General features: G+C 72.7%; 45 protein-coding genes and 3 rRNA genes (2 of these 48 only partly in view). 29 read left to right on the forward strand and 19 right to left on the reverse strand.

Translation table 11 applies throughout. The features are described from left to right. The 4 genes from OG550_RS25585 to OG550_RS25600 all read left to right on the forward strand — a co-directional run. On the forward strand, positions 1–219 hold the end of the coding sequence (locus OG550_RS25585) for a response regulator transcription factor (protein ID WP_327681305.1). It extends 450 nt beyond the left edge of the window; 219 of the gene's 669 nt are visible here — the last part of the coding sequence; the start codon falls outside the window, past its left edge; its stop codon occupies positions 217–219. Between the two features lie 934 nt (positions 220–1,153). Continuing rightward, the gene (locus tag OG550_RS25590; RefSeq protein WP_327681306.1) at positions 1,154–1,537 is read left to right on the forward strand and encodes an SHOCT domain-containing protein; all 384 of its coding nucleotides are present in this window, start codon (positions 1,154–1,156) and stop codon (positions 1,535–1,537) included. A gap of 38 nt (positions 1,538–1,575) precedes the next feature. Next, positions 1,576–2,328, forward strand: coding sequence for an ABC transporter ATP-binding protein (locus tag OG550_RS25595; protein WP_327684135.1), 753 nt, complete (start codon positions 1,576–1,578; stop codon positions 2,326–2,328). Beyond that, positions 2,325–4,895, forward strand: coding sequence for an ABC transporter permease (locus OG550_RS25600; protein ID WP_327681307.1), 2,571 nt, complete (start codon positions 2,325–2,327; stop codon positions 4,893–4,895). The genes OG550_RS25595 and OG550_RS25600 overlap by 4 nt, the downstream gene beginning before the upstream one ends. Before the next feature lie 177 nt (positions 4,896–5,072). Here OG550_RS25600 and OG550_RS25605 read toward each other — a convergent pair whose 3' ends face one another. Next, the gene (locus tag OG550_RS25605) at positions 5,073–5,354 is read right to left on the reverse strand and encodes an HPr family phosphocarrier protein (protein WP_327681309.1); all 282 of its coding nucleotides are present in this window, start codon (positions 5,352–5,354) and stop codon (positions 5,073–5,075) included. 359 nt (positions 5,355–5,713) lie between these two features. Between OG550_RS25605 and OG550_RS25610 the strand changes: the two genes are divergently transcribed. The 4 genes from OG550_RS25610 to OG550_RS25625 all read left to right on the forward strand — a co-directional run bounded on the left by OG550_RS25610 (position 5,714) and on the right by OG550_RS25625 (position 11,226). Next, on the forward strand, positions 5,714–8,464 hold the full coding sequence (locus OG550_RS25610) for a bifunctional acetate--CoA ligase family protein/GNAT family N-acetyltransferase (protein WP_327684137.1): 2,751 nt from the start codon (positions 5,714–5,716) through the stop codon (positions 8,462–8,464). Positions 8,465–8,557: 93 nt separating this feature from the next. Beyond that, the gene (locus OG550_RS25615; protein WP_327681311.1) at positions 8,558–9,157 is read left to right on the forward strand and encodes a DUF5998 family protein; all 600 of its coding nucleotides are present in this window, start codon (positions 8,558–8,560) and stop codon (positions 9,155–9,157) included. A 194-nt stretch (positions 9,158–9,351) separates the two neighbouring features. Then, entirely contained in the window at positions 9,352–10,536 is a 1,185-nt protein-coding gene (locus OG550_RS25620; RefSeq protein ID WP_327681312.1) for an alkaline phosphatase family protein, read from the forward strand. 33 nt (positions 10,537–10,569) lie between these two features. After that, positions 10,570–11,226: a thymidine kinase gene (locus OG550_RS25625; protein WP_327681314.1), complete on the forward strand. Its 657-nt coding sequence runs from the start codon at positions 10,570–10,572 to the stop codon at positions 11,224–11,226. 90 nt (positions 11,227–11,316) lie between these two features. Here OG550_RS25625 and OG550_RS25630 read toward each other — a convergent pair whose 3' ends face one another. Beyond that, positions 11,317–12,063 carry a VOC family protein gene (locus OG550_RS25630; RefSeq protein ID WP_327681316.1) on the reverse strand — a complete coding sequence of 249 codons (747 nt, stop codon included), beginning with the start codon at positions 12,061–12,063 and terminating at the stop codon, positions 11,317–11,319. 153 nt (positions 12,064–12,216) lie between these two features. On the opposite strand from OG550_RS25630, the gene OG550_RS25635 reads away from it, so the two are divergent. After that, on the forward strand, positions 12,217–13,077 hold the full coding sequence (locus OG550_RS25635; RefSeq protein WP_327681318.1) for a sulfurtransferase: 861 nt from the start codon (positions 12,217–12,219) through the stop codon (positions 13,075–13,077). A 156-nt stretch (positions 13,078–13,233) separates the two neighbouring features. On the opposite strand, the gene sepH is transcribed toward OG550_RS25635, so the two are convergent. Then, positions 13,234–14,310: a septation protein SepH gene (gene sepH / locus OG550_RS25640; RefSeq protein ID WP_327681320.1), complete on the reverse strand. Its 1,077-nt coding sequence runs from the start codon at positions 14,308–14,310 to the stop codon at positions 13,234–13,236. Between the two features lie 677 nt (positions 14,311–14,987). Between sepH and OG550_RS25645 the strand changes: the two genes are divergently transcribed. Further along, positions 14,988–15,863 carry a hypothetical protein gene (locus OG550_RS25645; RefSeq protein ID WP_327681321.1) on the forward strand — a complete coding sequence of 292 codons (876 nt, stop codon included), beginning with the start codon at positions 14,988–14,990 and terminating at the stop codon, positions 15,861–15,863. Positions 15,864–15,885: 22 nt separating this feature from the next. Here the strand turns inward: OG550_RS25645 and OG550_RS25650 are convergent, their stop codons facing one another. Both OG550_RS25650 and OG550_RS25655 read right to left on the reverse strand, forming a co-directional pair. Further along, the gene (locus OG550_RS25650) at positions 15,886–17,208 is read right to left on the reverse strand and encodes a D-arabinono-1,4-lactone oxidase (protein ID WP_327681323.1); all 1,323 of its coding nucleotides are present in this window, start codon (positions 17,206–17,208) and stop codon (positions 15,886–15,888) included. 92 nt (positions 17,209–17,300) lie between these two features. Next, the gene (locus tag OG550_RS25655) at positions 17,301–18,557 is read right to left on the reverse strand and encodes an MFS transporter (RefSeq protein ID WP_327681325.1); all 1,257 of its coding nucleotides are present in this window, start codon (positions 18,555–18,557) and stop codon (positions 17,301–17,303) included. A gap of 131 nt (positions 18,558–18,688) precedes the next feature. On the opposite strand from OG550_RS25655, the gene OG550_RS25660 reads away from it, so the two are divergent. Beyond that, positions 18,689–19,831, forward strand: a complete 1,143-nt coding sequence (locus OG550_RS25660; protein ID WP_327681327.1) for a ferrochelatase — start codon at positions 18,689–18,691, stop codon at positions 19,829–19,831. 20 nt (positions 19,832–19,851) lie between these two features. Next, entirely contained in the window at positions 19,852–20,685 is an 834-nt protein-coding gene (locus tag OG550_RS25665) for an inositol monophosphatase family protein (RefSeq protein WP_327681329.1), read from the forward strand. 185 nt (positions 20,686–20,870) lie between these two features. On the opposite strand, the gene OG550_RS25670 is transcribed toward OG550_RS25665, so the two are convergent. Continuing rightward, positions 20,871–21,056, reverse strand: coding sequence for a hypothetical protein (locus tag OG550_RS25670; RefSeq protein ID WP_030301315.1), 186 nt, complete (start codon positions 21,054–21,056; stop codon positions 20,871–20,873). Positions 21,057–21,507: 451 nt separating this feature from the next. Between OG550_RS25670 and OG550_RS25675 the strand changes: the two genes are divergently transcribed. From OG550_RS25675 to OG550_RS25690, 4 genes are all read left to right on the forward strand, one after another. Further along, positions 21,508–22,161: a response regulator transcription factor gene (locus OG550_RS25675; RefSeq protein WP_148642660.1), complete on the forward strand. Its 654-nt coding sequence runs from the start codon at positions 21,508–21,510 to the stop codon at positions 22,159–22,161. 68 nt (positions 22,162–22,229) lie between these two features. Next, positions 22,230–23,543 carry a sensor histidine kinase gene (locus OG550_RS25680; RefSeq protein WP_442906077.1) on the forward strand — a complete coding sequence of 438 codons (1,314 nt, stop codon included), beginning with the start codon at positions 22,230–22,232 and terminating at the stop codon, positions 23,541–23,543. Between the two features lie 297 nt (positions 23,544–23,840). Then, on the forward strand, positions 23,841–24,824 hold the full coding sequence (locus OG550_RS25685) for an acyl-ACP desaturase (protein ID WP_327681333.1): 984 nt from the start codon (positions 23,841–23,843) through the stop codon (positions 24,822–24,824). Positions 24,825–25,400: 576 nt separating this feature from the next. After that, positions 25,401–25,700, forward strand: coding sequence for a DUF4193 domain-containing protein (locus tag OG550_RS25690; protein ID WP_327681335.1), 300 nt, complete (start codon positions 25,401–25,403; stop codon positions 25,698–25,700). 232 nt (positions 25,701–25,932) lie between these two features. Here OG550_RS25690 and OG550_RS25695 read toward each other — a convergent pair whose 3' ends face one another. Beyond that, on the reverse strand, positions 25,933–26,382 hold the full coding sequence (locus OG550_RS25695; RefSeq protein ID WP_327681336.1) for a DUF3093 domain-containing protein: 450 nt from the start codon (positions 26,380–26,382) through the stop codon (positions 25,933–25,935). A 141-nt stretch (positions 26,383–26,523) separates the two neighbouring features. Between OG550_RS25695 and OG550_RS25700 the strand changes: the two genes are divergently transcribed. From OG550_RS25700 to rrf, 6 genes are all read left to right on the forward strand, one after another. Next, positions 26,524–27,096, forward strand: a complete 573-nt coding sequence (locus tag OG550_RS25700) for a PaaI family thioesterase (RefSeq protein WP_327684141.1) — start codon at positions 26,524–26,526, stop codon at positions 27,094–27,096. Then, a complete protein-coding gene (gene dut, locus OG550_RS25705; protein ID WP_327681338.1) occupies positions 27,093–27,560 on the forward strand; it encodes a dUTP diphosphatase in 468 nt (155 codons plus the stop codon). Before OG550_RS25700 ends, dut begins: the two co-directional genes overlap by 4 nt. A gap of 69 nt (positions 27,561–27,629) precedes the next feature. After that, positions 27,630–28,433 carry a DUF3710 domain-containing protein gene (locus OG550_RS25710; protein ID WP_327681340.1) on the forward strand — a complete coding sequence of 268 codons (804 nt, stop codon included), beginning with the start codon at positions 27,630–27,632 and terminating at the stop codon, positions 28,431–28,433. 415 nt (positions 28,434–28,848) lie between these two features. Next, positions 28,849–30,372: ribosomal RNA gene (locus tag OG550_RS25715) — 16S ribosomal RNA — on the forward strand. Between the two features lie 279 nt (positions 30,373–30,651). After that, positions 30,652–33,772 (forward strand): 23S ribosomal RNA (locus OG550_RS25720). Positions 33,773–33,857: 85 nt separating this feature from the next. Then, positions 33,858–33,974, forward strand: a 5S ribosomal RNA gene (rrf, locus tag OG550_RS25725). Together the 16S, 23S and 5S rRNA genes form the textbook arrangement of a ribosomal RNA operon. Before the next feature lie 122 nt (positions 33,975–34,096). Here rrf and OG550_RS25730 read toward each other — a convergent pair. Both OG550_RS25730 and OG550_RS25735 read right to left on the reverse strand, forming a co-directional pair. Further along, the gene (locus tag OG550_RS25730) at positions 34,097–34,573 is read right to left on the reverse strand and encodes a GNAT family N-acetyltransferase (protein WP_327681341.1); all 477 of its coding nucleotides are present in this window, start codon (positions 34,571–34,573) and stop codon (positions 34,097–34,099) included. Between the two features lie 168 nt (positions 34,574–34,741). After that, positions 34,742–35,533: a VOC family protein gene (locus OG550_RS25735; protein WP_327681343.1), complete on the reverse strand. Its 792-nt coding sequence runs from the start codon at positions 35,531–35,533 to the stop codon at positions 34,742–34,744. Between the two features lie 123 nt (positions 35,534–35,656). Here OG550_RS25735 and recD2 point away from each other — a divergent pair, with 123 nt between their 5' ends. The 3 genes from recD2 (at position 35,657) to OG550_RS25750 (ending at position 40,698) form a co-directional block, all read left to right on the forward strand. Continuing rightward, positions 35,657–37,900, forward strand: a complete 2,244-nt coding sequence (gene recD2, locus OG550_RS25740; RefSeq protein WP_327681345.1) for an SF1B family DNA helicase RecD2 — start codon at positions 35,657–35,659, stop codon at positions 37,898–37,900. A gap of 224 nt (positions 37,901–38,124) precedes the next feature. Beyond that, positions 38,125–39,414, forward strand: a complete 1,290-nt coding sequence (locus OG550_RS25745; RefSeq protein ID WP_327681347.1) for a citrate synthase — start codon at positions 38,125–38,127, stop codon at positions 39,412–39,414. A 564-nt stretch (positions 39,415–39,978) separates the two neighbouring features. Next, positions 39,979–40,698 carry an SDR family NAD(P)-dependent oxidoreductase gene (locus tag OG550_RS25750; protein ID WP_327681349.1) on the forward strand — a complete coding sequence of 240 codons (720 nt, stop codon included), beginning with the start codon at positions 39,979–39,981 and terminating at the stop codon, positions 40,696–40,698. 148 nt (positions 40,699–40,846) lie between these two features. Here OG550_RS25750 and OG550_RS25755 read toward each other — a convergent pair whose 3' ends face one another. The 3 genes from OG550_RS25755 to OG550_RS25765 all read right to left on the reverse strand — a co-directional run bounded on the left by OG550_RS25755 (position 40,847) and on the right by OG550_RS25765 (position 44,711). Continuing rightward, positions 40,847–43,165, reverse strand: coding sequence for a heavy metal translocating P-type ATPase (locus OG550_RS25755; protein WP_327681351.1), 2,319 nt, complete (start codon positions 43,163–43,165; stop codon positions 40,847–40,849). A gap of 73 nt (positions 43,166–43,238) precedes the next feature. Next, a complete protein-coding gene (locus tag OG550_RS25760; protein ID WP_327681353.1) occupies positions 43,239–43,457 on the reverse strand; it encodes a heavy-metal-associated domain-containing protein in 219 nt (72 codons plus the stop codon). A 312-nt stretch (positions 43,458–43,769) separates the two neighbouring features. Next, positions 43,770–44,711, reverse strand: coding sequence for a PrsW family intramembrane metalloprotease (locus OG550_RS25765; protein WP_327681355.1), 942 nt, complete (start codon positions 44,709–44,711; stop codon positions 43,770–43,772). 209 nt (positions 44,712–44,920) lie between these two features. Between OG550_RS25765 and OG550_RS25770 the strand changes: the two genes are divergently transcribed. Next, positions 44,921–46,093 (forward strand): PP2C family protein-serine/threonine phosphatase, encoded by a 1,173-nt coding sequence (locus OG550_RS25770; protein ID WP_327681356.1) that lies wholly within the window; start codon positions 44,921–44,923, stop codon positions 46,091–46,093. A 60-nt stretch (positions 46,094–46,153) separates the two neighbouring features. Here OG550_RS25770 and dhaL read toward each other — a convergent pair whose 3' ends face one another. Together dhaL and dhaK are read right to left on the reverse strand one after the other, a co-directional pair. Then, the gene (gene dhaL, locus OG550_RS25775; protein WP_327684143.1) at positions 46,154–46,792 is read right to left on the reverse strand and encodes a dihydroxyacetone kinase subunit DhaL; all 639 of its coding nucleotides are present in this window, start codon (positions 46,790–46,792) and stop codon (positions 46,154–46,156) included. A 47-nt stretch (positions 46,793–46,839) separates the two neighbouring features. Further along, positions 46,840–47,835 carry a dihydroxyacetone kinase subunit DhaK gene (gene dhaK, locus OG550_RS25780; RefSeq protein ID WP_327681358.1) on the reverse strand — a complete coding sequence of 332 codons (996 nt, stop codon included), beginning with the start codon at positions 47,833–47,835 and terminating at the stop codon, positions 46,840–46,842. A gap of 130 nt (positions 47,836–47,965) precedes the next feature. Here dhaK and dhaM point away from each other — a divergent pair, with 130 nt between their 5' ends. Further along, entirely contained in the window at positions 47,966–48,358 is a 393-nt protein-coding gene (gene dhaM, locus OG550_RS25785; RefSeq protein ID WP_327681360.1) for a dihydroxyacetone kinase phosphoryl donor subunit DhaM, read from the forward strand. A gap of 129 nt (positions 48,359–48,487) precedes the next feature. Here dhaM and OG550_RS25790 read toward each other — a convergent pair whose 3' ends face one another. After that, the gene (locus OG550_RS25790; RefSeq protein WP_327681362.1) at positions 48,488–50,203 is read right to left on the reverse strand and encodes a bifunctional 3'-5' exonuclease/DNA polymerase; all 1,716 of its coding nucleotides are present in this window, start codon (positions 50,201–50,203) and stop codon (positions 48,488–48,490) included. 217 nt (positions 50,204–50,420) lie between these two features. On the opposite strand from OG550_RS25790, the gene OG550_RS25795 reads away from it, so the two are divergent. Next, complete coding sequence (locus tag OG550_RS25795) at positions 50,421–52,445, forward strand: M3 family metallopeptidase (protein WP_327681364.1); 2,025 nt, start codon at positions 50,421–50,423, stop codon at positions 52,443–52,445. Between the two features lie 50 nt (positions 52,446–52,495). On the opposite strand, the gene OG550_RS25800 is transcribed toward OG550_RS25795, so the two are convergent. Then, a complete protein-coding gene (locus OG550_RS25800; protein WP_327681366.1) occupies positions 52,496–53,980 on the reverse strand; it encodes a cellulase family glycosylhydrolase in 1,485 nt (494 codons plus the stop codon). Positions 53,981–54,119: 139 nt separating this feature from the next. Then, positions 54,120–54,764, reverse strand: a complete 645-nt coding sequence (locus OG550_RS25805; protein ID WP_327681368.1) for a TetR family transcriptional regulator — start codon at positions 54,762–54,764, stop codon at positions 54,120–54,122. Between the two features lie 114 nt (positions 54,765–54,878). On the opposite strand from OG550_RS25805, the gene OG550_RS25810 reads away from it, so the two are divergent. Then, positions 54,879–56,096: an acyl-CoA dehydrogenase family protein gene (locus OG550_RS25810; RefSeq protein ID WP_327681370.1), complete on the forward strand. Its 1,218-nt coding sequence runs from the start codon at positions 54,879–54,881 to the stop codon at positions 56,094–56,096. A gap of 274 nt (positions 56,097–56,370) precedes the next feature. On the opposite strand, the gene OG550_RS25815 is transcribed toward OG550_RS25810, so the two are convergent. Next, positions 56,371–56,958 (reverse strand): phosphatase PAP2 family protein, encoded by a 588-nt coding sequence (locus OG550_RS25815; protein ID WP_327681372.1) that lies wholly within the window; start codon positions 56,956–56,958, stop codon positions 56,371–56,373. Positions 56,959–57,138: 180 nt separating this feature from the next. Continuing rightward, positions 57,139–57,671: the 3' portion of an enoyl-CoA hydratase/isomerase family protein gene (locus OG550_RS25820; protein ID WP_327684145.1), read on the reverse strand. Its footprint extends 280 nt past the window's final position; only the last 533 of its 813 coding nucleotides appear in the window; its start codon lies off the right edge, out of view — the gene reads right to left on this strand; its stop codon occupies positions 57,139–57,141.

Raw genomic sequence — 57,671 nt, forward strand, 5'->3', positions numbered from 1 at the left:
CGACTGCTGGCCTCGCTCACCGACCGCGAGCGCGAGGTGCTCACCCTGGTGGGCATGGGCCTCACCAACGACGACATCGCGCGCCGCCTGGTGGTCAGCCCGCTCACCGCGAAGACGCACGTCAGCCGGGCGATGGTGAAGCTCGGCGTCCGCGACCGGGCACAGCTGGTGGTCCTCGCCTACGAGTCCGGCCTGGTCCGCCCCGGCTGGCTCGGCTGACCCCCCCCGGCCGCCCACCGGCCTGAACTATGTAGACCGGTCTACCTGGGGTTCTCCTCAAGCGCTGCCCCCGCGTAGGAAGTCGGCGGGACCGACTTCCTGCGCGCAACTGCCTGCTCCCAGTGCTTCGACCACGCTCCCGGGGGCAGAATATGTAGACCGGTCTACCTTTACGGCTGGTACGAGCCTCGCCCGCGTAGGAAGTCGGCGGGACCGACTTCCTGCGCGCAACTGCCGTTGCTCCCAGTGCCCCGATCACGCTCCCCGGGGACAGAATATGTAGACCGGTCTACCTTTACCGCTGGTACGAGCCTGCCGCCCGCGTAGGAAGTCGGCGGGCCCGACTTCCTGCGCACAGCCACCCGATCCCCCCGCAGGCGGCGGATTCCCCGGGCAGAAATATATAGACCGGTCTACCTTTTCGAGGCCCGCGCGCGATATGCGCTTCGCCTCCCGCGCAGGAAGTCGGCCGGTCCGACTTCCTGCGCGGGGTCGCGCCGACCGCCCCGGCTGCCCTGGCCGCCCGGGTGAGCTCCGGGCGTACCCGCCGGGCTCACGCTCCGGCCCACCCGCCGCGCAGAAAATCTCTGGACCGGTCTACATATTCCCTCGCCCGAGCGCCCCCTGTGCCCCGCTGCCGCACCCGCTGCCGCACCGGGTGCCGCACCGGGCGCCGCACCGGCTGCCGGACGGGGGAGCGGAGGCCCGGGGCGGGGAGCGGAACGCCGGCGGGCCCGACTTCCCCCGCACGGCCGCTCCGCCCGGAAGCAGCCGGAGCGGAAGGCCGTACTCCCGGTGTCGTAGCGCGGGTGCCGCTCCCCGGAGGACGCGCCGGCCCCCCTCCCGGCGGGAAGCTCGTGGTGGCCTCGGGGAGCGTCCCGGGGCCGGGGCCCCCGCCGGAACGTGCGGGGCGCACACCGAGGAGTTGAACGCCATGCAGAGCACCGCACTGCTCGCCGACACCGTCTGCCGGGAGGGCTGGGGCCCGTGGAACGGCGGCCCGGGCCCGTGGTTCCTGATCTTCCCGCTGTTCTGGCTGCTCGTCGTGGTCTTCCTGGTGACCACGCTGCGCCGCCGCGGCCCGTGGGCCGGCCGCGGACCGTGGGGCCCGCCGTGGGCCGGCGGCGGCCCCTGGGGCGGCGGCCCGGGCTGGCGCGGCGGCTGGCCGGGCGGCCCCGAGGGCCCGCTCGCCTCGCTGGCCCGCCGGTACGCCGAGGGGCAGATCACCGAGGAGGAGTACCGGCTCCGCCGGGACACCCTGCTGGAGCACCTTGAGGGTCCGGGCGACACCAAGCCGGGCCGGGGCGGTGCCAAGTGACGACGTTCCCGGTCCTCGAACTGGTCGGGACCGACCGGATGGCGGCCCAGGTCTCTGAGGCGGTGAAGGTCTACGGCGTCGGCCGGACGGAGGTCCGCGCCCTGGACCACGTGACGGTCGGGTTCCCGGCCGGCCGGCTCACCGCGATCATGGGCCCGTCCGGCTCGGGCAAGTCCACCCTGCTGCACTGCGCGGCAGGGCTGGACCGCCTGACCGCCGGCACCGCGATGATCGGTGACACCGAGCTGGACGGGCTGAGCGACCGCAAGCTGACGCTGCTGCGCCGGGAGCGGATCGGCTTCGTCTTCCAGTCCTTCAACCTGGTGCCGGTGCTGACGGCCCGGGAGAACATCACCCTGCCGGTCGACCTGGCCGGCGGGACGGTGGACGAGGCCTGGGTGGAGACCCTGATCGACGCGGTCGGTCTGCGGGACCGGCTCGGCCACCGGCCGACCGAGCTCTCGGGCGGCCAGCAGCAGCGGGTCGCGCTGGCCCGTGCGCTGGCCGGCCGCCCGGAGGTGGTCTTCGCCGACGAGCCGACCGGGAACCTGGACTCCCGCACCGGCGCCGAGGTGCTGGAGCTGATGCGCCGCGCGGTCGACGAGATGGGCCAGACCGTGGTCATGGTGACCCACGACCCGACCGCCGCCGGCTACGCGGACGAGGTGCTGTTCCTCGCCGACGGCCGGCTGGTGGACCGGATGGAACGGCCCACCCCGGACGGGGTGCTGGACCGGATGAAGGCGTTCGAGCGGGGCTCCGGCGCCGGCCGGGGAGGCGTCCGGTCATGAGCAGCGCCACCGCCACCCTCCGGATCAGCCTGCGCTCGCTGGCGGCGCACAAGCGCCGCCTGGCCGGGACGTTCACCGCGATCATGCTCGGGGTGAGCTTCCTGGCCGGGACGCTGGTCCTCGGCGACACCCTGCGCAACAGCTTCGACACCCTGTTCGCCGACGCCAACCGCGGTACCGACGCGGTGGTGCGCAGCGCCGACGTCATGGACACCGAGAACACCCCGGGCGGCGTCCGGGCCCCGGTGGACCTCGCGCTGGCCGACCGGCTGCGCTCGGTGCCCGGTGTCGCGGCGGCCGAGCCGGCCGTGCAGGGCTTCGGCCAGCTGATCGGCGGCAACGGCAAGGCGGTGGGCGGTCAGGGGCCGCCCACCCTGGCCGGCTACTGGCAGGCGGACAGCGGGCTGAACCCGTACCGGCTGGCCGAGGGCCGGGCGCCGGAGCAGCCGGGGGAGGCGGTGATCAACCGGGGCGCGGCCAAGGCCGGCGGCCTGGCGGTGGGCGATTCGACGCTGCTGCGCACCCCGGACCCGGTGAAGGTGCGGATCGTCGGGATCGCGACGTTCGGCCCCGAGGCCGACGGCATGGGCCAGAACACCTACACCGGGCTGACCCTGGCGGACGCCGAGCGGTACCTGACCCCGAAGGGGCAGGGCCAGGCCAGTTCGATCCAGTTCCGGGCGGCGGGCGGCGTCTCGCAGCAGGAGCTGGTGTCGGCGCTGTCGGCGCAGTTGCCGTCCGGGCTTGAGGCGGTGACCGGCGCCAAGGTCACCCAGGAGGCGACCGACCAGGTGTCGAGCCGGTTCCTGACCATGTTCACCACGCTGCTGCTGGTCTTCGCGGGCATCGCCCTGCTGGTGGCGACCTTCACGATCTACAACACCTTCGCCATCGTGGTCGCGCAGCGGACGCGGGAGAACGCGCTGCTGCGGGCGCTGGGCGCGGCGCGCGGCCAGGTGCTGGCGGCGACGCTGGCGGAGGCGGTCGCGGTCGGCGTGGCGGCCTCGGTGGCCGGTCTGCTCGGCGGGATCGGGGTGGCGGCGGGGCTGAAGTCGCTGTTCAAGGTGATCGGGTTCAACCTGCCGACCGGCGGTCTGGTGGTCGGTGCGGTCTCGGTGGCGCTGCCGCTGCTGGTGGGGACGGTGACGGCGGTCGGTTCGGCGGTGCTGCCGGCGGTCCGGGCGGGCCGGACGGCGCCGCTGGCCGCGATGCGGGCGGTGGCCGTGGACACCGCGGCGGACGGCCGGGCGGGCCGGATCCGCTGGGCGGTCGGCTCGCTGATGGTGGCGGCCGGGGTCGCCGCGACGGTGACGGGTGCGACGAACGGGCCGTCGGTGGCGCTGACGGCGGGCGGTGCGCTGGCCACGCTGCTCGGCGTGGTGGTGCTGGGTCCGGTGTTCGCGACCTTCGTGGTGCGGGTGCTGGGCGCCCCGCTGCCGAGGCTGCGCGGGATGCCGGGTGTGCTGGCGGAGCGGAACGCGGCCCGCAACCCGAAGCGGACGGCGGCGACGGCCAGTGCGCTGATGGTGGGTGTCACGGTGGTGTCGCTGTTCACGGTCTTCGGCGCGTCGATCAAGGCGACGATGGACGACACGGTGAAGAAGACCTTCGCCGGGGACCTCGCGGTCTCGACCGGCGGGTTCCGCGGCGGCGGGCTGAGTCCCAGGCTGGCGGAGGCGATCGGCGGTCTGCCGGAGGTGGAGCGGAGCGTGGGCCTGGGCCGGGGCGTGGCCCGGGTGGACGGCCACGGCCGGACGCTGGACGTCACGGATCCGACGAAGCTGGCCGGCATCGTGGACCTCGGCCGGGTGGACGGTTCGCTCCTGCTGGGCGCGGACGGTCTGGCGGTCTCCCGGACGGAGGCGGAGAAGCACGGCTGGCAGGTGGGCGCGCAGGTGCCGGTGCGGTTCAGCGACGGTGCCGAGGCGCCGTTCACGGTGAAGGCGCTCTACCAGGGCGGTGAGCTGACCGGCGACTACCTGATCACCCGGGAGGCCTGGGCCCCGCACAAGGGCCAGGACGCGGACTCGCTGGTGGCGGTCGCGCTGCGGGACGGCGTCTCGCTCGCGGCGGGCAAGGCGGCGGTGGTGAAGGCGGCGGAGCCGTTCGGCGACCCGTCGGTGCAGACCAGGTCGGAGTACGCGAAGAGCGCGGCCTCGGTGGTCGACATCATGCTGTCGGTGGTCTACGCGCTGCTGGCGCTGGCGGTGCTGATCGCGCTGCTGGGGATCGCCAACACGCTGACCCTGGCGGTGCACGAGCGGACCCGGGAGCTGGGGCTGCTGCGCGCGGTGGGGCAGACCAGGAGCCAGCTGCGGGCGATGGTCCGCTGGGAGTCGGTGCTGGTGGCGCTGTTCGGCACGATCGGCGGTCTGGGCCTGGGGGCGTTCCTGGGCTGGGCGCTGGTGCGGGCGGCCGACACCGAGGGGACGGGCAGTTTCGCGGTGCCGCCGTTGCAGCTGTCGGTGGTGCTGGTCGCGGGGCTGGTGGCGGGTGCGGTGGCCGGGTTGCGGCCGGCCCGCCGGGCGGCCCGGCTGGACATCCTGCGGGCGATCGCGACGGGCTGACGGCACCCGGCCGGCGACCGGAAGCACCCCGACCGGAAGCCACCCGACCAGAAGCCACCCCGACCGGCGTGCGGACACCACGCCGCGACGACCCCGCGGGCACGACCCCGCGGACACGACGGAGCCCGGGCCCCCCGACCAACGGGGCCCGGGCTCCGGCGCGCGGAGGCGGTCGGCTCAGGCCGCGGCCGGCAGCTCGTCCAGGCCCTGCTGGACGAGCTGGGCCAGGCGGTCCAGGGCCTCGTCGGCGCCCTCGGCGTCGGAGGCCAGGACGACCTCCTCGCCGCCCTGGGCGCCCAGGCCGAGCAGGCCGAGCATGGAGGCGGCGTTGACCGGCTTGCCGCCCGGCTTGGCGATGGTGATCGGCACGCCGGTGGCCGTCACGGCCTTGACGAAGACGGAGGCGGGACGGGCGTGCAGGCCCTCGGCCCAACCGATGGTGACGCGGCGCTCAGCCATGAAACGTGCCTTTCCGGTAAAGCTGGTCACGGCCGTGATGGGGGATTCGGCCATGTTGTCTAGACCAGTGTTGCACGCAGCGGACCCCTTCGAGACGCCGCGTTCAGGACTTGTGATTGTTTCTTTCGGGGGCATAACCGGTCGCATAATCCCCGGCCAACGGCCCTGTCCACCCTGCCTGCTGCACACGTCCGGCGCCATTCGGCCCGCCGCCGGATAACCTGACGAACGTGGACGACTCCGCGGCACCGCCCCCCCAGCAGGACCACCCGGACCGGCCGCCCCGACCGGGTGGGCCGGACCGGCGGCACGACCGGCCGGCCGAGCCCGACTACCCCCAGCACTGGGAGGCCGACGTCCTGCTCCGCGACGGCGGCACCGCCCGGATCAGGCCGATCACCCCCGCCGACGCCGGCCGCCTCGTCGAGTTCTACGAACAGGTCTCCGACCAGTCCAAGTACTTCCGCTTCTTCGCGCCCTACCCCCGGCTCTCCGACAAGGACGTCCGCCGCTTCACCCACCACGACTTCGTCAACCGGGTCGGCCTCGCGGTCGTCGTCCGCGACCGCTTCATCGCCACCGTCCGCTACGACCGGATCGACGCCGACGGCCGCCCCTCCGAGACCGGCACCGACGCCGAGGTGGCGTTCCTGGTCCAGGACGCCCACCAGGGCCGCGGTGTCGCCTCCGCCCTGCTGGAGCACATCGCCGCGGTCGCCCAGGAGCGCGGCATCCGCCGCTTCCAGGCCGAGGTGCTGCCGGAGAACCGCAAGATGGTGAAGGTCTTCACCGACGCCGGCTACACCCAGCACCGCAGCTTCGCCGACGGCGTCGTCCACCTGGAGTTCGACCTCGAACCGACCGCCGCCTCGCTCGCCGTCATGCGGGCCCGCGAGCACCGCGCCGAGGCCCGTTCGGTCCAGCGGCTCCTCACCCCCCGCTCGGTCGCGGTGATCGGCGCCTCCCGCAACCCGCAGACCGTCGGCCGGGCCCTGCTGCGCGACCTGCTGGTCGGCTTCGCCGGGGACGACCGGCCCGTCTACGCGGTCAACCGCGGCGCCCCGCCCGGCACCGAGCTGGACGGCGTCCCGGTGCACCGCTCGATCCTGGAGATCCCCGGCCCGGTCGACCTCGCGGTGATCGCCGTCCCCGTCTCCGCCGTCCCCGCCGCCGTCGCCGAGTGCGGCGCGCACGGCGTCCAGGGCCTGGTGGTGGTCACCGCCGGCTACGCCGAGACCGGCCCCGAGGGCCGCGACCGCCAGCGCGCCCTGGTCCGCCAGGCCCGCGCGGCCGGCATGCGGGTGATCGGCCCGAACGCCTTCGGCCTGATCTCCACCGACCCGGACCGCCCGCTGAACGCCTCGCTCGCCCCCGTCCTGCCCCGCCGCGGCGGCTTCGGCGTCTTCTGCCAGTCCGGCGCGATCGGCGTCGCCCTGCTGGAGTCCGCCCACCGGCGCGGTCTCGGCATCTCCTCCTTCGCCTCGGTCGGCAACCGCGCCGACGTCTCCGGCAACGACTTCCTCCAGTACTGGGCCGAGGACCCGGCCACCGACGTCGTCCTGCTCTACCTGGAGTCCTTCGGCAACCCGCGCAAGTTCACCCGGATCGCCCGCCGGCTCGCGCAGGCCAAGCCGGTCGTCGTGGTCAAGGGCGCCCGCCACACCGGCAGCCTCCCGCCCGGCCACGCCGTCCCGCCCACCGCCACCGGCCTGCGCGACGCCACCGTCGACGCCCTCTTCCAACAGGCCGGCGTCACCCGGGTGGAGACCATCACCGAGCTGTACGACACCGGCGAACTGCTCGCCCTCCAGCCGCTGCCGCCCGGCGGCCGGGTCGCGGTGGTCGGCAACTCCGACTCGCTCGGCCTGCTCACCCACGACGCCTGCCTCTCCGCCGGACTGCGCCCGCGCACCCCCGTCGACCTCACCACCGCCGCCACCGGGGAGAACTTCCGGATCGCCCTGGACACCGCCCTCGACGACCCGGCGGTGGACGCGGTGATCGCCGTCGCCATCCCCCCGATCGGCACCTCCGCGCACGCCTTCATGGGCGGCCGGCTCACCGGCCCGGACGATCCCGAGGTCGGTTCCGACGATCCGGAGATCGCCGCCGCCCTGCTGGAGGCCGGCACCCGCGCCCAGGCCCTGGGCAAGCCGCTGCTCCTCGCCCACCTGGCGCTCACCGACCTGCCGTCCCGGCTGCGCCCCGGCGGCATCCCCGCCTACCCCGCACCCGAACGGGCCGTGCGCGCGCTCGCCCACGCCGTCCACTACGCCGACTGGCGCCGCCGGATGGCCGAGGCCGAGGAGACCGCCCGGGTGCCCGAACTCGACCGGATCGACGAGTCCGGCGCCCGCGACCTGGTCGAGGCGGCGCTCTCCACCCGGGCCGCGATCGCCGCCCGCACCCAGCCCGGCGGAGCCAGGATCACGCTGCCCGACACCGACGCCGTCGCACTGCTCGCCCGCTACGGCATCGACGTCTCGCCGACCCTGCCCGCCCCCGACGAGGAGACGGCCGTCCGGGCCGCCGCGGTCCTCGGCTACCCCGTCGCCCTCAAGGCCACCGCCCCCCACCTGCGCCACCGCCCCGACCTCGGCAGCGTCCGGCTCGACCTGACCGGCGAGCCCGGGCTGCGCCGTGCCCACCACGAGCTGGACGCCCTGCTCGGCGGAGCGGCCCAGGCCGAGCTGGTGGTCCAGCGGCTGGCCCCGCGCGGGGTGGACACCGTGATCGGCGCCACCGTCGACCCGGCGGTCGGCGCGATCCTCTCCTTCGGCCTGGCGGGCGCTCCCGCCGAGCTCCTCGGCGACGTCGCCCACCGGCTGGTTCCGGCCACCGACCAGGACGTCGCCGGGCTGGTCCGCGAGGTCCGCGCGGCCCCGCTGCTGTTCGGCTGGCGCGGTGCCGAGGCGGTCGACACCGGGGCGCTGGAGGAGCTGCTGCTCCGGGTGTCCCGGCTGGTCGACGACCTCCCGGAGGTCGCCTCGGTGGACCTCGAACCGGTGGTCGTCGCCCCGCACGGGCTGGCGATCCTGGGGGCGCGCGTGCGGATCGCGCCCCTGCCGGTCCGCAGCGATCTGGGCCCGCGCGCCATGAGCACGCTGTAACCTTCCTTGGTTGCGTCCGGACCGCGGGCGCCGTTGTCCGAAGCTCGGCGCCGTGCCGCCCGCTTCGTCGGCGGACCATGCCAGGATGGAGTTATGGCGAAGACCGGTACCACCACCACGCAGGACCTGCGCTCCGCGATCGAGCGCAGCGGCTACTACCCGGCCCTGGTGTCGGAGGCGGTGGAGTCCGCGGTGGGTCCCGAGCCGATCAGCTCCTACCTGGTGCACCAGGAGACCACCTTCGACGCCAACGAGGTCCGCCGGCACGTCACCGTGCTGGTCCTCACCCCCACCCGGTTCGTGGTGAGCCACACCGACGAGCAGACCGGCGACGCGACCACCCCCGCCGTCCCGTTCGCGACCACCTCCACCGAGAGCGTCCGGCTGGACCGGATCAACTCCGTCGTGGTGAGCCGGATGGTCGCCAACCCGGAGACCTACACCCCGGGCACCCTGCCGCGCGAGGTCGTCCTCACCATCGGCTGGGGTGCCGTCCAGCGCCTCGACCTCGAACCGGCCGGCTGCTCCGACGCCAACTGCGAGGCGGACCACGGCTACACCGGCTCCGCCACCGCCGACGACCTGTCGCTGCGGGTCAGCGAGGCCGGCGACGGCCCCGAGACGGTCGCCCAGGCGCTGGTGTTCGCCCGGGCGCTCTCCGAGGCGACGATCAGCACCGGCCCCCGGGGCTGATCCCGGGTCCACCCGGCCCGGTCCGTCCGGACGGACGGACCCCCACCGGACGGACCCACCCACCGGACGGACCCACCGGACCGCCGCGGAGCGGACCCCCGCCCCGGACCGACCCGCACCGACGCACGCCCCGCCGCGGCCCCCGCCACCGCGCCCGGGCCGCGCCGGCCAGCCAGGAAGCCACCCCCGCCACCATGTCCTTCGCCCCCGACGGCTACGACGCCTTCGAACTCCTCGACCCGGCCACCGCCCCCGCGCCCCCCTACGGCAGCGGCTCGCTCTGCGACCTGCTGCCCTCGGTGGCGGCCGGCCTCGGCGTCCCCGGCTTCGCCGCGACGCTGCCGATCGCGCCCGCCGACCGCGTGGTGGTCTTCCTGGTCGACGGCCTCGGCTGGGAGCTGCTGCTGCGCCACCCCGAGTACGCGCCGTTCCTCTCCTCGCTGACCGCCGGCTCGCTCGGCGGCACCGGCCGCCCGCTCACCGCCGGCTTCCCGTCCACCACCGCCACCTCGCTGGCGTCGGTGGGCACCGGCACCCCGCCCGGCCTGCACGGCCTGGCCGGCTACACGGTGGCGGTCCCCGGCACCGGCCACCTGATGAACCAGCTCCGCTGGCAGCCGCCGACCGACCCGGCCGCCTGGCAGCCGTACCCGACCGTCTTCCAGCAGACCCACGCCGCCGGGGTGGCCACCGCCCAGGTCTCCTCCCCGCTGTTCGCCCAGACCCCGCTCACCAGGGTGGCGCTCTCCGGCGGCAGCTTCCTCGGCCGCACCACCGGCGAGGAGCGGATGGACCTGGCCGCCGCCTGGCTGGCCGAGCACGACCGCGCGCTGGTCTACACGTACGTCAGCGAACTGGACGGCGCCGGGCACCGCTTCGGTGTGGACTCCGACGAGTGGCGGATGACCCTGGACGCGGTCGACCGGCTGGCCCGCCGGCTCGCCGAACAGCTGCCCCCGCGCTCGGCGATGTACGTGACCGCCGACCACGGCATGATCGACATCGCCCCGGAGGACCGGATCGACTTCGACGAGGACTGGGAGCTGGGCGCCGGCGTCGCGCTGCTCGGCGGCGAGGGCCGCGCCCGGCACGTCTACGCCGTCCCCGGCGCGGCCGCCGACGTCCACACGGTCTGGAGCGAGGTGCTCGGCGACCGGATGTGGGTGGCCACCCGCGACCAGGCGATCGCCGCCGGCTGGTTCGGCCCGGTCGTGGACGACCGCGTCTACCACCGGATCGGGGACGTGGTCGCCGCCGCCCGCGACGACATCGCGATCACCGCCTCCCGCAACGAACCCGGCGAGTCCGCGATGATCGGCCTGCACGGCTCGATGACCCCGGTCGAGCAGTTCGTGCCGCTGCTCGAAGTCCGCAGCTGAACTCCCCCGATCTGAAAGGCCTCTGCACCACCCATGGCTGAACTGGTGTTCTTCTCGGGGACGATGGACTGCGGCAAGTCGACGCTCGCGCTCCAGATGGACCACAACCACGCCGCCCGCGGCCGGCAGGGGATCATCCTCACCCGCAACGACCGGGCCGGAAAGGCCACCATCTCCAGCCGCCTCGGCCTGCGCGCCGACGCGGTCGAGGTGGCGGACGACTTCGACTTCCACGCCCACGTCGTGCACCGGCTCTCGGCCGGCGGCCGGGTCGACTACCTGATCTGCGACGAGGCCCAGTTCTTCGCCGCCGAGCAGGTCGACCAGCTCGCCCGGGTGGTCGACGAACTCGGCATCGACGTCTACACGTTCGGGATCACCACGGACTTCCGCACCCGGCTCTTCCCCGGTTCGCAGCGGCTGATCGAGCTGGCGGACCGGGTCGAGGTGCTCCAGGTCGAGGCGCTCTGCTGGTGCGGGGCCCGGGCCACCCACAACGCCCGCACCGTCGGCGGCGTGATGGTGGTCGAGGGCGCCCAGGTCGTGATCGGCGACATCTCGGTCCGCGAGGACGAGGTCGGCTACGAGGTGCTCTGCCGCCGCCACCACCGCCGCCGGCTCACCGCCGCCACCGCCCGCGCCTCCGTCCTCTCCCCGGACGTCCTCCCCTTCGAGGAGCAGCAGGCCTAGGGAGCAGCAGGCCTAGGGGGCAGCAGACCCGGGGAGCAGCAGGCCCGGGAGGTCCCCGGCCCTCTCCGCCGGACCCGGCCGGGCCGCGCCTCAGGCCTCCAGGACGGAGAAGTGGCCGCCCCGCGGGTCGGCCAGCCGGGCCGCCCGGCCGCGCACCGTCTGCTGCGGCGGGACCAGCACCCGGCCGCCGAGTTCCACCGCCCGGAGCGCCGTCGACTCGACGTCCCGGACGGCGAAGTGGGCGCGCCAGCGCGGCGGGTGGCCGCGCAGCTCCGCGCCGCGGCGGATCCCGGCCACCGGCCGGCCCCCCACCAGCAGGGCCGAACCGCCGTCGGCCGGCGCCGTCGACACCCCGAGCACCGCGCGGTAGAAGCCGGCCGCCCCGTCCGCGTCCGGGGTGAGCAGCTCGGCCCAGGCCGGGCCGCCCGGCTCGCGGCCGGTCTCCCGGCCCGGGTGCTCCTCGCCCTGCCAGAGCCCGAAGACCGCGCCGGAGACGTCGGCGGCGATCGCGAGCCGCCCGGCCCGCTCGGCCTGGAGCGGTCCGACCGCCACCGTCCCGCCGCACTCCCGCACCGCCTGGGCGGCGCGGTCCGCGCTGTCCACCGCGAAGTACGTGGTCCACTGCACGGGGAAGCCCGTCACCGAGGACTCGCCGAGTCCGGCCACCGGCTCCTCGCCGAGCCGGGCCCGGACGTACTCGCCGAGCTGGGCGGGGCCCGGTGCGAAGCTCCAGCCGAGCAGTCCGCCGTAGAACGCCCGGGCGCCGGGCAGGTCGTCGGTCATCAGGCTGACCCAGCACGGGGTGCCCTGGGCCAGCCGGAGTGTCACCGCGGGCATGACAGTCTCCTCACGGGCGGTAGGCGCACGAAACGGCGCAGTGAGGGTGATGCTTCCACCGTGGCGCGGATCGAACCCTCGGGCCGCGCGGAAAGTCCGGCAAAGACCGGACAAAGAGCACCGGCCCGGTCGCGCTGCGCCAGAATGGCCGCCATGACCACCAATCACGATGACTCCCCGCTGGTCTCGGTGACCGCGCTGCAGGAGGCTCTCGGCTCCGCCCGCCCGCCGGTGCTGCTCGACGTGCGCTGGCAGCTCGGCGGCCCGCCCGGGATCGAGGACTACACGGCCGGCCACCTGCCCGGCGCCCACTTCGTGGCCCTGGACGAGGAGCTCGCCGCCCCGGCCGGTCCGCCCGGGCGCGGCGGCCGCCACCCGCTGCCCGACCCGGAGGAGTTCGGCGCCGCACTGCGCGGCTTCGGTGTCGGTGCCGACCGCCCGGTGGTGGTGTACGACGGTGCGACCTCGCTGGCCGCGGCCCGCGCCTGGTGGCTGCTGCGCTGGGCCGGCCACCCGGACGTCCGGGTGCTGGACGGCGGCTTCGCGGCCTGGCAGGCGGCCGGTCTGCCGGTGACCACCGAGCTGCCGCCCCCCGGGGAGGGTGACTTCAAGCCGGTCCCGGGGCAGCTGCCGACGGTCGACGCGGACGGCGCCGCGGCCTGGGCCCGCGAGGGCCTGCTGCTGGACTCCCGCGCGGGGGAGCGCTACCGGGGCGAGACCGAGCCGATCGACCCGCGGGCCGGGCACATCCCGGGTGCGGTCTCCGCGCCGACCACCGGGAACGTCGGCCCGGACGGCCGGTTCCTGGCGCCCGCCGAACTCGCCGCCCGGTTCCGGGCGCTGGGTGCGGGGGAGCGGGAGACCGCCGTCTACTGCGGCTCCGGGGTGACGGCCGCGCACCAGATCCTCGCCCTGGCGGTGGCCGGTCTGCCGGCCACCCTCTACCCGGGTTCCTGGAGCGAGTGGTCCGGTGACGAGGCGCGTCCGGTCGCGGTCACCGACCAGCCGGGCTGATCAGGCTCCGCACCCCGCCGGGCCGGGCCCGACCTCCGGTTCCTGCGGGCCGGTCCCGCCGGGCCGCTGTCGACTGGCCGGTCCCGGCGGGGCGGCACGACGAAGGGGCGGGAGGCCACGGCCTCCCGCCCCTTCACGTCGTCGTACCTGCGGGTGCTACTCCTGCTTCTTGCGCCGGCTGCCGAAGACGATCTCGTCCCAGCTCGGCACGGTGGCCCGGCGTCCGGGCCGCACGCCGTCCGCCTCGGCCTGCCGGTCGGTGGTGCCGACCAGGCGCTCCCGGTGCGGCGCGACCGCGCGCGGCATCAGGATGTCCGCGTACGCGGAGCCCGCACCGACCGCCGGAGCGGCGGCCGCCGGCTCCTCGGCCTCCTCGGCGACCTCGGCGGGCACCGGCTCGATCGACGGCGGAGCGCCGACCGCCAGGTCGCCCCGGAACGCCGGGACGACGTCCAGCAGGCTGGTCAGCGAGTCCCTGGCCTCGGCCGTCGCCTCGCGGGACTCGCGCACCTCGCGGGACGACATGATCCGGTCCGCGGAGGGCCGGTCGATCATCGGCCGCGGCGGCCGGTCCTGGGGGAGCCGGGCGATCCGCGGGATGAACGGGAAGATCGACTCCTCCTCGCGCTCGACGTTCTCGCCGATCAGCGCGCGGGCCTCGTCGTCGTTGGGCTGCACCAGCCGCCGGGGAGGGTCGTACGTCCAGGCCGCACTGCGGCCCTCGCCGTCGGCGCGGTAGGAGAGGATGACCTCCCACGTGCCGTCGTCGCGCCGCCAGGAGTCCCAGCGCTCGGTGTCCTTCTCCGCGCCGCGCAGCGCCAGCCGCTCGGCCACCGCCTCGCCCAGCTGGGGGCCGGAGGATTCGCCGTGCCGGCGGATCGCGGTCTTCCGGGCCCGTTCGGCCATGAAGGCACGTTCGGCCAGGACCGGACCCTCGAATCGGCGGACGCGGTCGACGGAGATGCCGGCCGCCTGCGCGACCTCCTCGGCGGAGGCACCGGCTCGTATCCGGGCCTGGATGTCCCGCGGGCGGAGGTGGCTCTCCACCTCGATCTCGATCTGGCCGAGGCGCGGACGGTCACCACGGATGGCGGCGCGCAGCCGCTCGTCGATGGGGAGGGTGTACTCCGTGCTGTCGGCGGCCTTGAGCACCAGCCGTGTGCCGTCGTTGCTGACGGCCACAACCCGCAGTTCGGGCACGGTTACCTCCCGGGTGGTGCCTGCCGACGTCACCTGCGTCGCTGCTCCCGTACTGAGTGTGGCCTGCCCGCTCGCGACTGGCCACAACCTTGCTGAGTTCCCCGGCGTGTCGGGCTTACGCCCGGTCACGCCGCTGTGGCACGGTTGCCTTTTTGCCACGCCATCCGTCGACGTCGCGCCTGGGTGTCCCGGCCGTCCTCGCACGAGCAGTGACGCGACGGTCCGGGACGGGCGTCGCCGTGCGTGCCTGTTCCGTGGCTCCTTGTCGTTCCGCCCAGTTGATGGGCAGTCGACAAGTCGACCCAAGGCTCAGGCTTTACGAACAGTACTCCATTCGTGGCAACCGCAGGGGCGGCTCGCCGCTCAAGTCTCCCGCGATTCACGGGAATCTCAAGAGCGTGCGACCCCAATGGCCGAGGATCGCCCGGTGAACGGTGATCATCTTCACATATATCTCCCGCGCAGAACCGCATTTTCGACCCTTGTGTCCTTCTTTGGGCAAGATGGAGTGACTTGTTCGAAAGACAGTCGTACTGACCCGAGGGATGTAGATGCCGGAGGAGAGGCCCGCCGAGGAGGGCGGCAAGGAAGGTCGCAGGCGAATTGATCTGAGTGTCGCTCAGGTCGCGGCGAGTGCGCTGGCCACCGTGGTGGGGGCGGTACTCGCGTCCGAACTCGGGGTCTACGGAACCATTCTGGGTGCGGCCGTGGTGAGTATCGGAGCGACCACCGGCGGCGCGCTGTTCCAGCACCTCTTCAAGCGGACCGGCGAGCAGCTGCGCGGGGCGGTGGACCGGACCGCCGCGCCGGGCCATGTGGCGAACGGGCTGCGGCAGGTGCCCGAACCGGGTCCGGCGCCGACGGCCCCCACCGCCCGGCACCCAGGCAGGTACTCCGACCGGCAATCCGACCGGCAATCCGCGGCACCCGCCGCTCCGCCCTCCGCGGAGTGGAGCTCCCCGCAGGTGGTCCGGGCGCGCCGGCGCTGGACCTGGAAGTCGTACGCGACGGTCTCCGCGCTGGTCTTCACGCTCGCGATGGTGCCGATACTGGCCTTCGAGCTGGCCACCGGCCAGCCGGTGTCCGCGACGGTGAAGGGCGGGTCGGGGACCGGCACCTCGCTGGGCGGCACGGTCGACCGGAAGCAGTCCGCCCCGTCGGACGGCGGCTCCCCGGGCGGCGGCCCGTCCTCCGTCCCCTCCTCCGTCCCGTCCCCCGGGGCGGGCGGCGGCGCCGGGTCCTCGCCCTCGGCGGGCGGGGACGGCGGCGCCACGGAGCGTCCGAGTCCGGGGACGACCCCGGGGACGACCCCGGGAGCGAGCCCGGGCGCGGGTGCCGGGGCGGGGAGCGGAAGCGGGTCCCCCGGCGCGGGCCCCGGCCCCGATCCGAGCGGGACCCCGGGGGCGACGCCCTCCGCCCGCCCCTCCGGCGGGCCGTCCGCGCCGTCCGGCGGCGGGTCCTCCGCAGGGCCGTCCGGCGGTGCGAGCCCGAAGCCGTCGGCCCCGGGCACCGCAGTCGCCCCGCCGCCGGCCCCCGTCCCGGCGGCGCCGGAGCAGCAGGGCGAGCAGGGGCAGCCGGGCCGGTAGGGGCGGCGCGCGCGCCGGGCGGCTACGCCCCCAGCACCCGGCGCAGGTAGTCGTTGCCGAACCGGCGCTCCGGGTCGACCTCGTCGCGCAGCGCGGTGAAGTCCGCGAACCGGGGGTAGGCCTCGGCGAGGTACCCGGCGTCCCGGGTGTGCAGCTTGCCCCAGTGCGGCCGCCCCCGGTGGGCGGTCATCAGCTGCTCGACCGCCGTGAAGTAGCCCTGCTCGGCGGTGCCCCGGTAGAGGTGGACGGCGATGTAGGCGGTGTCCCGGCCGTGCGCGGTGGAGAGCCACACGTCGTCGGCGGGCGCGAACCGCACCTCGACCGGGAAGCTGATCCGCCAGTCGGACCGCTCGACCATCGCCTTCAGCTCGCGCAGCACCCCGCCGACCTCCTCGCGCGGCACCGCGTACTCCATCTCGGTGAACCGGACCGTGCGGGGGCTGGTGAACACCCGGTACGCGGCGTCGGTGTAGCTGCGCTCCGACCAGGCGCGGCTCGCCACCGCGGCGATCGTCGGCACGGCGGCCGGGAAGCGGCGGCCGACCCGGCAGGCGCCCTCCCAGACGGTGTTGGAGAGGAAGTCGTCCTCCAGCCACTCCTTGAACCGGGGCAGCGGGGCGGCCGGACCCTGGCTGCGGTTGTTCCGCTTGGTCGAACAGCGGTCGGTGTGCGGGAACCAGTAGAACTCGAAGTGCTCGTTGACGGCGGTCAGGTCGTCCAGCCGCTCCAGCACCTCGTCGAAGCCCATCGGCTGTTCGTGTGCGGTGAGCAGGAAGGCCGGTTCGACCGCGAAGGTGAGGGCGGTGATCACACCGAGGGCGCCGAGGCCGAGCCGGGCGCCCTCGAACAGCCGGGCGTCCTCGGTGGGGGAGCAGCGCCGGACGCTGCCGTCGGCGAGCACGATCTCCAGCCCGCGGACCTGGGCGGCGAGCGAGCCGGAGTCCCGGCCGGTGCCGTGGGTGCCGGTGCCGGTGGCGCCGGCCGCGGTCTGCACCTCGATGTCGCCCATGTTGGTCAGCGAGAGGCCGGCCGCGGCGAGCAGCCGGTTGAGGCGGTGCAGCGGGAGCCCGGCCTCGACGGTGACCGTGCCGTTCTCCCGGTCGACCTCCCGGACGGCGGTCATCGCGTGCGGGCGGACCAGGACGCCGTCCCCGGCGGAGGCGATCGAGGTGAAGGAGTGGCCGGAACCGACCGCCTTGACGGTCCTGCCCTGGTCGGCGGCGCGCAGGATCTCCTTGGCCAGTTCCTCCGCCGTGCCGGGGGTGACCGACCGGGCCGGGTGGGCGCTCTGGTTGCCCGCCCAGTTGGTCCAGCGGGTGCGGGCAGCGGTACTGGCCTGGGGCATTGCGGCGCCTCCTGCTCCGTGGCCGAACGGCGTCGGCGCACCTGGGTCCCTACCCGCGGGTAGGCCGCGGGTAGGGAGGAGGGTAAGTCAGGTCACCGTTCGAGGTCTACGGTCCGGGCGACCGGCGGTTCGGCCTCCTGCGAGGCCAGCCCCGCCCGCAGCCGGCCCAGTCCGGCCAGCGCGGCGACCACGCCGAACGCCCCGGCCGTCAGCGGCACCCAGTACCCGGCGGCCGCCCCCGCCGCGTCGACGACCCAGCCGCCGGCCGAGGAGCCGACCGCCACGCCGAGGGCCAGCCCGGTGGTCGTCCAGGTCATCCCCTCGGTCAGCTTGGCGGCCGGGACCAGCCGCTCCACCAGCGCCATCGCGGTGATCAGCGTCGGGGAGATCGCGATGCCCGCGATCAGCAGCGCGCCGCCGACCGCCACCAGCCCGCCGACCCCGCTCACCGATTCGGCGACCAGCAGGAGCGGAACCATGCTGACCGCCATGAACACGACCCCGCCGAGGAACCGGCCGGCCATCGACCCGGTCAGCTTCAGCGTCCCGAACACCACCCCGGCCAGGCAGGAGCCGAGCGCCCAGAGCGCCAGGATCACACTGGAGACCGCCGTGTGCCCCTGGGCCTTGGCGTAGGCGACGGTGACCACCTCGACCGATCCGAAGATCGCGCCGGTCGCCACGAACGTCATGATCAGCACCTGGAGGCCCCGGTTGAGGATCACCGGTGTGCCGGTGTGCCCGGCGGAGGGGTGGACCGGCGGCTCGGTGCTCCGCTGCGCGGCGAACAGCACCACGCCCACCGTCAGGAAGATCCCGGCGAGCAGCACGCCCGCCTCCGGGAACACGGAGGTGGCCAGCGTCACGGCGAGGATCGGCCCGACGATGAAGCAGACCTCGTCGACCACCGCCTCGAACGAGTAGGCGGTGTGCAGCCTCGGGGCCTGGTCCCGGTACAGGTGCGCCCAGCGGGCCCGCACCATGGCCCCGGCGCTCGGCATCACGCCGATCCCGGCCGCGAAGACGAAGAGCGTCCAGGTCGGCGCCCCCAGCCGCGCGCAGAGCAGCAGCCCGATCGCGGCGGCGACGGTGACCGCGGTGGCGGGGAGCAGGATCCGGCGCTGTCCGTGCCGGTCCACCAACCGGGAGACCTGCGGTCCCAGGACCGCCGCCGACACCGCCATCGTGGCGGACACCAGCCCGGCCACGCCGAAGGAGCCTCTGAGCTCGGAGAGCATGGTGACGATGCCGATGCCCGTCATGGAGATCGGCAGCCGGGCTATGAACCCGGTGGACGAGAAGGCCAGACTGCCGGGTGCGGCGAAGATCTGGCGGTAGCTGGACAGCACGGGAGCTCCGCAGGGGGTAAGGAACGAGGCCGGTCTAGACAGCCTACGAACCTTGGCAAACGGGATTTTTCCGGGCACCCGGTGGCGGCCCCGCCACAGGTGATCCGTCCCGCAGTGGCAGGATCGGTGCCATGTCCGACGCGCGCAACACCTCCCTCACCGGCGCCGCCCCGTACGACGCGCTGCTCCTGCTCTCCTTCGGCGGGCCCGAGGCCCCCGAGGACGTCGTCCCCTTCCTGGAGAACGTCACCCGCGGCCGCGGAATCCCGAAGGAACGCCTGCGGGAGGTGGGCAAGCACTACTTCCTGTTCGGCGGCGTGAGCCCGATCAACGAGCAGAACCGCGAACTGCTGGCCGCGCTGCGCAAGGACTTCGCCGACCACGGCCTCGGCCTGCCGGTCTACTGGGGCAACCGGAACTGGGCGCCCTACCTCCTCGACACCCTGCGCGAGATGGTCACCGACGGCCACCGCAGGATCGCCGTCCTCGCCACCAGCGCCTACGCCGGCTACTCCGGCTGCCGCCAGTACCGGGAGAACCTCGCCGACGCGCTGGCCGCGCTCGCCGCAGAGGGCCTCCCGGTGCCCGCCGTCGACAAACTGCGCCACTTCCACAACCACCCCGGCTTCGTCGAACCGATGGCCGAGGCCACCCTCGCCGCCCTGGCGGCGCTGCCCGAGGACGTCCGCGACGGCGCCCGGCTGGCGTTCACCACCCACTCCATCCCGGACTCCATGGCCGAGACCTCCGGCGCCCCGGACGACCCGGCCCGCGGCCGCCCCGGCGGCGCGTACGTCGCCCAGCACCTGGACGTGGCCCGGCTGATCGTCGCCACCGTCGCCGAGCGCACCGGCGTCCGGGACCGCCCCTGGGAGCTGGTCTTCCAGAGCCGCAGCGGCGCCCCGCACACCCCCTGGCTGGAGCCGGACATCTGCGACCACCTGGAGGCGCAGCACGCCGACGGCGCCCCGGCCGTGGTGATGGTCCCGATCGGCTTCGTCTCCGACCACATGGAGGTCAGGTACGACCTGGACACCGAGGCGGTGGCCAAGGCCGCCGAACTCGGGCTGCCGGTCGCCCGGGCCGCCACCGTCGGCGCCGACCCCCGGTTCACCGCCGCCGTCCGCGAACTCGTCCTGGAGCGCGCCGCCGCCGAGCGCGGCGAGCCGGTGACCCGCTGCGCCCTCGGGGCGCTGGGGCCCGGCCACGACGTCTGCGCGGTCGCCTGCTGCCCCAACCCGCGCGCCCCCCGCCCGGCCGCCGCCGAGCGCTGACCGAATCCGAGGAGACCTTCGTGACCAGCCCCGCCGCGCCCGGCCCCACCGCGCCCGACCCCGCGCTGCTCGACGAGCTGCTCGACGTCGCCCTGGACGCCGCCCGCCGGGCCGGCGCCCTGCTGCTCGACGGCCGCCCCGCCGACCTGGGCGTGGCCGGCACCAAGAGCAGCCCCGTCGACGTGGTCACCGAGATGGACCTGGCCTCCGAGAAGCTGATCCTGGAACTGATCACCGAGCGCCGCCCCGAGGACGGCTACCTCGGCGAGGAGGGTGCCGAGCGGCCCGGAGGCAGCGGGGTCCGCTGGGTCGTCGACCCGCTCGACGGCACCGTGAACTACCTCTACGGACTGCCCTCCTGGGCGGTCAGCGTGGCCGCCGAGCTGGACGGGCGCGCCGTGGTCGGAGTGGTCCTCGCCCCGGCTCGCCGCGAACTGTTCCAGGCGGTCCTCGGCCGCGGCGCGCTGCTGGACGGCACGCCGGTCGGCGCCCGCCCGGCGCCGCCGTGGGGCCAGGCGCTGATCGCCACCGGGTTCAACTACGTCCAGCCCGTGCGGGTCCGACAGGCCGAGGTGCTGCTGGCCCTGATGCCCGAGGTCCGCGACATCCGCCGGGGCGGCGCCGCCGCGGTGGACCTCTGCGACGTCGCCGCGGGCCGGCTGGACGGCTACTACGAGCGCGGGCTGGCCCCGTGGGACCGGGCCGCGGGCTGCCTGATCGCCACCGAGGCCGGCGCCCTGGTGGGCGGCCGTCCGGGCCACGGCCCGGACGGCGCGCTGACCGTGGCCGCCGCGCCCGGCGTCTACGAGCCGCTCCAGGAGCGCCTCGCCGCCCTGCGCGCCTGGGCCGACTGACCGGTCCGCCCCCGACGCCCCGCCCGCCCCCGACGCCCGCCCGGACCGGGCGGGGCACCAGGCTTCGCCGGCCCGCCCCCGGACAGCGAAGAGCCCTGGCATACGGGGGATGCCAGGGCCTGGGTTTTCGCACGACCCCCTCAGGGCCGCTGGTGCCGGAGGACCGGCGTCGGGTCGGGTTACGGTCAGGCGGCGGTGCGGTGGCGTTCCAGCACCGTGTCCACGCCGTGTTCGGCGGCGAGCCGGCGGAGGTCGTCCAGCTCGGACTGTTCCACCTCGGCCAGGAATTCGTCCCCGGCCTCGATCGCGCGGTGCAGGTCCTGCTCGGCGTTGGCGATGCGCTGCAGGATTCCGGCGGTGAAGGCGTCCATACGGGCCCCCTTACTGTGTCGGACGTGCACGGTCGTGCGTCCCCCGCCCCGAGGTCGTGGTGGCCAGCGGAAGCGTCCGAGCCGGGCGGTGAAGATTTCCGGTCGGGCGCGGAGACGGCCCTCGGCCGCTCCCGGTGACGCCCCAGCCCCAGGGCCGGCGCGGATGAACGCACGGCGGGTGGGTGCGATCGGCCTACAGCCAGATCGCGGGTGTGCAGCTGTCCTCCCCGCCCCCGGGGCGGGGAAACCTCCCCGGGCGAGAAAGTTGCCCGCGTCACAGTCCAACCGGACTGGTGGAGACCCGAACCGTCACCGGACCGTTGCCCGGCGTCCGCCCAGCGGTGCCTCCGGGGCAGCTTATCGCTGCTTTACCGCAGGACCAGGCAGGATGGGGGCACCGTCGGAGCCGCGCGTCCGCTTCCGGGGCCGGCCTGGAGAAGGGACAACGACCGTGCGGGTTCTCGTCGTCGAGGACGAGCAGTTGCTCGCCGAGGCAGTCGCCACCGGCCTGCGCCGCGAGGCGATGGCCGTCGACGTGGTGTACGACGGGGAGGCCGCGCTCCAGCGCATCGCGGTCAACGACTACGACGTGGTCGTGCTGGACCGGGACCTTCCGCTGGTCCACGGCGACGACGTCTGCCGCAGCGTCGTCGACCAGGGCCTGGCCACCCGGGTGATCATGCTGACCGCCTCCGGTGACATCAGCGACCGCGTCGAGGGCCTGGAGATCGGTGCGGACGACTACCTCCCGAAGCCGTTCGCCTTCAGCGAGCTCGTCGCCCGGGTCCGGGCCCTCGGCCGCCGCGCCACCGTCCCGCTGCCCCCCGTCCTGGAGCGGGCCGGCATCTCGCTCGACCCCGGCCGCCGCGAAGTGATCCGCGACGGCCGCCCCGTCCAGCTCGCCCCCAAGGAGTTCGCCGTCCTGGAGGTCCTGATGCGGGCCGGCGGCGCCGTCGTCTCCGCCGAGCAGCTGCTGGAGAAGGCCTGGGACGAGCACACGGACCCGTTCACCAACGTCGTCCGCGTCACCGTGATGACGCTGCGCCGCAAGCTCGGCGACCCGCCGGTGATCGTCACCGTGCCGGGCTCCGGCTACCGGATCTGACCGCACCGGCCCCCCGGGGCCGGCCCCATCGCGCCCGCCGCAGCGGCGGACGCCCCGAGAGGACCACCATGACCACCCCGCCCCCGGCCGGCGGGCCCTCCGGCGCGCCCGTCGGCGGGCGCGCCGCAGGACCCCGGCCCGTGCCGCCGAAGCCCGTTCACCCCCCGCGCGCCCCCCGGCTGCACCGCCCCTCGCACGACACCACCTACGTCCCCGGCGACGGCATGCTCGCCTGGATGCCCTTCCGCCCCACCATCCGGATCCGGCTCACCCTGCTCTACGGCGGGATGTTCCTGATGGCCGGCGTGGTCCTGCTGCTGCTCATGTACTTCTTCCTCCGCCAGGCCCTGCACGACGTCGCGCCGCCGCCCTTCATCTTCGAGAAGGGCACCACCGTCAACGGCGTGGTGATGACCCCCGAGCAGTTCAACCAGTTCCTCGCCAACCGGCACCAGACCGCCTCCGACACCGCCCTCAACACGCTGCTGCGCAAGTCCCTCACGGTGCTGGTCTGCCTCGCCGTGATCGCCTTCGCGGCCGGCTACGCGATGGCCGGCCGGGTGCTGCGCCCGCTGGGCCGGATCACCCGCACCGCCCGCGAGGTCGCCACCTCCGACCTGCACCGCCGGATCGAGCTGGACGGGCCGGACGACGAGCTCAAGGAGCTGGCCGACACCTTCGACGACATGCTCGACCGCCTCGACCGCTCCTTCGACTCCCAGCGCCGCTTCGTCGCCAACGCCTCGCACGAGCTGCGCACCCCGCTGGCGATCAACCGCACCCTGCTGGAGGTCCAGCTCTCCGACCCCGGCGCCTCGAACGACCTCCAGCAGCTCGGCAAGACCCTGCTGGCCACCAACGAGCGCAGCGAACAGCTGGTGGAGGGCCTGCTGCTGCTCGCCCGCAGCGACAACGAGCTGACCGACCGCCGCCCGGTGGAGTTCTCCGAGGTGGCCACCCGCGCCCTGGAGCAGACCCGGGCCGAGGCCGTCAACCGCGAGGTCGAGCTGCGCGCGACGCTCCACCCGGCGACGGTCGCCGGCAACGGGGTGCTGCTGGAGCGGATCGCGCTCAACCTGCTGCAGAACGCCGTCCGCTACAACACGGCCGGCGGGTGGGTGGAGATCACCACCGCCCCGGTGCCCGGCGGGGGCGAGCTGGTCGTCTCCAACACCGGCCCGGTGGTCCCCGGGTACGAGCTGGAGCACATCTTCGAGCCGTTCCGCCGGGTGAAGGGCGCCGACCGGACCCGCAGCGACAAGGGAGTGGGCCTCGGCCTCTCGATCGTCCGCTCGGTGGTCCGTGCCCACCACGGCACCATCGAGGCCACCCCGCGCTCCGGCGGCGGCCTCACGATGCGCGTGCGCATCCCCGGGATCTGAGCCGCGTCCCTGGGCCCGCCGGGAGTCGCCGCGGGCCCTCCTGCCCCCGCCAGGGGCCGTCACGACCCCCTCGGGGCCCGTCCCCGCCGTCCCGTCGGCGGAGCTCCGTGCGCCGACCGTTCCGAGCCGCCCCCGTCAGGCCTGTCAAAAAGACATAAGGCCTGGCGGGGGCGGCTTGTCTTTTGCGGCCCGAGCAACTTACGGTGTCGTAACCTACGCAACCGTAAGTGCGTAGCCGACGTGCCCGTCCCAACGCGCCCGTCCCGCGCGTGCCCGTCCCCCCCAGGAGCCAGACTCGTGACCATCGCCCCCGTGCAGCGCAGCGCCTCGCTCGGTTCGAGCACCTGGACCGACGCCCGGCTGATCCTGGCCCTCGAAGAGGTCGTGGAGAAGGAGCTCGACCGCCACCTGAAGGTCGCCAAGGAGTGGATGCCGCACGAGTTCGTCCCGTGGAGCCAGGGCCGCGACTTCGACGGCGTCCTCGGCGGCGAGGCGTGGGAGCTCGGGCAGTCCAAGGTGACCCCGCTCGGCCGGGTCTCGCTGGTGGTCAACCTGCTCACCGAGGACAACCTCCCGAGCTACCACCACGAGATCGCGACCATGTTCGGCCGCGAGGGCGCCTGGGGCACCTGGGTGCACCGCTGGACCGCGGAGGAGGGCCGGCACGGCATAGCCATTCGCGACTACCTGCTCACCACCCGGGCCGTCGACCCGGTCGAGCTGGAGCGGGCCCGGATGGCGCACATGTCGGAGGGCTTCGAGTCCGACAACGCGCACAGCATGCTGCAGTCGGTCGCCTACGTGGCCTTCCAGGAGCTCGCGACCCGCATCTCGCACCGCAACACCGGCCACTTCGCCGGCGACCCGCTCTGCGACCAGCTGCTCGCGAAGATCGCCAACGACGAGAACCTGCACATGGTCTTCTACCGGAACCTGCTGAAGGCCGCCCTGGAGATCGCCCCGGACCAGGCCATGCGGGCCATCGCCGACGTGGTGACCGACTTCCGGATGCCCGGCCACGGCATCCCCGGCTTCGAGCGGGCCGCCGCCCAGATCGCCATCGGCGGCGTCTACAACCTGCGCATCCACCACGACGACGTGCTGCAGCCGGTGCTGCGCCACCTCAGGGTGATGGAGATCGACGGCCTCGGCCCGGAGGGCGCGCGGGCCCAGGAGGAGCTCGGCCTCTTCCTCGCCGGGCTGGACGCCCAGGCGACCAAGTTCGACGAGCGGCAGGCCGCGCTGCTGGCCCGCCGGGCGGCCCGCCAGGCGGCGAAGTAGCCCGGGGCACCGGAGGCGGCGGACAGCGCGCCGGACGGAACGGCGGGCGGCCCCGGGGCCGCCCGCCGACCGGTGTGCCGGACACGAACCCCGGGCACCGGAGGGTCACGGAGCGAAGCGCTCCGGTTGGGCGGATTTCCCATGTTTTGCCCGGGAAGATTCAGAACGTGAGCAAGGTCACACCGTGTCGCTCCGCGATGCGGCCCGACCTCGGAGCGTGATCATGACCGCGCGGTCGATGATCGCCGTCCGTGATCGGATCGATGATCGACTCCGCTGCGGAGGATTGACCCCCTTCCCTGGTGGGCAAGGGAATCGGCGGGTGCCCCGCGGGATGCCGATCACTCTCCGTGTTCTTCGCGCGGGCGCCCGGGCGGCGCGGCGATGGCCCAGCGTGAGGCCCCCGACATCCGAGTCGATCACCCCAACGGACCCCCGGCTGAGTGTCGATTGAGTAACGGGGCTTGAAGTAAGGCAAAATCTCCGCCTCGGGTCGGGCACAAGACCGACCCCCCATGCGTTACGTGCGCTGGAGATACCGCACACACCGCACAACCCGGAGGGGGAGAGCGAAATATGGCTACCGACTACGACACCCCACGCAAGACCGATGACGAGCTCAACGAGGACAGCATCGAGGAGCTCAAGGCTCGGCGGAACGACAAGGGCGGAAGCTCTGTCGACGTCGACGAGTTCGAAGCCGCCGAGGGCATGGAGCTCCCCGGCGCGGACCTCTCGAACGAGGAGCTGTCCGTCCGCGTGCTTCCCCGGCAGGCCGACGAGTTCACCTGCATGAGCTGCTTCCTGGTCCACCACCGCAGCCAGCTGTACAGCGAGAAGAACGGCAACCCGATCTGCCGGGACTGCGGCGCCTGAGGACCAGGGCGGCCATGACTCGGACCTCGCCGTTCGGGCGAGACCGGTACAACGCCCCTTCCGGCCCCGGGCAGCGGGGCCGGACGGCAGCACCGGCGGCCGCCAAGGTGGCTGCACCAGTCATACGGTCATACGGAGATACAGAGGGACGGTCCCGCGAAGGCGGAACCGTCCCTCTCCGTTTTCCGTCGTCCCCGCCCGGTGGGGTCCACCGGGCGGCGGGCCCGCCCGGTCAGGCGCGGGCGCCCCGGCGCGCCTCCTCCAGGGCCTCGGCGAGCTTCATCGGCGAGCGGGTCGACAGATAGAGGTACGGCGTCGGGTCGGCCGGGTCGGTCACCTCGACCCGCAGCGCCGTCGGGACGTAGCTGCGCAGCAGCATGAAGGCCCGCGGGTCGGACTTCGGCCCGCGCCAGGCCACGGCCTCGGCCGGGCTGAGCGGGTGCGCGGTGCCGAGGGCGTCCACCGGGATCCGGGCCGGTCCGGCCACCAGGGACCCCTGGACCACCCGGATCCGGGCCGAGCCGTAACTGCTGACCGCGGCCGCACCGGCGGCGATGCCGACCACCAGTCCGACCAGCGCGCCCACCGCGCTGAGACGCAGCAGGATCAGCGCGAGCGTGAGGCCGATCGCGACCGGGAACAACCACCAGGAGCGCGGCGCGGTGAGGCGTTCGTCGTACATGCCCCCATTGTGGGCGCCGTTACGGCCGGCCGGGGACGGCACCCCCGGTCCCCGCCCGGCTACCGCTCGGTAGGGTGGGGCGCCGTGACCGGTTCGATAGCCCCCACCTCCCCGTCCACCGCGCCGGCGCCGGCCAAGCCGCTGTCGCCGACCACGCCCCCGCCGGAGGCCGTCCTCCCGCCGCGAGCCCCGGAGGCCCCCGCCCCCGGCACCCGGATCGGCTCGCACTACGAGCACTGCTTCGCCTGCGGCCCGCAGCACCCCTCGGGCCTGCGGATCGACGCGGTGGCCGGCGAGGGCCTCGACGTCTCCGCCGAGTTCACCGTCCGCTCCGAGCACCAGGGCGGTCCCGGCCTGGCCCACGGCGGCCTGCTGACCACGGCCATGGACGAGATCCTCGGCACGCTCAACTGGCTGCTGCACGCCCCCGGCGTCACCGGCCGGCTGGAGACCGACTTCCTCGCCCCGGTACCGGTGGACACCCTGCTGCACCTGCGCGCCTGGGTCACCGGTGTGCACGGCCGGAAGGTCTACGGCGCCGCCGAAGCCCGGATCGGCGGGCCGGACGGGCAGGTCGCGGTGCGTGCGCAGGCACTCTTCATCCAGGTGAAGCTGGAACACTTCACCAAGCACGGTCGTCCGGAGGACATCGAGAAGGTCCTCGACGACCCCGACCTGATGAAGCGCGCCCGAGCCTTTGAGGTGAACCCTTGAGCAGCACCCCCCGCCCGCCCCTGGACGTCCTGATCCGGCGGATCGACCCCGAGCTGCCGCTGCCCGCGTACGCGCAGCCCGGCGACGCGGGGGCCGACCTGCGGACCACCGTCGACGCCGAGCTGGCCCCCGGCGAGCGGGCCGTCCTTCCCACCGGCGTCGCCATTGCGCTGCCCGACGGTTACGCGGCGTTCGTCCACCCCCGGTCCGGTCTGGCAGCTCGTTGCGGTGTTGCTCTGGTGAACGCCCCAGGGACGGTCGATGCCGGGTACCGTGGAGAGATCAAGGTGATCGTCGTCAATCTGGACCCGCGCGAGGGGGTCAGCTTCCGCCGAGGGGACCGGATCGCCCAGCTGGTCATCCAGCAGGTCGAGAAGGCCCGCTTCCACGAGGTGGCCGAGCTGCCGGGGTCGGCACGCGCCGAGGGCGGGTTCGGGTCGACCGGCGGGCACGCCGCGGTCTAGGCTGCCCGCGGCCTCGTAGGAAGCCGAGCAGGTATTCGCATCGGTCTTGGACCGGGAAGGACAGTGACCGTGTTCCGTCGTCGCCAGAAGAGCGAGGACGCTGTCGAGCAGCTCGCCGACGACGCCATCAGCGCCGACGAGACGGCCGATGACGTCGAAGGTTCCGCCGAGAGCGAGAACGTGACCGACCTGGACCCGACGGACCGCGTCGGGCTGCCGCCGGCCCCGCGTCCGGACGGGCCGTGGGACCACTCCGAGCTGGAGAATCCCGAGGAGGGCCGGGTCGACCTCGGGGGCCTGCTGGTTCCCGGCGTCGAGGGCATGGAGCTCCGGGTCGAGGTGGCCGGCGAGTCGATCGTCGCCGCCACGCTGGTCCTCGGCAACAGCGCCATCCAGCTGCAGGCCTTCGCGGCCCCCAAGTCCGAGGGCATCTGGGGGGAGGTCCGCGAGGAGATCGCCAACGGCATCACCTCGCAGGGCGGCGTGGTCGAGGAGGAGGAGGGCCCGCTGGGCTGGCACCTCCGTGCACAGGTCCCCGTTCAGCTGCCGGACGGTACGCAGGGCGTCCAGCTGGTGCGCTTCGTCGGTTGCGACGGACCGCGCTGGTTCCTCCGTGGCGTGATCTCCGGCCAGGCCGCGGTGCAGCCCGAGGTCGGCACCATCCTGGAGCAGGTCTTCCGGCAGACGGTCGTCGTCCGCGGTGAGAGCCCGATGGCGCCCCGCGACCCGATCGTGCTGAAGCTCCCCGAGGACGCGCAGATGGTCGCCGACGGCGGCGGCGCGGTCGCGGCCTCCGGCGAGGGCGACAGCCGGTTCGGCAGTGCGGCGCTCGACCCGTTCGCCCGCGGCCCGGAGATCACCGAGGTCCGCTGAGCACGCCGATCGCCCTCGTCCGGACCGCCGGGCGGGGGCGATTTGCATGTGGCGGGTGGATCCCCGTACAGTTCCGGAGTCGCCGCGAGAGAGCGGGGGCAAGGTGGAAAGCGAATCCGATGAATGAAACTCCGGAAAACGGGGCGGAAAACGTCTGATAAGCTTGAAACACGAAAGAACGAAGCGCCCGGAGGGCCGGTGTGAAAGCCGCCTGAAGGAAGTGTCCGTTCCTTGAGAACTCAACAGCGTGCCAAAAGTCAACGCCAGATATGTTGACATCCCCGGCCTCAGATCATCTGGGGTTGGAGATTCCTTTTGAAGTAAAACACTAGCGAGGACGCAGTGCGCGGGATCACCCTATTCCGGTGGTTGCCGTGCCGCTCAACGCGGGTGTCGACCGGATTACCGGTAAACATTCACGGAGAGTTTGATCCTGGCTCAGGACGAACGCTGGCGGCGTGCTTAACACATGCAAGTCGAACGGTGAAGCCCTTCGGGGTGGATCAGTGGCGAACGGGTGAGTAACACGTGGGCAATCTGCCCTGCACTCTGGGACAAGCCCTGGAAACGGGGTCTAATACCGGATATGACCTTCCTCCGCATGGGGGTTGGTGGAAAGCTCCGGCGGTGCAGGATGAGCCCGCGGCCTATCAGCTTGTTGGTGGGGTAATGGCCTACCAAGGCGACGACGGGTAGCCGGCCTGAGAGGGCGACCGGCCACACTGGGACTGAGACACGGCCCAGACTCCTACGGGAGGCAGCAGTGGGGAATATTGCACAATGGGCGAAAGCCTGATGCAGCGACGCCGCGTGAGGGATGACGGCCTTCGGGTTGTAAACCTCTTTCAGCAGGGAAGAAGCGCAAGTGACGGTACCTGCAGAAGAAGCACCGGCTAACTACGTGCCAGCAGCCGCGGTAATACGTAGGGTGCGAGCGTTGTCCGGAATTATTGGGCGTAAAGAGCTCGTAGGCGGCCTGTCGCGTCGGATGTGAAAGCCCGGGGCTTAACCCCGGGTCTGCATTCGATACGGGCAGGCTAGAGTGTGGTAGGGGAGATCGGAATTCCTGGTGTAGCGGTGAAATGCGCAGATATCAGGAGGAACACCGGTGGCGAAGGCGGATCTCTGGGCCATTACTGACGCTGAGGAGCGAAAGCGTGGGGAGCGAACAGGATTAGATACCCTGGTAGTCCACGCCGTAAACGTTGGGAACTAGGTGTTGGCGACATTCCACGTCGTCGGTGCCGCAGCTAACGCATTAAGTTCCCCGCCTGGGGAGTACGGCCGCAAGGCTAAAACTCAAAGGAATTGACGGGGGCCCGCACAAGCAGCGGAGCATGTGGCTTAATTCGACGCAACGCGAAGAACCTTACCAAGGCTTGACATATGCCGGAAACATCCAGAGATGGGTGCCCCCTTGTGGTCGGTATACAGGTGGTGCATGGTTGTCGTCAGCTCGTGTCGTGAGATGTTGGGTTAAGTCCCGCAACGAGCGCAACCCTTGTTCTGTGTTGCCAGCATGCCTTTCGGGGTGATGGGGACTCACAGGAGACTGCCGGGGTCAACTCGGAGGAAGGTGGGGACGACGTCAAATCATCATGCCCCTTATGTCTTGGGCTGCACACGTGCTACAATGGTCGGTACAAAGGGCTGCGATGCCGCGAGGCGGAGCGAATCCCAAAAAGCCGGCCTCAGTTCGGATTGGGGTCTGCAACTCGACCCCATGAAGTTGGAGTTGCTAGTAATCGCAGATCAGCATGCTGCGGTGAATACGTTCCCGGGCCTTGTACACACCGCCCGTCACGTCACGAAAGTCGGTAACACCCGAAGCCGGTGGCCTAACCCGTAAGGGGAGGAGCCGTCGAAGGTGGGACCAGCGATTGGGACGAAGTCGTAACAAGGTAGCCGTACCGGAAGGTGCGGCTGGATCACCTCCTTTCTAAGGAGCACATAGCCGCTTGCAGGCGAATGTCCTGCACGGTTGCTCATGGGTGGAACGTTGACTATTCGGCACGGTTGGGACTGAGTCTCTTAGTACTGCTTCGGCGTGGAAGAGAGTCTTGGTCTGGATCGTGTCGGGCACGTTGTTGGGTCCTGAGGGAACGGCCGTATGGTCGTTGCTTCAGTGATGCCGGTCCCATGCGAGGCGGTCTTCGGGTCGTTGAGTGTGGGTGTCTGGTCGTTGTTTGAGAACTGCACAGTGGACGCGAGCATCTGTGGCCAAGTTTTTAAGGGCGCACGGTGGATGCCTTGGCACCAGGAACCGATGAAGGACGTGGGAGGCCACGATAGTCCCCGGGGAGCCGTCAACCAGGCTTTGATCCGGGGGTTTCCGAATGGGGAAACCCGGCAGTCGTCATGGGCTGTCACCCATACCTGAACACATAGGGTATGTGGAGGGAACGCGGGGAAGTGAAACATCTCAGTACCCGCAGGAAGAGAAAACAACCGTGATTCCGGGAGTAGTGGCGAGCGAAACCGGATGAGGCTAAACCGTATTGGTGTGAGACCCGGCAGGGGTTGCCGATACGGGGTCGTGGGATTTTTCTTGACCGGTCTGCCGGCCGGTCGGCGAGTCAGAAACCGTATGGATAGTCGAAGGACATGCGAAAGGTCCGGCGTAGAGGGTAAGACCCCCGTAGGCGAAATCTGTACGGCTCGTTTGAAGAACTCCCAAGTAGCACGGGGCCCGAGAAATCCCGTGTGAATCTGGCGGGACCACCCGCTAAGCCTAAATATTCCCTGGTGACCGATAGCGGATAGTACCGTGAGGGAATGGTGAAAAGTACCGCGGGAGCGGAGTGAAATAGTACCTGAAACCGTGTGCCTACAAGCCGTGGGAGCGTCGTTCACGTTTTCGGACGTGGGCCGTGACTGCGTGCCTTTTGAAGAATGAGCCTGCGAGTTTGCGGTGTGTAGCGAGGTTAACCCGTGTGGGGTAGCCGTAGCGAAAGCGAGTCCGAATAGGGCGGTTGAGTTGCATGCCCAAGACCCGAAGCGGAGTGATCTAGCCATGGGCAGGTTGAAGCGGAGGTAAGACTTCGTGGAGGACCGAACCCACCAGGGTTGAAAACCTGGGGGATGACCTGTGGTTAGGGGTGAAAGGCCAATCAAACTCCGTGATAGCTGGTTCTCCCCGAAATGCATTTAGGTGCAGCGTCACGTGTTTCTTGCCGGAGGTAGAGCACTGGATAGGCGATGGGCCTCACCGGGTTACTGACCTTAGCCAAACTCCGAATGCCGGTAAGTGAGAGCGTGGCAGTGAGACTGTGGGGGATAAGCTCCATGGTCGAGAGGGAAACAGCCCAGAACACCGACTAAGGTCCCTAAGCGTGTGCTAAGTGGGAAAGGATGTGGAGTCGCAGAGACAACCAGGAGGTTGGCTTAGAAGCAGCCACCCTTGAAAGAGTGCGTAATAGCTCACTGGTCAAGTGATTCCGCGCCGACAATGTAGCGGGGCTCAAGCACATCACCGAAGTCGTGTCATTGCAGCATATAGGGCCAACGCCTGCTGTGATGGGTAGGGGAGCGTCGTGTGCCGGGTGAAGCGGCGGTGGAAACCAGTCGTGGACGGTACACGAGTGAGAATGCAGGCATGAGTAGCGATACAAGAGTGAGAAACTCTTGCGCCGATTGACCAAGGGTTCCTGGGTCAAGCTGATCTGCCCAGGGTAAGTCGGGACCTAAGGCGAGGCCGACAGGCGTAGTCGATGGACAACGGGTTGATATTCCCGTACCCGCTTTGAAGCGCCAACGCTGAACCAGGTGATGCTAAAGCCGTGAAGCCGGCCCGGAGTCTTCGGACAAAGGGACGTGGTGGAGCCGCTGAACCAAGTCTGTATTAGGTGAGCGATGGGGTGACGCAGGAAGGTAGTCCAGCCCGGGCGGTGGTTGTCCCGGGGTAAGGGTGTAGGCCGAGTGATAGGCAAATCCGTCACTCATTGAGGCTGAGACCTGATGCCGAGCCGATTGTGGTGAAGTGGATGATCCTATGCTGTCGAGAAAAGCCTCTAGCGAGTTTCATGGCGGCCCGTACCCCAAACCGACTCAGGTGGTCAGGTAGAGAATACCGAGGCGTTCGGGTGAACTATGGTTAAGGAACTCGGCAAAATGCCCCCGTAACTTCGGGAGAAGGGGGGCCATTCCTGGTGACGGCACTTGCTGCCAGAGCTGGGGGTGGCCGCAGAGACCAGCGAGAAGCGACTGTTTACTAAAAACACAGGTCCGTGCGAAGCCGTAAGGCGATGTATACGGACTGACGCCTGCCCGGTGCTGGAACGTTAAGGGGACCGGTTAGCTTGGATTCGTCCAGGCGAAGCTGAGAACTTAAGCGCCAGTAAACGGCGGTGGTAACTATAACCATCCTAAGGTAGCGAAATTCCTTGTCGGGTAAGTTCCGACCTGCACGAATGGCGTAACGACTTCTCGACTGTCTCAACCATAGGCCCGGTGAAATTGCATTACGAGTAAAGATGCTCGTTTCGCGCAGCAGGACGGAAAGACCCCGGGACCTTTACTATAGCTTGATATTGGTGTTCGGTTCGGCTTGTGTAGGATAGGTGGGAGACTTTGAAGCAGCAACGCCAGTTGTTGTGGAGTCGTCGTTGAAATACCACTCTGGTCGTGCTGGATGTCTAACCTGGGTCCGTGATCCGGATCAGGGACAGTGTCTGGTGGGTAGTTTAACTGGGGCGGTTGCCTCCTAAAGAGTAACGGAGGCGCCCAAAGGTTCCCTCAGCCTGGTTGGCAATCAGGTGTTGAGTGTAAGTGCACAAGGGAGCTTGACTGTGAGACTGACGGGTCGAGCAGGGACGAAAGTCGGGACTAGTGATCCGGCGGTGGCTTGTGGAAGCGCCGTCGCTCAACGGATAAAAGGTACCCCGGGGATAACAGGCTGATCTTCCCCAAGAGTCCATATCGACGGGATGGTTTGGCACCTCGATGTCGGCTCGTCGCATCCTGGGGCTGGAGTAGGTCCCAAGGGTTGGGCTGTTCGCCCATTAAAGCGGTACGCGAGCTGGGTTTAGAACGTCGTGAGACAGTTCGGTCCCTATCCGCTGTGCGCGTAGGAGTGTTGAGAAGGGCTGTCCCTAGTACGAGAGGACCGGGACGGACGAACCTCTGGTGTGCCAGTTGTCCTGCCAAGGGCATGGCTGGTTGGCTACGTTCGGGAGGGATAACCGCTGAAAGCATCTAAGCGGGAAGCCTGCTTCGAGATGAGCACTCCCACCTCCTTGAGAGGGTAAGGCTCCCAGTAGACGACTGGGTTGATAGGCCGGATATGGAAGCCCTGTAAGGGGTGGAGTTGACCGGTACTAATAGGCCGAGGGCTTGTCCTCAGTTGCTCGCGTCCACTGTGTTGTTCTGAAACAACGACCCCCACATCAGGTCACGGTGTGGGTGCGGTTGACAGTTTCATAGTGTTTCGGTGGTCATAGCGTGAGGGAAACGCCCGGTTACATTCCGAACCCGGAAGCTAAGCCTCACAGCGCCGATGGTACTGCAGGGGGGACCCTGTGGGAGAGTAGGACGCCGCCGAACAATCATTCACAAAGAACCCCCGTCCGGGATCCGGACGGGGGTTCTTTGCATTTCCGGGGGAATTCCCGCCGGCGCTCGGGCGTGCGCCGGGTGTCCACCCCGGGGTTCCGGGGCGGGCCGGGCTAGAGCGCGAGCTTGAAGCCGAGGTGGGAGGCGACGAAGCCGAGCCGCTCGTAGAAGCGGTGCGCGTCGGTGCGGGCGGCGTCCGAGGTGAGCTGGACCAGGTCGGCGTCGAGTTCGCGGGAGCGCTCGATCGCCCACTGGATCAGCTCGGTGCCGAGGCCGGTGCCGCGCTCGTCGGCGTGGATGCGGACGGCTTCGATGATGGTGCGGGTCGAACCCTTCCGGGAGAGTCCGGGGACGACGGTCAGCTGGAGGGTGCCGACGGTCCGGCCGGCGCGTTCGGCGACCACGAGGTGCTGGTGCGGGTCGGCGTCGATGCGGGTGAACGCGGTGCGGTACGGGGTGAGGTCGTCGGGGCTCTCGCGGGTGGCGCCCAGTGCGTCGTCGGCGAGCATCGCGACGATCGCGGGCAGGTCCTCGGCGGTGGCGCGCCTGATCGTCAGGTCGGTTCGGGGTTCGGTCGAGAGGTCGCTCATGATCACAGCGTAGGCGGCGCCCTGGAGGCCCCGTCCACCCGGTCGGTGACCGGTCGGCGGCCCCGAGTGGCGGGCCCGCGCCCCGCAGGCCCGTGAACGACCCCCGGAGGGCTTCGGAGGGCCGTCGGGGATCCGGTCCCGGGTCGGTCGGTGCCGGGTGACCTGCCGTCACCCGCCGGGCGGGGCGGTGGTGATGACGGCGAGGACGGCGCCGTGCGGGTCGGCGAGCCGGGCGACCCGGCCCACGCCGTGCACGTCGGCGGCGGGGGCCCGGACGGTCGCGCCGAGCCGTTCGGCGGTGGCCACCCGGGCGTCGACGTCCGTGACCTCGAAGTACGGGAGCCAGTGCGAGGAGGTGCCGGCGGCGGTCTGGCCGGGTTCGAGCTGGACGATGCCGCCGTGGGCGTCCGCGGTGCCGCCGCCGGGCGGGGTCAGGACGGTGTAGACGGTGTCGCCGAGCGGGACGTCCTGCTCCTGCCAGGAGAAGACGGTGCGGTAGAAGGCCTTGGCGGCCTCGGCGTCCACGCTGTGGCACTCCGTCCAGCAGAGGCTGCCGGGTTCGGTGACGGCGTCCAGGCCGCGGAGGTCGTGCGGCTGCCAGACCGCGAAGTCCGCACCGGTGGGGTCGGTGTAGCCGGCCATCCGGCCGCTGCCGAGGACGTCGAAGGGGGTGAAGCGGATCCGGCCGCCGGCGGCCTCGACGAGGTCGGTGGTGCGGTCGGCGTCGACGGTGCGGAAGTAGACCGTCCAGGCGGCGCGGGTCGGTGGGTCGGCGGACGGGCCGAGGGCCGCGACCGTCCGGCCGTCCTGGCGGAAGAAGCCGTAGCGGCCGGCCTCCGGGCCCGCGGAGGCGAAGGTCCAGTCGAACAGGGCGGTGTAGAAGGCCGCCGAGGCGGTGGTGTCGGGGCTGGTGAGGTCGAGCCAGTCGGGGGTGCCGGGACGGAAGTCGGTGCTGAGCATGGTGCGGCGCTCCTCGGCCGGGCCCCCCTCGGTGCCTCCCAGCCTGGCACCGGGACCCGCGGTGTCGCACCCGGACGGTACGGTGCGTAGCGGAAGTGGGCCCGGACGGTGAAGGAGGCCTCGGTGGCCAGGCAGACGCGGACCGGCACCGGGGAGGCGGCGGTGCCGCGCCAGCTCGCCGAGGTCGAGGGCGTGCTGGAGCGGATCACGTACGCCAACGAGGAGACCGGCTACACGGTGGCGCGGGTCGACACCGGGCGGGGCGCGAACGACCTGCTGACGGTGGTGGGCGCACTGCTCGGCGCGCAGCCGGGGGAGTCGCTGCGGCTGCACGGCCGGTGGGGGTCGCACCCGCAGTACGGGCGGCAGTTCGTCGTGGAGAACTACACGACGGTGCTGCCCGCCACGGTGCAGGGGATCCAGCGGTACCTGGGGTCGGGGCTGATCAAGGGGATCGGGCCGCGGTTCGCGGAGCGGATCGTGGAGCGGTTCGGGGTGGACACCCTGGACGTGATCGAGCAGGAGCCGGGCCGTCTGATCGAGGTGCCGGGGCTCGGGCCGAAGCGGACGAAGAAGATCGCGGCCGCCTGGGAGGAGCAGAAGTCCATCAAGGAGGTGATGGTCTTCCTGCAGGGCGTGGGCGTCTCGACCTCGCTGGCCGTGCGGATCTTCAAGCAGTACGGGGACGGCTCGATCGGGGTGGTGAAGAACGAGCCGTACCGGCTGGCGTCGGACGTCTGGGGCATCGGCTTCCTCACCGCGGACCGGATCGCCCAGGCGGTGGGCATCCCGCACGACAGCCCGGAGCGGGTGAAGGCGGGGCTGCAGTACGCGCTGTCGCAGAGCAGCGACCAGGGGCACTGCTACCTGCCGGAGGAGCGGCTGATCGCGGACGGCGTGAAGCTGCTCCAGGTGGACGTGGGGCTGGTGATCGACTGCCTGGCGGAGCTGGTGGCGGCCGAGGGGGTGGTGCGCGAGCAGGTGCCGGGTGAGGGCGGCGAGCCGATCACGGCGGTGTACCTGGTGCCGTTCCACCGGGCGGAGATCTCGCTGGCCAACCAGCTGCTGCGGCTGCTGCGGTCGGAGACGGACCGGATGCCGTGGTTCGGTGCGGTGGACTGGCCGGCGGCGCTCGACTGGCTGGCGAAGCGCACGGGGGCGGAGCTGGCGCCCGAGCAGGAGCAGTCGGTGCGGCTGGCCCTGACCGAGAAGGTCGCGGTGCTGACCGGCGGCCCGGGCTGCGGCAAGTCGTTCACGGTGAAGTCGATCGTGACGCTGGCGCTGGCGAAGCGGGCCAAGGTGGTGCTGGCGGCGCCGACCGGGCGGGCGGCGAAGCGGCTGGCGGAGCTGACCGGGGTGGAGGCCTCGACGGTGCACCGGCTGCTGGAGCTGAAGCCGGGCGGGGACGCCGCGTACGACCGGGACCGGCCGCTGGACGCCGACCTGGTGGTGGTGGACGAGGCGTCGATGCTGGACCTGATCCTGGCGAACAAGCTGGTCAAGGCGGTGGCGCCGGGGGCGCACCTGCTGTTCGTGGGGGACGTCGACCAGTTGCCCTCGGTGGGGGCCGGCGAGGTGCTGCGGGACCTGCTGGCGGAGGGCGGGCCGATCCCCTCGGTGCGGCTGACCCGGATCTTCCGGCAGGCGCAGCAGTCCGGGGTGGTGACCAACGCGCACCGGATCAACGAGGGCCTGCCGCCGCTGACCGACGGCCTGCCGGACTTCTTCCTGTTCGTGGAGGACGACGCCGAGGCGGCGGCGGGGCTGACGGTGGACGTGGTGGCGCGGCGGATCCCGCAGCGGTTCGGCTACGACGCCCGGCGGGACGTCCAGGTGCTGGCGCCGATGCACCGGGGGCCGGCGGGGGCGGGGAACCTCAACACCCTGCTCCAGGCCGCGGTGACGCCGGCCCGGGAGGGTCTGGCGGAGCGGCGGTTCGGCGGGCGGACGTTCCGGGTGGGGGACAAGGTGACGCAGATCCGCAACAACTACGACAAGGGGCGGAACGGGGTCTTCAACGGCACAGTGGGAGTCGTGACGGCGCTCAGCGCGGACGACCAGCGGTTGACGGTGCTCACCGACGAGGACGAGGAGGTGCCGTACGACTTCGACGAGTTGGACGAGCTGGCGCACGCGTACGCGGTGACGATCCACCGTTCGCAGGGGAGCGAGTACCCGGTGGTGGTGATTCCGGTCACCACGTCCGCGTGGACGATGCTGCAGCGGAATCTGCTCTACACCGCCGTGACCAGGGCGCGGAAACTCGTTGTGCTGGTCGGGTCACGGAAGGCGATCGCGCAGGCGGTTCGCAACGTCAGCGCAGGTAGGAGGCATGCCGCGCTGGATCACCGGCTGGCGGCTGGATGATTCTCCAAGGGATGGTTGCCTCTATTGTTCTCTTGACGTGAAGAGATTTACGGCAGAGCCTGGGGTGGTGCCGATCTTGTCCGGTTCGTACCGGCTGCGGCGGCAGGTTTTGTAGGGGCGGGCCCTTTCGGGCCACCCCGGGTGCGCGGCTGTCCGCCGGATGGGGGATGGTAGAGACAGTCAGGGCACCTTGGAAGAGGATTCATTTCGTCGGTGAGGAAGACGTGAGCGACAACTCGGTAGTACTGCGGTACCAGGACGGCGAGTACGAGTACCCCGTCGTCGAGAGCACTGCGGGCAACGCCGGCTTCGACATCTCGAAGCTGCTCCCGCAGACCGGCCTGGTCACCCTGGACAACGGTTTCGGCAACACCGCCGCCTACAAGTCCGCGATCACCTTCGTGGACGGCGACAACGGCATCCTGCGGTACCGCGGTTACCCGATCGAGCAGCTCGCCGCCAAGGGCGACTTCATCGAGACCGCCTACCTGCTGATCAACGGCGAGCTGCCGGACGCCGACCAGCTGGCGGAGTTCAACCGCGAGATCACCCAGCACACCCTGCTGCACGAGGACGTCAAGCGCTTCTTCCAGGGCTTCCCGCGGGACGCCCACCCGATGGCGATGCTGTCCTCGGTGGTCGGCGCGCTGTCCACCTTCTACCAGGACAGCCACAACCCGTTCGACGCGGCCCAGCGCCACCTGTCGACGGTCCGCCTGCTGGCGAAGCTCCCGACCATCGCGGCCTACGCGTACAAGAAGTCGGTCGGCCAGCCGTTCGTCTACCCGCGCAACGACCTGAGCTACGTCGAGAACTTCCTGCGGATGACGTTCGCCGTCCCCGCCGAGGACTACGAGCTCAACCCGGTCATCGTCAACGCGCTGGACAAGCTGCTGATCCTGCACGCGGACCACGAGCAGAACTGCTCGACCTCCACGGTCCGCCTGGTGGGCTCCAGCCACGCCAACCAGTTCGCGTCCATCTCGGCCGGCATCTCGGCGCTCTGGGGCCCGCTGCACGGTGGAGCCAACCAGGCCGTGCTGGAGATGCTGGAGAGCATCCAGCAGGACGGCGGCGACGTCGACGCCTTCATCGCGAAGGTCAAGAACCGCGAGGCCGGCGTCAAGCTGATGGGCTTCGGCCACCGCGTGTACAAGGCCTTCGACCCGCGCGCCGCGCAGGTGAAGCTGCTCGCCCACGAGGTGCTCGGCCAGCTCGGCAAGTCCGACGAGCTGCTCGACATCGCCCTCAAGCTGGAGGAGCACGCGCTCAAGGACGACTTCTTCGTCTCGCGCAAGCTCTACCCGAACGTGGACTTCTACACCGGCCTGATCTACCGCGCCATGGGCTTCCCGACCAGCATGTTCACCGTGCTGTTCGCGCTCGGCCGGCTGCCGGGCTGGATCGCCCACTGGCACGAGATGATCAACGACCCGACCAGCCGCATCGGCCGTCCGCGCCAGATCTACACCGGCGTGGAGATCCGCGACTACGTGGAGCTCGACGCCCGCTGACGGGCTCACCCCCGAGACGCCGACGCGCGCCCCTGACACCGGTGCCACGAGGGCCCGGCCGCATTCCGCGGCCGGGCCCTCGCACGTGCCCCCCGCGGGCGCCGGAGCGGGCGCGGAGGACCTGGACGTACAGCGCACGACTCCGGGGCGGCCGCAGCCCGGGACGGCCGCTCAAAGCGTCCCTGACCCCGCCACACCCCGGCGCCGTGCGCGAAGGCCGCCAACAGTCGGCGACCGACCCGGGGCCCGCCGGAGCCCCGTCGGCGGCAGTGGAGGCGGCGCGGTGACGTGATGCCGTTCGCCACGTCTCCGCCCACCGGAAAAACTGCCGCACTACCAACCTAAGACGTATCAGGGTGTGAGAAGTTACGCCCGGGGGGTGTGAGCTGCCTCTCGCCACGCTCCGTGTGCACGCGGTGCCCCGCCCATACCACACCTTCCGGCGGCGGCGACGTCACCCTCCCCGCAGCGACGGCAACCGAGCGTGATAGGAATCGTGGCATTCCGGTACGGACCGTCCCGCACCTTGCAGCGTGGCGGCGGAGCTGGGGAGGGAGTGCGCAGATGACCAGGAACGTCGTTGTCACCGGCGGTGGCACGGGAATCGGGTACGAGGTGGCGCGGCGGTTCGCCGAGGCCGGCGAGAAGGTCGTGATCGTCGGCCGCCGCCGAGCGGTGCTGGAGCAGGCCGCCGCCGCCCTCGGGCCGAACGTCACCCCGCTGGTCTGCGACCTCGCCGACCCGGACGCCGTCGAGGCCGCGCTCGCCGAACTGCCGGAGCGGATCGACGTGCTGGTGAACAACGCCGGCAGCCGGGAGACCGTGATCGGTGCCGGTCCGCACGCCCTGCTGGCCCGCTGGCGCGGCGACTTCGAGCGGAACGTGCTGACCGTGGTGCTGCTCACCGAGTCGATCCGGGACCGGCTCGCCCCGGGCTCCGGCCGGGTGGTCACCATCAGCTCCATCGCCGCGCTGCGCGGCGCCGGCTCGTACGGGGCCGCCAAGGCCTCGCTGCACGCCTGGAACAACTTCCTGGCCGCCCAGCTCGGGACCTCGGGCATCACCGCCAACATCGTCGCCCCGGGGACGGTCGCGGGCACCGAGTTCTTCGGCCCGCGGCTGGACGAGGCGGAGGTGTCCCGGCGGGCGGCCCGGACGCTGCTCGGCCGGATCGGGGAGACCGGGGAGGTCGCCGCGGCGGTCCACTTCCTGGCCTCCGAGGAGGCCGGGTTCATCACCGGCGAGATCCTGCACTGCAACGGCGGCGAGCTGCTCGGCCGCTGAGCGCGCCGGCGGCGGTGCCGCCCACGGCGCCCCGGGCGGCGGTGTGCGCCGGCCGCGCCGGGGCCGCCGGGCCGGGGCCGGAGACGCCCGGGGCCCGTACCGCATGCGCATGCGGTACGGGCCCCGGGCGTTCGGTTCCCCGGGCCGCTCAGGCGGCCTCGAAACGGCGCAGCCGCAGGCTGTTGGTGACCACGAAGACCGAGGAGAACGCCATCGTGGCGCCGGCGATCATCGGGTTGAGCAGTCCGGCGGCGGCCAGCGGGATCGCGGCCACGTTGTAGCCGAACGCCCAGAACAGGTTGCCCTTGATGGTGGCCAGGGTGCGGCGGGAGAGCCGGATGGCGTCGGCCGCCGAGCGCAGGTCGCCCCGGACCAGGGTGAGGTCGCTCGCCTCGATGGCCGCGTCGGTGCCGGTGCCCATGGCCAGGCCGAGGTCGGCCTGGGCGAGCGCGGCGGCGTCGTTGACCCCGTCGCCGACCATGGCGACGACCCGGCCCTCGGCCTGGAGGGCCCGGACGGTGGCCACCTTGTCCTCGGGCAGGACCTCGGCCAGGACGTCCTCCGCCGGGATGCCCACCTCGGCGGCGACCGCGTGCGCGACCGCCCGGTTGTCCCCGGTCAGCAGGACCGGGCGCAGGCCCAGCGCCCGCAGCCGGGCGACGGCCTCGGCGCTGGTCGGCTTGACCGCGTCGGCGACCTCCAGGACGGCCCGTGCCTCGCCGTCCCAGCCGACCGCGACGGCGGTCCGCCCGGCCTCCTCGGCCGCGCGCTTCGCCTCGGCGAGCACCGGCGGCAGCCGCTGGGCGTGCTCGGCCAGCAGCGCCTCCCGGCCGGCGACCACGGTGTGACCGTCCACGACGCCCAGCACCCCGAGCCCGGGCACGGACCGGAAGTCCCCGACGGCGGGCAGCGGGCCGGCCTGCCCGGCCGCCGCGGTGGCGATGGCGGCGGCGATCGGGTGCTCCGAGGCGTGCTCCAGGGCGCCCGCCAGCCGCAGCACCTCGGCCTCGGTGACGCCCTCGGCGGTGTGCACGGCGGCCAGCGCCATGCTGCCGGTGGTGACGGTGCCGGTCTTGTCGAGGACGACGGTGTCCACTCTGCGGGTGGTCTCCAGCACCTCCGGGCCCTTGATCAGGATGCCGAGCTGGGCGCCGCGCCCGGTGCCGACCATCAGCGCCGTCGGGGTGGCCAGGCCGAGGGCGCACGGGCAGGCGATGATCAGCACGGCGACGGCGGCGGTGAACGCCTCGGTCGGGCTGTTCGCGGCCAGCAGCCAGCCGACCAGGGTGCCGAGCGCGATCAGGATGACCACGGGCACGAAGACGGCGGAGATCCGGTCGGCGAGCCGCTGGGCGGCTGCCTTGCCGTTCTGCGCCTCCTCGACCAGCCGGGCCATCCGGGCGAGCCTGGTGTCGGCGCCGACCCGGGTGGCCTCGACCACCAGCCGGCCTCCGGCGTTGACGGTCGCACCGGTGACGGCGTCGCCGACCGCGACCTCGACCGGCACCGACTCGCCGGTCAGCATCGAGGCGTCCACCGCCGAGGCGCCCTCGACCACCACCCCGTCGGTGGCGATCTTCTCGCCCGGACGGACCACGAACCGCATCCCGACGGCGAGCTGCGCGACCGGGAGGCGGACCTCGCGGCCGGAGTCGAGGACGGCCACGTCCTTGGCGCCGAGGTCGAGCAGGGCGTGCAGGGCCGCCCCGGCGCGGCGCTTGGAACGGGCCTCCAGGTAGCGGCCGAACAGGATCAGCACGGTGACGGCGGCGGCCGTCTCCAGGTAGAGCATGGACGAGGCGTCGGCGTCGCCGACCGACAGCGAGAACTCGTGCCGCATCCCGGCCATGCCCGCGTCGCCCCAGAACAGGGCCCAGAACGACCAGCCGAAGGCGGCCAGGGTGCCGAGCGAGACCAGGGTGTCCATGGAGGCCGCGCCGTGCTTGAGGTTGGTCCAGGCGGCCCGGTGGAACGGCAGTCCGCCGTACACCACCACCGGGCCGGTGAGCGCGAAGGCCAGCCACTGCCAGTTGGTGAACTGGAGCGACGGGATCATCGACAGCATGGCGACCGGCACGGTCAGCACCGCGCTGATCAGCAGCCGGTCGAGCAGCGGATCGGCCGGGAGCGGTGCGGCGGCGGCCCCGGCGTCCGGGCCGGCGGGGGCGGCGACCACCGGCGGCGGGGGCGGCTCGGCGGTGTAGCCGGTGTTCTCGACGGTGGCGATGAGGTCGGCCACGCTCACGCCCGGCCCGTAATCGACCCGGGCCTTCTCGGTGGCGTAGTTGACGGTGGCCTCGACGCCGTCCATCCGGTTGAGCTTCTTCTCGATCCGGGCCGCGCAGGCGGCGCAGGTCATCCCGCCGATCGACAGTTCGACGCGCTCCCGGACGGCTGCCGGGTCGTCCTGACCGGCTATGGCGGTGGTGGCGTCCGGGGAGGTGGAGCCCGAGGTGGAGGTGCTCATGTGCTGATCAGCTCCTTGGGGAGGAGCGCGGCGGGGGAAGGGGGGTCTCCCGGCCCCGCCGCGCGGCGGGGGCTCAGACGGACCGGCCGACCAGCTCGTAACCGGCCTCGTCGACGGCGGCGCGCACCAGCTCGTCGTCCAGCGGGGCCGCGGCGGACACGGTGACGGTGCCGGCCTTGGCGTCGGCGGACACCTCGGTCACGCCGGTCAGTGCCGAGAGCTCCTTGCTGACCGAGTTCTCGCAGTGGCCGCAGCTCATGCCGGTCACGGAGTAGGTGATGGTGCTGGACATTCGGGGCCTCCGAAGAGTTCGGTACGGCCGCGAGCGTACGCCCGGGCCCTGCTTCTGATGACACCGTACCCTCGGGGGGTATTCCGTAGGGATACGGATGATGTGGTGTGGATCGCATTCCGGATCTTCCCCGGAGCGCGGCCCGAGAGCAGAGCGTAGGCGTCCGGACACGCTGCGCCCGAATCCGCGCCGTGACGTGGGCGGATTCGAGCGCGACGGGGCCGGTCGTTCGAACGGGGTGGCGGTGGCCGGTGGGGCCGGGTCTCCTCGGGGCGGGGCTTCTCAGGCCGGGGCTCCTCGGGGCGGGGCTTCTCAGGCCGGGGCGGCCGGGTACTGGGCGGGGATCGGGCTGGGCCGCTCGCTGCGGACCAGCAGCCGCAGCCAGAGCAGTCCGCCGAGCGAGACCACGACCAGGCCCGCCGTGTCGTAGAGCGTGTAGAGGTGCGCCTGCTCGGCGGTCGGGCCGGGCATGTAGCCGAGCTCGAACAGCGCGCGCTGCCAGTCGGCGGCGGTTGTCCGCGCGACCAGCCACACCGCGATGCCGCTCGTCGAGTCCCAGAGTGCGTGCAGCAGTGCGACGCCCAGGTAGGTGAACAGGACGGGCGGGGTGAAGCGGAAGCGCCCGGCGCGCCGCTCGCGGAAGAGCACGCCGCCGAGGATGGCCGTCCAGAGGACGTGGCCGACCGGGGCGAGGACGCCGCGCAGGATCTCCGTCTCCACCAGGTTCCTGAGCGAGAGGCCCTGGATGCCGAGTACCGCGTTGAACGCGTAGCCCGCGCTCTCGAAGGCGGCGAATCCGGCGCCGACGGTGGCCCCCAGGACCAGTCCGTAGCGCAGGCCGCTGACCCGGAGCCGCCGGCTCACCATGACCAGGGCGGCCAGCTTGACCGCCTCCTCGATCAGGCCGACGCCGACGTACATCCAGACGGAGGGCGAGAGCAGGTAGGTCTCCAGGACGGAGGCGCCGAGCACGCCGATGATGCCGCCGATGCCGAAGCAGGCGAAGATCCGGTCGGCGCCGAGGTCGGCCGCGTAGCGCTCGTAGGCCCAGACCGTCACGGTGGAGGGGACGAGGAAGCTGCCGAGCAGTACGACGGTCGGCACCAGGTTGCTGTTGCCCGTGAGGAAGGTGACGGCGACGGTGGCGATCCAGAGCAGGAGCCCGATCAGGAGGATCCTGGGCCACTGGGCGGGGCGGGCCGCCGTGCGGGCGCGCGGTTCGGAGATGCGGGGGGTGTTGCGGTATCCGGACACCGGTGAAGGCCTCCCTTGCGTGAGCCGCTTTCGTCGCACTGTATGACAAAACGGACTCTTTGGTACCTTCTGGACGGGTGGGAGGGGTTCGCGTCGACCGGCTCGGCTCGGCCGGCGGCCCGGGCGCACGTGCTCGGGGCGTACGGGGCCGAGGTGCGCGGGGCCGAGGTGCGCGGGTGGGTACGGTGATCGTCCGTTATGTTCGATATGTGTCCCCGTACCGCCAGCCCCAGTCGCCCTCCGTCCCGACGGGCAGCGGGCTGTCCTGGGCCCGCCGGCGCCGCGTCCTGCTGGCGGTCGACCTCCAGGACATCCCGTTCTGGCGCCGCGCCTCGCCCGCACTGCTCGCGATCCTGCTGGTCGCACTCACCGACCTGCTCTCCGGCCGGGACCGCTACCTCGCACCGCTGATGACGGTCGTGCCCAGCATCGCCGCCCTCACCCTGCGCCCGCTCGAACTCCTCGCCGTCTGCCTGCTCGGCCTGCTCGCCGTCTTCGGCCTCAGCCACTACGACGAGGTCGACACCATCAACGACACCCGCTTCCTCTGGGGTGCCATGATCAGCTACCTGCTGCTCACCCTCTTCTCCGCCTGGGTCGCCAAGATCAGGATGCGCCGGGCCGCCGCCTTCGCCGCCGTCAGCTCCGTCGCGGAGGCCGCCCAGCGGGCACTGCTCCGGCTGCCCGGCCCCGTCGTCGGACCGCTCCACCTGGCCGTCCGGTACGTCTCCGCCGCCGACGCCTCACGGATCGGCGGGGACCTCTACTCCGTCCTGGAGACCCCGCACGGCACCCGGGTGGCGGTCGGCGACGTCCGGGGCAAGGGGCTCGGCGCGGTGCAGACCGCCGCCGTGGTGCTCGGCGCCTTCCGCGAGGCCGCGTACGACGAGGCGGGGCTGCGCGGCGTCGCGGCCCGGGTCGAGGCCAGCGTCGAGCGGCACGCGCCGGACGGCGAGTTCACCACCGCGCTGTTCGCCGAGTTCCGCACGCCCGGGGTGGTGGAGCTGCTCCAGTACGGGCACGTCCCGCCGATCAGGGTCGACCCGGACGGGCGGGCGCACGTCCTGGACGCGCCGGACCCGTGGGTGCCGCTCGGCCTCGGCCGGCTCGCCGTCGGGGAGCCGACGAGCTGGGGCCAGCCGTTCGGGCCCGAGGACGTACTGGTGCTCTGCAGCGACGGCGTCATCGAGGCCAGGCACCACCGGACCGGCGAGTTCTACCCGCTGGAGGAGCGGGTCGGCCGGCTGGTCCGGGACGCGGCCCGCTCCTCGGCGGAACTGGAGGTCGCGGTCGGCCGGGTCTACGCGGACCTGCTGGAGCACACCGGCGGCGAGCTGCGGGACGACGCGCTGCTGCTCCTCATCACCCGGACGGACGGCTGACCCCCGTCCCCACGCCGGGCCCGGGGGCGGGAGTCGGTCGTCCGGCCGGCGGACCGGGGATCAGCCGGCGGTCACCTCCGCCAGGGCGCGGAACAGCAGCGCGGTGGACGTCGCGCCCGGATCCTGGTGGCCGACGCTGCGCGGGCCCAGGTACGAGGCGCGGCCCTTGCGGGCCTGGAGCGGCACGGTGGCCAGCGCCCCCCGCTCCGCCCCCTCCGCCGCCGCGGCGGCCGCGCCCGGCAGACCGGCCCCGGCGGCGAGCGCCTCCCGGTAGGCGGCCAGCGCGGGGGTCCAGGCGTCCACGATGGTCGCGTCGCCCGGCTCGGCCCTGCCCAGCTCCCGCACCGCCCACAGGCCCGCCGCCAGCGCCTCGCCGACCGCCGCCGCGTCGGCCGGCCCGTCGGCGGGCGCCGACAGGGCGGCGCCGACCGCCCGGAGCGCCTTGCCGTACAGCGGGCCCGAGGCGCCGCCGACCTTGGAGATCAGCGTGGTGCCGGCCTTCGTCAGCACCGCCCCCGGCCCGGCCGGCTCCAGGCCGTCCAGGGCGGTCAGCACGGCGGCGAAGCCGCGCCGCAGGTTGCTGCCGTGATCGCCGTCGCCGATCGCCGAGTCCAGCTCGGTGAGCCGCTGCTCCTCCTCCTCGACCGCGGCGGCGACCGCGCGGATCCAGGACTCGGCGAGCGTGGTGTCGAAATCCATGCCGGTCACTCCTCTTTCCTCCCTCTCCTCCGGTCCTCCCGCCGGGATCAGGCGCGCTTCAGGGCCGGGGTGTCCACCGGGGCGTCCCACAGTTCCAGCAGCTCGCCGTCGGCCCTGGTCAGGGTGAGCGAGAAGCCCGCCATGTCCAGGCTGGTCACGTAGTTGCCCACCAGGTTGCGGGCCACCGTGATGCCGCGCTCGGCGAGCCGGGCGGCGACCTCGCCGAAGACGATGTACAGCTCCAGCAGCGGCGTCCCGCCCAGGCCGTTGACCAGGGCGATCACCTCGTCGCCCGCGCCGACGTGGCCCTCGGCGAGGATCGTCTCCACCACCTCGGCGGCCAGCTCACGGGCCGGGCGGATCTTCTCCCGGCGGCGGCCCGGCTCGCCGTGGATGCCCACGCCGACCTCGATCTCGTCCTCCGGCAGGTCGAAGCCGGGCCTGCCCGCCGCCGGGACGGTCGCCGCGGTCAGCGCGATCGCGAACGAGCGGGAGGCCGCGTCGACCCGTGCGCCGAGGGCGGCCACCTCGTCCAGCGGGGCGCCGCGTTCGGCCAGCGCACCGGCGATCTTCTCGACCACGACCGTGGCACCGGTGCCGCGGCGGCCGGCCGTCCAGGTCGAGTCCTCGACCGCGACGTCGTCGTCGACCAGCACGGTGCGGACCTCGATGCCCTCCTCGGCGGCCAGCTCGGCGGCGAGCTCGAAGTTCATCACGTCGCCGGTGTAGTTCTTCACGACGAAGACCACGCCCGCGCCGGAGTCCACCGCCTTGGCCGCGGCCAGCATCTGGTCCGGGACGGGGGAGGTGAAGACCTCGCCGGGGCAGGCCGCGTCGAGCATGCCCGGGCCGACGAAGCCCCCGTGCAGGGGTTCGTGGCCGGAACCGCCGCCCGAGATCAGGGCGACCTTGGGCGTGCCGGGCCGGACCGCGCGGGTGATCACCCGGTTGGCCACGTCCACCGCCAACTCCGGGTGGGCGGCGGCGAATCCGGTCAGCGCGTCCTCCAGGACGGTCTCGGCGGCGTTGATGAGCTTCTTCACGGCGGTGCGCTCCCTCGACAGACGGTGCTGGTCCGACGCTACGCCAGACGGGGGACGCCGGCACGGAATCCGACACGCGGGGGCGGCGGGCGCGGGTCACCCGGGTGGAGCAGCGTCGTAGGGTCGGGGCATGAGCGACTACGTGGGCATCGTCCTGGTCTCGCACAGCGCACGGCTGGCCGGCGGGCTGAAGGAACTGCTGGGGGAACTCGCCTCGGACGCGGTGCGGGTGGTGGTGGCGGCCGGCACCGAGGAGGGCGGGCTCGGCACCAGCTACGACCTGATCGCCCGGGCCGTGGCCGAGGCCGACACCGGGGCGGGCGTGGTGGTGCTGCCGGATCTCGGGAGCTCGGTGCTGACCGCCGTGACCGTGCTGGAGGACGCGCCGAACCCCGGCGCGGTGCTGGTGGACGCGCCGTTCGTGGAGGGCGCGGTCTCCGCCGCGGTGACCGCCTCCACCGGGGCGTCGCTGGCCGAGGTCGTCGCGGCCGCCGAGGAGGCCCGGGCCTTCCGCAAGCTCTGACGGCTGACGGCTGACGGCTGACGGCCGATGGCTGGCGGCCGGCGGCTCCGCGCGGCGCGGGCCCGGCCGGTCGTGGACCCCGCCCGCCGCCGGTGCCGCGACTACCCCCGGCGCCGCCGCCCGGCGCCACTACTTGGCGTCGGCATAGCACTCCACCACCGCGCTGCTGAGCGGGAACCGCACCGGCGTCTCCCCGAACACCAGCCGCCGGGCCTCCTCCGCCGACTCGGCGACGGCGGCCGCCACCTCGTCGGCCAGGTTGGCCGGGGTGTGCACCACCACCTCGTCGTGCTGGAAGAAGACCAGGTGCGGCCGCTCGGCCGGGCCGGCCGCCGGCAGCGCGTTGAGCCGCCGGCGCAGCGCCGCCAGCAGGGCCAGCGCCCAGTCGGCGGCGCTCGCCTGGATGACGAAGTTCCGGGTGAACCGGCCCCGCGCGCGGGCCGAGCGCCCGCCGGCGTCACCCGCCGTCTCCGGCGCCTCGGTGAGGTCCAGGAAGGCGGCCGAGGCCGGCGGGCACGTCCGGCCCAGCCGGGAGACGACCACGCCGCCGTCCTCGCCGGTCCGGGCGGCCGCCTCGACGTAGCCCATCGCGGCCGGGTAGCGGTGGCGCAGGGTCGCGAGCAGCGGGCCGATGTCACCGCTGGTCTGGCCGTACATCGCGCCCAGCAGACCCAGCTTCGCCTTGTCGCGGTCGCCCTGGAACGCGCTGGCGGCGAGCGCCTCGTACAGGTCGCCGCCGGCCGCGGTGCGGGCCAGCCCGGCGTCCCCGGAGAGCGCGGCCAGGACGCGCGGCTCCAACTGGGCGGCGTCGGCGACCACCAGCAGCCAGCCGGGGTCGGCCACCACGGCACGGCGCAGGATGCGGGGGATCTGCAGCGCGCCGCCGCCCCGGCTGGCCCAGCGGCCGGAGACCACCCCGCCGACCACGTACTCGGGACGGAACCGGCCGCCCCGCGCCCAGGCGTCCTGCCAGGCCCAGCCGTGGGCGGCGTGGATCCGGGCGAGCTCCTTGTAGCGGATCATCAGCTTCGCGGCCGGGTGGTCGACGGCCTTCAGCTCCCAGGACCGGGTCGAGCCGAGCTGAATGCCGGCCTCGGCGAAGGCGCGCAGCACCTGGCCGTGCGAGTCGGGGTTGAACGGACGGCCGCCCAGCGACTGCTGCAGCTCGACCGACAGCTCGGCGAGCAGCCTCGGCTGGGTGCCCGGCACGGTCGGCCGCGGGCCGAGCAGATCGCTCAGCAGCCGGTCGTGGACGTCGGCACGCCACGGCAGGCCGTCGTGCGCCATCTCGGCGGCGACCAGCGCACCGGCCGACTCGGCGGCGATCAGCAGCCGGAACCGGGCCCGCGCCGCCGGGTCCGCGATCGCCGCGAGCCGGCGCTGCTGCTCGGCGTGCACGGCGACGACCGCCTCCAGCGGGTCGGCGCCGGGCGGCAGCTGCAGGCGGTCCGGGGCGAACAGGGTGTCCTGGCCGTCGTCGGCCTCGGCGGAGCCGGGCTCCGGCAGGTCGGCGGGGACGGGCAGGCCGCGCAGCCGGGCCCAGGCCGCGCCGAGCGAACGCGGCGCGCCGAACCGGCCCTCGTGGGCCAGCAGCAGCGCCTCGACCAGCCGCAGGTCGTGGCAGCGGGCGAGCCGGTCGGGCAGCCGGGGCAGCAGCGGCGCGTACCCCGAGTCGGCGGCGGCCCAGACCCAGCGCGGGCGGTCGGCGGCCTCCCGCTCGGCGGCGGCGGCGGCCAGGTCGGGCACCGCGGCGGCCGGGCCGAGCGGGGCGCCCGCGTCGTCGAGCGGCCGGAGCCGGCCGCCGCGGCCGTGCGGGTCGGGGGCGAGGGCGATCCGGGGTGTCACGGGGGCTCCTCCTCTCGTCGGCGCGGGTGCCGTGCGCAGGGGTGCACGGCGGGCGGAACTCGACGGTAGCGGGTGGGTACGACAACCGGAGCGAGGCGGTCCGCGGGCCGCCCCGCGAGGCGGCCCCGGGCGGCCGGGCGCACGGGCCGCACGGGTGCGCCCGGCAGGCGGGTGGGGGACGTAGGCAGCGCCGATGGCAGCGCGTAGGGTCGGCGAAATGACCGAGAACCCGTTCTTCAGGCCCAGCACCCTGGCCTACGGACTGCCGCCGTTCGCCGAGATCCGGCCGGAGCACTACCTGCCCGCCTTCGAGCGTGGCATGGCCGAACAGCTCGCCGAGATCGCCGCGATCACCGCCGACCCGGCGCCGCCGACCTTCGACAACACCCTGATCGCGCTGGAGCGGTCGGGGGCGCTGCTGCGCCGGGTCCGCGGGGTCTTCGACAACCAGTCCTCCGCCGACACCACACCCGAGGTGGACCGGATCGACGCCGAGATCAGCCCGCGGCTGGCCGCCCACCGGGACGCGGTCCACCTCGACGCCGCGCTGTTCGCCCGGATCGAGGAACTGCACGGGCGCCGCCACGACCTGGGGCTGGACGAGGAGTCGCTGCGCCTGCTGGAGCGCCGGCACACTGCCTTCGTCCGGTCCGGCGCCCGGCTCGGCGCCGAGCAGCAGGAACGCCTGCGCGGGATCAACACCGAACTGGCCGTGGCCGCCTCGGCGTTCCGGCAGAACGTGTCGGCCGACTCCAAGGCCCGGGCGCTCGTGCTGGACTCCGCCGAGCAGCTGGCCGGCCTCTCGCCGGACGCGATCGCCGCAGCGGCGGAGAACGGCCGGGCCCTCGGCCGGGACGGCTCGTACGTGCTCAGCCTGAAGAACTTCTCCAACCAGAGCGAACTGGCCTCGCTCACCGACCGCTCGGTGCGCGAGCGGCTGCTCGCCGCCTCGCTCGGCCGCGCGGCGGACACCAACGGCCCGCTGGCCATCCGGATGTCCGCACTGCGCGCCGAACGCGCCCGCCTGCTCGGCTTCGACACCCACGCCGCGTACGTGGTCGCCGACGAGACGGCCGGCACCGTCGAGGCGGTGGACGCACTCCTCGCCCGACTGGTGCCGCCGGCCGTCGCCAACGCCCGCCGGGAGGCCGCCGAACTCGCCAAGTCGGCCGCCGCCGACGGCATCGAGGAGATCGCCGCGCACGACTGGGCGTACTACTCGGAGCAGGTCCGGCAGGCCTCGTACCAGGTGGACTCGGCGGCGCTGCGCCCCTACTTCGAGCTGGAGCGGGTGCTGCGGGACGGCGTCTTCTTCGCCGCCGGCCTGGCCTACGGGGTGACCTTCACCGAGCGGCCCGACCTCGTCGCGTACCACCCGGACGTCCGGGTCTTCGAGGTGTTCGAGGAGGACGGCTCCCCGCTGGGCCTCTTCCTCGGCGACTTCCACGCCCGGGAGTCCAAGCGCGGCGGCGCCTGGATGGACGAACTGGTCACCCAGTCGGGGCTGCTGGACCACCGGCCGGTGGTCTACAACAACCTGAACGTGGCGAAGCCGGCGCCCGGGGAGCCGGTGCTGCTCTCCTGGGACGAGGTCCGCACGCTGTTCCACGAGTTCGGGCACGCGCTGCACGGGCTCTTCTCGGACGTGCGCTACCCGTACTTCGCGGGCACGGCCGTGCCGCGCGACTTCGTGGAGTTCCCCTCCCAGGTCAACGAGATGTGGATGGTCCGGCCGGAGGTGCTGGCCAACTACGCCAAGCACCACGAGACCGGCGAGCCGCTGCCGTCGGAGCTGGTCGAGCGGATCGACGCCGCCGAGTCCTTCGGACAGGGCTTCCGGACCGTCGAGTACCTGGCCGCGGCGCTGCTGGACTGGGCTTGGCACACCCTGCCGGAGGGCAAGGAGGTGGCCGACGCCGAGGAGTTCGAGGCGGCGGCGCTGGCCGAGGCCGGACTGGCGGTGGCGGCGGTGCCGCCGCGCTACCGGACGTCCTACTTCGGGCACATCTTCGCCGGCGGCTACAGCGCGGGCTACTACGCGTACATCTGGTCGGAGGTGCTGGACGCGGACACCGTGGAGTGGTTCGGGTCGAACGGCCGGAGCGCGCGGGAGAGCGGCGAGGTGTTCCGCCGGGAGCTGCTCGCGCGCGGGGACGGCCGGGACGCGCTGGACTCCTTCCGCGCGGTGGTCGGACGCGACCCGGAGACCGGGCCGCTGCTGGCCCGCCGCGGCCTGGCGTAGGGCCCGCGGCGCGGTCGGCGCCCGGCGGCCGGTCCGCCGGGCGCCGGGCGTCAGCGCCGTTCCAGGGTGACGGAGACCGGGGTGCCGGGCCGGGATCGCGGGAGGCGGATCCGGGCGCTGCCGGCCCGGTCGCCGGTCGGCTGGTCGAGCTCGACCAGGGCGCCGGCCGGCTGCACGGCGATCCGCACGCCGGTGGGGAACGCGGCGGCGGGCAGGACGAGTTCGGTGGCGTGCCCGGTGCCGTCGGCGGTCCACCGGACGGTGTGCGCGGTGCCGCTCGCGGTGGTGCGCGCCCCCGTTCCGGCCACCGCGGCCGGGTACGGGCCGAAGACCGGCTCGTCGCCGGGGGCCGGCCGCCCGGCCGGGTCGAGCGCGCAGTAGCCGCCGTCGCCCCGGCACCAGTACCACATCGCCCAGCCGGCGGCGAAGCCGTCCATGGCGTCGACCTGACGGCGGACCAGCAGGGTGTTGCCGGGCCGGCGGGAGTCGGGCGGCCCCCACTCGCCGACCAGCACGGGGAGGCGGTGCGCGGCCGGGTAGGCGGTGATCGCGGCGGTGTAGTCCTCCACGAAGCCGCCGGCCGGGTCCCAGTCGGCACCGGACTCGACGGCCGTGTCGTAGAAGTGCGGGGCGTAGCCGAGCCGGGGGGAGCCGGGGCGGGGGTCGGTGAAGCCCGGCAGCCGGGTGGGCACGCCCTGGCCGACCAGCACGGTCGGCTCGACGAACAGCCAGGCGTCCCGGTCGGCGCGGCGGACGGCGGCGATCAGCCGGCGGTACATGTCGGCGAGCCGGCCCTGCTCCAGCGCGGCGGAGGCGGCGGCGAGCACCGCCGGGTCGGTCGGGTCGCCGTCCACCGGGCCGAACGGCTCGTTGAACAGGTCGTAGCCCAGCAGTGAGCGGTGGCCGCGCAGTTCACGGGCCAGCCGGGTGTAGAAGTCGGCCTGCCAGGCGCGCAGGTCGGGGTCGTCGTAGAGGTGGCGGAAGGCGGCCTGGACGGCGGGCTGGAAGTAGCCGGCGAACCAGTCGTCGGGGTCGGCCTCGAACGGCAGGCCGTCGTCACGGGTGGCCCAGAGCGGGATGCCGCGGTCGCCGCCGCCGAACTTCGGCCCGTAGACGTCCTGGTGGAAGTCGACGAGGGCGAGCACGCCGTACCGGTCGGCCCAGCCGAGGAGCCGGTGCAGGCGGTCGAGCTCGGTCCGGTCCAGCCGTCCGCGTCCGGGCTCCAGCCTGGTCCAGGAGACGGCCACCCGGATCAGCGTGAAGCCCCGGGCCGCGATGGACCTGACGTCCTGCTCGGTGGCCTCGGCGTACTTGTCGAGGTTGAAGCCGCGCAGCTGCAGCCGGCGGCCGGCGGCGTCGACGGGGTCGGTCCGGCCGTCCGGGCCGGTGGCGGTGCCGGTGGGGAACGCCGGTGCGGAGCGCGGTGGCCGGTCGTGCGGATGGTCGCCGTGCGGTGGCCGGGCCAGGGCGGGCGGGGCCGACAGGACGGCGGAGGCGGCGAGCAGGAGGGCAACGGCGGTGCGGCGCAGGCGCATCGGGGCCTCCGGAGCGGGGGAGGGTGGGGCCCGATGATGCCGGGGCGGGTCCGTCCGGCACAAGGGTGCGGGGTGCGGGGTGGTGTGCGGGGTGCGGTGCTGCGCCGTGGCCCCGCCGCCGCCGTGGGCCGGGCCGGTCTCAGTCGCCCGCGGGCTCCGGCGCCGTCGGCTCCGGGGCGGCAGGCCCGGTCGGCAGGGCGCTCGGCAGGTCGCCCGCGGCGGCGAGCCGGCCCCAGAGCAGGTCGGCGAGCGCCTGGACCATCCGGGCCCGCGAGCAGGGCTTGGACTCCAGCCACCAGTCGCCGGCCGCCAGTACCATCCCGGTGATGCCCCGCCCCCAGGCCTCGGCGAGGAGTTCGCGGTCGGCCCCGAGGTCGACCTGGCCCGCGACCGCCCGGGTGATCTCCTCGGCGATCTGCTTCAGAGCCGGCGCGAGCGCGTTCCCCGCGCCGCTCGGGTCGCCCGGCTCGGGGTGGGTGAGCAGCCGGTACACCTGCGGGCGGGACTCGATCCCGGCCAGGTAGGTGTCCAGGACGTGCTCGACCCGGTCGCGCCGCTCCAGCGGTTCGGCGAGGGCGGCCCGGACGGCGGCCAGCAGGCCGCCGGTGTGGCGCTCGGTCAGCGCCCGGATCAGGCCGTTCCGGTCGCCGAAGTGCCGGTAGAGGATCGGTTTGGTGATGCCGGCCTCGGCGGCGATCGCGTTCATGCTGGCGCCGGGACCATCGCGCTGGACGACCCGGTCGGCGGCGTTGAGCAACTGCTCCCGGCGGGGCTCTGGGGACATGCGCTGTTCCTTCGCTAGGGCGTTGACACCGGTTACCAAGCAGTAGCAGACTCCGTCGATGTTACCCGAGGTAACACCCCGGTCGGCCGCACCCATCTCCGGAGGCACGCACCCATGAGCACCTTCTCGCTGGACCCGGGCGAGGACCAGCTCGCCGTACGCGACTGGCTGCACGGCTTCGCCGCCGACGTGATGCGGCCCGCGGCCGCCGAGTGGGACGAGCGCGAGGAGACCCCCTGGCCGATCATCCAGGAGGCCGCCAAGCTCGGCATCTACTCGCTCGACTTCTACGCCCAGCAGTACTTCGACCCCTCCGGCGTCGGCATCCCCATCGCCATGGAGGAACTGTTCTGGGGCGACGCCGGGATCGGCCTCTCCATCGTCGGCACCACGCTGGCCGCCGTCGCGGTGCTCGCCAACGGCACCGACGAACAGATCGGCACCTGGGCGCCGCAGATGTTCGGCACCCCGGACGACGTCAAGGTGGCCGCCTTCTGCTCCTCCGAGCCGGACGCCGGATCCGACGTCTCCGCGCTGCGCACCCGGGCCGTGTACGACGGGGCCGCGGACGAGTGGGTGCTGAACGGCACCAAGACCTGGGCCACCAACGGCGGGATCGCCGCCGTCCACGTGGTCGTGGCCACCGTCGACCCGGAGCTCGGCGCGCGCGGACAGGCCTCCTTCGTGGTGCCGCCGGGCACGCCCGGACTGAGCCAGGGCCAGAAGTTCAAAAAGCACGGCATCCGGGCCTCGCACACCGCCGAGGTGGTGCTGGACGCCGTGCGGGTGCCCGGGCACTGCCTGCTCGGCGGCAGGGAGAAGCTGGACGAACGCCTCGCCCGGGCCCGCGAGGGCGTCCGCAACGGCGGGCGAAACGCGGCGATGGCCACCTTCGAGGCCTCCCGGCCGGCCGTCGGCGCACAGGCGATCGGCATCGCCCGGGCCGCGTACGAGGTGGCGCTGGACTACGCGAAGACCAGGGTGCAGTTCGGCCGCCCGATCATCGACAACCAGGGGGTGGCCTTCCAGCTGGCCGACATGAAGACCCGGATCGACGCGGCCCGGCTGCTGGTCTGGCGGGCCTCCTGGATGGCCGCCAACAACCTGCCGTTCACCTCGGCCGAGGGCTCGATGTCCAAGCTGTACGCGGGTGAGACCGCCAAGTGGGTCACCGCGCAGGCGATGCAGATCCTCGGCGGCAACGGCTTCACCCGCGAGTACCCGGTCGAGCGGATGCACCGGGACAGCGCGATCTACTCGATCTTCGAGGGCACCAGCGAGATCCAGCGCCTGGTGATCGCCCGGGCCGTCTCGGGGCTCCCGATCCGCTGAACGGCCGCGCCGGGCCGCCGTCCGGTGCGGCCCGCAGCGGCCCGTGGCGGCCTGTAGCGGCCCAGCGCGGCGGATGGGGGCGACCAAAGCCGGCTGACGATCGGCTCTTTGCAAACAGCGCACTTTGCAAAGAGACGTCAACGGGCGGCCGCCCGGAGGGTGAGTCCGGTGGAGCGGCTGGGGCGGCCCGGAGCGGCCGCCCGCGGGGCGGCGGGGCCGGCTGCCGGCCACTCCTCTGCCGCTCTTTGCAAAGAGTGCACTTTGCAAAGGGACGTCAGCGGGCGGCCCAGAAGGTGAGTCCGGCGGTGAGGCCGCCCACCGCCGCGCCGACGATCGTCTGCGCGGTGGTGTGGTCCCGCAGCACCACCCGGGACCAGCCGATCAGCACGACCAGCGGGTACAGCAGCAGCCACCACGGGCCGAGCGCGATCGCCAGGCAGACCACCGCGCCGCTGGACACGGCGGTGTGCAGGGAGACCTTCCACCAGACGGTGATCGCCAGGATCGGCACCAGCGAGGCGAACATCGCCAGCACGATCGCCGTGAGGTCGGTCGGCGCGTCCAGTCCGAGCATCACCGCGAAGGCGGTCGCGACCGAGCCCATGACGAACGGGATGACCGTCAGCCGCCGCTGCCGGTGGCCGACGTGCCGGTCCTCCAGCGTGCCCCTGCGGATGCCGCGCTTGATGAACAGGGTCGGGACCACGGCCGTGAAGAGCAGCGCGAACACCGCCCAGCCGAGCCCGCTCCAGCCGTACCGCAGGCCGCCGAGCAGGAGCACCAGGCAGATGATCACGTTCTTCGGCTCCAGGCCGTCGGTGATCTGCCGGGCCCGGGTCGTCGAGGGCAGGGGCTCGGTCATCGCGCGGGTGCTCCAGAGGCTTGGCGGCAGGACGGTCGGATGATCGTATCGATCTGCCGTCAGCTGATCGGACCCGCGATCCCCGGCCCCGCCCTGGTCCGCGCCTCGGCCCCGGCGCCCGCGACCCGGCCCCCGGCCCCTGTGCCCCCGGCCCGCCCCGACCCGGCCGCGCTCGCGGGTTCAGAAGCGGGGCGGCCGGCGCTCCAGGAACGCGGCGAGCCCCTCGTGGACGTCGGGCGCCTCGCGGGAGCGCCGCTCCCACGGGGCGAGGGCGGCCGCGGCCTGCTCGGGGGCGACGGCCAGGGCGGCCTTGACGGCGCCGATGGTCTGCGGCGAGCGGGTGGTCAGCAGGCGGGCGAAGTCCAGGGCCGCGGCGTCCAGTTCGGCGGCCGGGAGGACCCGGTCGGCCAGGCCGAACGCGGCGGCCTCCGGGGCGGGCAGCAGCTCGCCGGAGAACAGCAGGTACTTGGCGCGGGACGGGCCGACCAGCCGGGCCAGCCGCAGCGTCGGCACCGCCGGGTAGACCACGCCGAGTTTGGCCGGGGTGATCCCCAGCCGGGCGTCCTCGGCGACGAACCGCAGGTCGCAGGCGACGGCGAGCTGGCAGCCGCCGCCGACGCAGGCGCCGTGCACCACGGCGACGGTCGGGTGCGGGAAGGCGGCGAGGGCCTCCTCGGCGGCGATGTTGACCGCGTGGTAGTCGTCGGCGCGGT

Origin of the sequence: Kitasatospora sp. NBC_00458, from assembly GCF_036013975.1 — a bacterium.
Lineage (GTDB): Bacteria > Actinomycetota > Actinomycetes > Streptomycetales > Streptomycetaceae > Kitasatospora.

Excerpts from the sequence above, each read along its gene's own strand:
- OG550_RS25750 (WP_327681349.1), top strand. The coding sequence starts at position 39,979 with ATGACCAGGAACGTCGTTGTCACCGGCGGTGGCACGGGAATCGGGTAC.
- OG550_RS25600 (WP_327681307.1), top strand. The coding sequence starts at position 2,325 with ATGAGCAGCGCCACCGCCACCCTCCGGATCAGCCTGCGCTCGCTGGCG.
- OG550_RS25620 (WP_327681312.1), top strand. The coding sequence starts at position 9,352 with ATGTCCTTCGCCCCCGACGGCTACGACGCCTTCGAACTCCTCGACCCG.
- OG550_RS25795 (WP_327681364.1), top strand. The coding sequence starts at position 50,421 with ATGACCGAGAACCCGTTCTTCAGGCCCAGCACCCTGGCCTACGGACTG.
- OG550_RS25730 (WP_327681341.1), bottom strand. The coding sequence starts at position 34,573 with ATGAGCGACCTCTCGACCGAACCCCGAACCGACCTGACGATCAGGCGC.
- OG550_RS25800 (WP_327681366.1), bottom strand. The coding sequence starts at position 53,980 with ATGCGCCTGCGCCGCACCGCCGTTGCCCTCCTGCTCGCCGCCTCCGCC.
- OG550_RS25755 (WP_327681351.1), bottom strand. The coding sequence starts at position 43,165 with ATGAGCACCTCCACCTCGGGCTCCACCTCCCCGGACGCCACCACCGCC.
- OG550_RS25805 (WP_327681368.1), bottom strand. The coding sequence starts at position 54,764 with ATGTCCCCAGAGCCCCGCCGGGAGCAGTTGCTCAACGCCGCCGACCGG.
- OG550_RS25615 (WP_327681311.1), top strand. The coding sequence starts at position 8,558 with ATGGCGAAGACCGGTACCACCACCACGCAGGACCTGCGCTCCGCGATC.
- OG550_RS25690 (WP_327681335.1), top strand. The coding sequence starts at position 25,401 with ATGGCTACCGACTACGACACCCCACGCAAGACCGATGACGAGCTCAAC.
- OG550_RS25815 (WP_327681372.1), bottom strand. The coding sequence starts at position 56,958 with ATGACCGAGCCCCTGCCCTCGACGACCCGGGCCCGGCAGATCACCGAC.
- OG550_RS25660 (WP_327681327.1), top strand. The coding sequence starts at position 18,689 with ATGTCCGACGCGCGCAACACCTCCCTCACCGGCGCCGCCCCGTACGAC.
- dhaL (WP_327684143.1), bottom strand. The coding sequence starts at position 46,792 with ATGGATTTCGACACCACGCTCGCCGAGTCCTGGATCCGCGCGGTCGCC.
- OG550_RS25670 (WP_030301315.1), bottom strand. The coding sequence starts at position 21,056 with ATGGACGCCTTCACCGCCGGAATCCTGCAGCGCATCGCCAACGCCGAG.
- OG550_RS25625 (WP_327681314.1), top strand. The coding sequence starts at position 10,570 with ATGGCTGAACTGGTGTTCTTCTCGGGGACGATGGACTGCGGCAAGTCG.
- OG550_RS25695 (WP_327681336.1), bottom strand. The coding sequence starts at position 26,382 with ATGTACGACGAACGCCTCACCGCGCCGCGCTCCTGGTGGTTGTTCCCG.
- dhaM (WP_327681360.1), top strand. The coding sequence starts at position 47,966 with ATGAGCGACTACGTGGGCATCGTCCTGGTCTCGCACAGCGCACGGCTG.
- OG550_RS25810 (WP_327681370.1), top strand. The coding sequence starts at position 54,879 with ATGAGCACCTTCTCGCTGGACCCGGGCGAGGACCAGCTCGCCGTACGC.
- OG550_RS25760 (WP_327681353.1), bottom strand. The coding sequence starts at position 43,457 with ATGTCCAGCACCATCACCTACTCCGTGACCGGCATGAGCTGCGGCCAC.
- OG550_RS25650 (WP_327681323.1), bottom strand. The coding sequence starts at position 17,208 with ATGCCCCAGGCCAGTACCGCTGCCCGCACCCGCTGGACCAACTGGGCG.
- OG550_RS25590 (WP_327681306.1), top strand. The coding sequence starts at position 1,154 with ATGCAGAGCACCGCACTGCTCGCCGACACCGTCTGCCGGGAGGGCTGG.
- OG550_RS25680 (WP_442906077.1), top strand. The coding sequence starts at position 22,230 with ATGACCACCCCGCCCCCGGCCGGCGGGCCCTCCGGCGCGCCCGTCGGC.
- OG550_RS25735 (WP_327681343.1), bottom strand. The coding sequence starts at position 35,533 with ATGCTCAGCACCGACTTCCGTCCCGGCACCCCCGACTGGCTCGACCTC.
- OG550_RS25595 (WP_327684135.1), top strand. The coding sequence starts at position 1,576 with ATGGCGGCCCAGGTCTCTGAGGCGGTGAAGGTCTACGGCGTCGGCCGG.
- OG550_RS25605 (WP_327681309.1), bottom strand. The coding sequence starts at position 5,354 with ATGGCTGAGCGCCGCGTCACCATCGGTTGGGCCGAGGGCCTGCACGCC.
- OG550_RS25630 (WP_327681316.1), bottom strand. The coding sequence starts at position 12,063 with ATGCCCGCGGTGACACTCCGGCTGGCCCAGGGCACCCCGTGCTGGGTC.
- OG550_RS25635 (WP_327681318.1), top strand. The coding sequence starts at position 12,217 with ATGACCACCAATCACGATGACTCCCCGCTGGTCTCGGTGACCGCGCTG.